We start from the raw sequence: 54,767 nt of genomic DNA, 5'->3' as shown, positions 1-54,767 counted from the left end.
CGTGCAGGCCGTCGCGGCGGCCGAGCGGGGTGCTACGAAAATCGCCGACCGGGTCGTGGCGAAGATCGCCTCGCAGGCGGCCCGGGAGGCGCTGGACGCGCCGCCCGCCGACGCCGGGCGCCCGCACGCCTCGGTGGCCCTGCACCACGAGATCGCCCGCGTAAGGATCAGCCTCGAACTCCACTACCCCTCCGACATCGGCGGCCAGTGCCGGGCGGTGCGTCGTCACGTCGCCCAGCGGGTACACGCACTGGCGGGATTCGAGGTGCCGGAGGTCGCCGTCCACGTGGAGCGGCTGCATCCGGCACAGGCGTACGGAGCGGCACAGGGGAGGACGCAGTGAGCGAGCCCCGGGACCACGACGACCCGTCGGGAAGCACCCGACGGCTGCCCGTCCTGGAGAAGGACACCGAGGAGGGGACGGACGGCGGACCGGGCCGGTCCGCCTCCGCGGCCGACCACGAGCCCCAGCCCACCCTCGACGGCGAGGGCGGCCGCGCCGGCCGCTTCTGGTCCGCGCGCCGGGTGCCTGCCGGGATCCTGGCGCTGCTCGTCCTCGCGGGCACCGGCCTGCTCCTCTACGACATCGTGGCCGTACGCGCCGACCGCCCCGCCATGCAGTGGCGCCGGTGGCTGGCCCGTCAGCTCGACGAACGCCCGCTGGACGACACCTGGGTGCTGGTGGCCGCCGGGGTCGCCGCGGCCCTCGGCCTGTGGCTGCTCGTCCTCGCCCTGACCCCGGGTCTGCGCCGCGTGCTGCCGATGCGGCGCGCCCACACCGACGTCCGTGCCGGGCTGCACCGGGACGCGGCCGCCATGGTGCTGCGGGACCGGGCCATGGACGTCTCCGGGGTGCGCTCGGCCAAGGTGCGGGTCAAGCGCCGCAAGGTCGACGTCCGCGCGGTCTCCCACTTCCGTGAACTCGACGACGTACGCGCCGACTTGGACGCCACGCTGACCGACGGCATCCGGGGGCTCGGGCTCGCCCGGCAGCCCGGACTGTCGGTGCGCGTCGGGCGTCCCGGCCGGAAGGGATAGGTGAGGTCCGGTGCTCAGGGCCGTCAACCGTGTGCTGCTGGGGATCGCCGGGCTGGTGCTCGTCGTCCTCGGGGGCTCCGTGCTCGCCGTCGGGCTGGGACTCGACCCGCCCTCCTGGTGGATCTACGACGGGCGGCACGACGTGCTGCTCAGCGACGCCGACCGGACCCGGTGGCGGGACGAGGGCTGGTGGTGGCCGGCCGTCATCGCCGCCCTCGCCGTCATCCTGCTGCTGGCCCTGTGGTGGCTCGCGGCGGTGCTGCGGCGGCGCAGGCTCGCCGAGGTGCTCGTCGACACCGGCGACGGCGAGGGCGCGCTGCTGCGCGGACGCGCCATGGAGGGCGTCCTGGCCGGTGAGGCGGGGGACCTGGACGGCGTCGAGCGGGCCCAGGTACGGCTGACCGGGCGCCGCACCGGGCCCCGGACGCGGATGCGGCTCGTGCTGGAACCGCACGCGGACCCCGGGGACACGCTGCACTTGCTGACCACGCGGGCGCTCGCGCACGCCCGTGACTCGGCGGGCCTGGCCGCGCTGCCCTCGGAGGTACGGCTTCGCGCGGCCAAGCACCGGGCCGAACGCGTCAATTGACCGCGCGGCCGGTGGCGCACCGGCATCCGCCCGGGAACCGGCTCCGGTACCCGGGCGGCGATCCCACGGTCGAGGGCCGGCCCGAGCACCGTCACCGGCCGCCCCACCTACGGGAAGCGCGCGGCTGAAACCCGTGCCGACGGGACGCGCGCGGCCTAGAACCCGTGCCGCATGCCGCCGTCGACCGGGAGCATGATGCCCGTCAGGTAGGACGCCGCGGGGGAGAGCAGGAAGGCCGCCGCGCGGCCGAACTCCTCCGGCCTGCCGTAGCGGCGCAGCGGGATACGGGACTCGTTGGCGGCGCGGGTGGCCTCGGGGTCGGCGGACAGGGCGTCCAGCTCGCGGACGCGGTCCGTGTCGATGCGGGCCGGCAGCAGGCCGACGACGCGGATGCCGCGCGGACCCAGCTCGTCCGAGAGCGACTTGGCGAAGCCCGCGAGGCCGGGCCGCAGACCGTTGGAGATGGTCAGCCCCGGGATCGGCTCGTGCACGGAGCCGGACAGCACGAACCCGATGACGCCGCCCTCGCCGAGTTCCGCGGCGGCGGCGCGGGCCAGCCGTACGGCGCCCAGGAAGACGGACTCGAACGCCGCCGTCCACTGCTCGTCGGTGTTGTCGGCGACGAAGCCGGGGGCCGGGCCGCCGACGCTGACGAGCACGCCGTCGAAGCCGCCGAAGTGGGCGCGGGCCGCCTCGATCAGCCTCGCCGGGGACCCCGGGTCGGCGTTGTCGGCGGCCACCCCGACGGCGTTCGGGCCGAGCGCCGCGGCGGCCTCGGCGGTCTTCTTCTCCTCGCGCCCCGTGACGACCACCTTCGCGCCGTCGGCGACCAGCTCACGCGCGGCCGCGGCGCCCAGGCCACGGGTGGCTCCCGTGACGACGTACACACGGTCCTTCAGTCCAAGATCCATGGCTCCTATCCTGCCCTCTCGTCCGCGTACAGGGCGAGGGCGGTGTTCACCAGGCCGATGTGGCTGAACGCCTGGGGGAAGTTGCCCAGCTGGCGGCCCGCGACGGGGTCGTACTCCTCGGAGAGCAGGCCGACGTCGTTGGCCAGTCCCACCAGCCGTTCGAACATCCGCCGTGCCTCGTCCCCGCGGCCGATCAGGTGGAGGGCGTCCGCGAGCCAGAAGGAGCAGACGAGGAACGTGCCCTCGTCGCCGGGCAGTCCGTCGATGAGTGTCTCGTCGGTGGTGTAGCGGCGCACCAGACCGCTGTGGCCGAGCTCCCCGGCGACCGCCTCGATGGTTCCGATCACCCGGGGATCGTCCGGCGGCAGGAACCCGAACCGGGGGATGAGCAGCGTCGAGGCGTCCAGCTCCCGTGAACCGTAGGACTGCGTGAAGGTGTTCCGCACGGGGTCGTAGCCCCGCTCGCAGACCTCGCGGTGCACCTCGTCGCGCATCGCGCGCCAGCCCGCCAGGTCGCCGCTGAGCTTCGGGTCCTCCTCCAGGGCGCGGACCGCCCGGTCGGCCGCCACCCACGCCATCACCTTGGAGTGCACGAAGTGCCGGCGCGGTCCGCGCACCTCCCAGAGCCCCTCGTCCGGCTGCCGCCATGCCGTGCGCAAAAAGTCCATCAGCGCGACCTGCACCCGCCACATGTGCGGTTTCATGGGCAGGCCCGCGTGCCGGGAGACGTAGAGCGAGTCGATGACCTCGCCGTACACGTCCAGCTGGAGCTGGCGCACGGCGTCGTTGCCGACCCGCACCGGCGAGGAGTTCGCGAAGCCGGGCAGCCACGGCACCTCGTACTCGGTCAGCCGGCGCTCACCGGAGAGGCCGTACATGATCTGCAGGTCCGCCGGGTCGCCCGCGACCGCCCGCAGCAGCCAGTCACGCCATGCCTTGGCCTCGTCCAGGTAGCCGGCGGACAGCAGCGCGCCGAGGGTGAGGGTGGAGTCGCGCAGCCAGCAGTAGCGGTAGTCCCAGTTGCGGACGCCGCCCAGTTCCTCGGGCAGCGAGGTGGTGGGGGCGGCCACGATGCCGCCCGTCGGCGCGTAGGTGAGCGCCTTCAGGGTGATCAGGGAGCGCACGACCATGTCCCGGTGCGGGCCCCGGTAGCGGCAGCGTTTCGCCCACTGCTGCCAGTCGTCCAGGCTGCAGCGCAGCGCCTCGTAGGGGTCCACGAGCGGCGGGCGCTGCTGGTGCGAGGGGTGCCAGGTCAGCACGAAGGCGACCTTCTCGCCCGCGGCGACGGTGAACTCCGAGTGCGTGCGGAAGTCCTTGCCCCAGGTGCGCACGGGCGGATCGCTGCGCAGCCACACGGCGTCCGGACCCGCGACGGCCACCCGGTGGCCGTCCTCCCGGCGCATCCAGGGCACGACCGCCCCGTAGTCGAAGCGCAGCATGAGGGAGCTGCGCATGGTCACCCGCCCGCTGAGCCCCTCGATGACGCGTACGACGTCGGGGGCGCGTTCGCGCTGCGGCATCAGGTCGGTGACGCGGACCGCGCCCTCCGCCGTCTCCCACTCGGTGTCGAGCACGAGCGAGTCGGGCCGGTAGGCGCGCCGGGTGCAGGGGCCCGCCGCACCTTTGGGGGCCATGCGCCAGTGGCCGTGGTTCTCGTCGCCCAGCAGTGCCGCGAAGCACGCAGGTGAGTCGAACCGGGGAAGGCAGAGCCAGTCGATGGAACCGTCACGCCCCACCAGAGCCGCCGTCTGTTCGTCCCCGATGAGCGCGTAGTCCTCGATGCGTCGTTGCACGCAGGACGGGTTCCCGAGCGCGACGGCCGCCAATCGGGCCGCAGGAGTGGCACCCGGGTCCGGGAGCCGGCCGGGAACCGCAGGACGGAGCGGCGGAAGGCCCGCCGGGTCGCCGTCCGCGGCCGGGGACCGCCGTCGGGATCAGGCGGGCCCGCACCCGACCAGCGGCCTCAGACGGCCGCCGGTTCGGCCTCCGGCGCGGACTCCTTCGCGGCGGCCTCCGCCCGGTCCCGGCGCTCGCGGCGGACCAGGACGACCCAGCCCACGGGGACGCCCGCGGAGAACAGCCACCACTGGACGGCGTACGCCATGTGCGGACCGATGTCACCGTGCTCGGGGTCCGGGATCAGCTCGGGGGAGCCGCCCCGGGGGGCGGGCGAGGTCTGCTCGACGTAGCCGCCGAGGACCTGCCTGCCGAGCCGCTCGGCCTGCTGCGCACTGCTGATCAGCATGATCTGGCGGTCCGGCAGGCCCTGTACGTTCTTGATGCCGCTGCCGGCCGTCGTCTGGTCGGCCATCAGCCGGCCGGTGACGGTGATCTCGCCCTTCGCGGGCGCGGGGACCTTCGGGAACGCGGTCTGCACGCCGTTCGCGGGGATCCAGCCCCGGTTCACCAGCAGGACCCGCCCGTCGTCCAGGACGAACGGCGTCAGCACGTGGAAGCCGACCTCGCCGTCGGCGTTGGTGCGGCGGCGGACCACGACCTCGTGCGCGGTGTCGAAGGTGCCCTTCGCGGTGACCCGGCGGTACAGGTCGTCGTGTGCCACGGTCCGGCCGGGAGCGGTGAGCGACTCGGCGGGCACCGGCTTCGCCTCCAGCGACGCGGCGATCACCGAGTTCAGCGCCACCTTGTGCTCGTGGCGGTGCAGCTGCCAGAAGCCCAGCTCGATCATGGTCGGGATGAGCGCGAGCGTCAGGAGGGTGAGGATCACCCACTGCCGGGACAACAGGAAGCGGTACACCCCACGACGGTACCCCGCACGTGTCGGCCCCCGCCGGGAGGGTCCCGGCGGGGGCCGACAGCCGGGTTCGGCCGGGCTCAGACCTTGTCGATGATCCCCGACCTCCCCTCCGCGCGGGCGCAGTGGGCGCCGCAGTACCACTGCCCCTCGACCTCGACGCCCTGGCCGATGATCTGGACGCGACAGTGCTCGCAGATGGGGGCCATCCGGTGGATCGCGCAGGAGAAGCAGTCGAAGACGTGCACCGCGCCCTGCGCGTGCACCTCGAACGTCATGCCGTAGTCGTTGCCACAGACTTCACATCTCGCCATGCGCCACAGGGTGGAGCGCCGACGCGGCGCGGGCGAGCGGGTGGCGGGCGAGTCGCCCGGCAATCACCCGTCTGACGTCCGGCCGCGGGTGCGCCCTCAGGCCCCGGAGGCCGGCTCCACGTCCCGCAGCAGCTGTCCGAACGCGGCCTCGTCGACCACCGGCGTCCCGTACTGCCGTGCCTTGACGACCTTCGACGTACCCGAGTCCGGGTCGTTCGTGACGAGCAGGCTGGTGAGCCGGGACAGGCTCGTCGCGATGTGCAGCCCGGCCTCGACGGCGCGGTCCTCCAGCAGCTCGCGGTCGGTCGAGGTGTCCCCGGAGAAGGCGATCCGCATGCCCTGCTTGAGTGGTTTGCCCGCTTCGTACCGACCCGGGTTGGGGTACGGGCACGCGGGGCGCTTGCGGGACGGACGCCAGCTGCCCGCCCCGTATCCCCCGGAGGAGTACCCGCCGGAGGGCTGCCGGCCGATCCGCGGCGCGGCCGACCACTCGGTGAGCGGCCGGCATTCGAGCAGGGGCAGCCTGATACCGCCCCGCGCCGCCGCCCGCAGGCTCGGCCGGAACGCCTCGGCCAGTACGCGCGCGTCGTCCAGCGCGTGGTGCGCGCGCTGCTGGACGACGCCGAAGTGCGCGGCCAGCGACTCCAGCTTGTGGTTGGGCAGCGGCAGCCCCAGCTCCTTGGAGAGGGCGATGGTGCACAGCCGCTGACGCACCGGAGCCTCGCGCTCGGCGCGCGCGTACTCCCGGGCGATCATCGACCAGTCGAAGACGGCGTTGTGCGCGACGAGCACGCGGTCCGCGAGACGGGACGCGAACTCCTCGGCGATGTCGGGGAAGAGGGGCGCCCCTTCCAGCATCTCGCTCGTCAGTCCGTGGATCCAGACCGGGCCCGGATCGCGCTCGGGGTTGACCGTCGTGTACCAGTGGTCCTCGACCTCGCCGCGCGCGTCCAGCCGGTAGACGGCGGCCGAGATGATCCGGTCGTCCCGGGCCAAGCCGGTGGTCTCCACGTCAACGACCGCGTATCCCTTCGGATACGCGGCCGGCCAGGCGGCGGGGGACGCTGCGGTCGCGAGGTCTTCGAGCATGGTTCACGAGGATACGGGGCGGCGCCGACAGTGACGGTCCGGGTTCGCCGTCCGCCCGGTCGCCGGGTGCGCTGCAAAGGACGCCGACGGCGGCCTCCCTCGATGCCGTGCGGGCACGGGCTTCTGACGAACTATCAGGGCATTTACCATGAAAACGGGCGAGTCGGATTTCTCGCGTCTCCGCTCGTCGCCGGGGCCCGCCTCGGTCAGCCCCTCGTCAGGAGGCCGTCGACCAGGGCGCGTACGGAGAGGTCGAAGAGCCGTTCGGGGTCCGCCGGGTGCGCCAGGGCCCGGGCCAGCGCCGGATCGCCCCCGGCAGCGCCGGTGTCCCACAGGTCCGGCTCACCGGGGTGTTGCAGGGGCGCGCGTTCACGGGCGCGCTCCACCAGGACGTGCCCCACGACGTGGAAGGTGACGGCGTGGACCACCGACGCGGCCCGCGCCCCGCGCAGCCCCGCCGCGTGCACCTCGTGCACGAGCGCCTGCTGGGCGGGGAGGAACATCCGCTCCGTCAGGCCGCGTTCGTGCACCATCGCCACCAGGTGCGGATGGTCGAGCAGGTGCCGCCTCAAGGCGAGCGCCACGGACGCGACGCGCCGGGCGGGGGTCCGGCCGGCCGCCCGGATCTCGCCGAGGCCGGCGGCGGTCCGCTCGGCGAGCGCGTCGAGCAGCGACTCGCGGTTGCCGACGTGCCAGTAGATCGAGGTGACGGCCGTCCCGAGCTCGGCGGCGAGCCCCCGCATCGTGAGCGCCGCCGGACCATGCTCCTTCACGAGTCCGGCGGCGGTGTCCAGGACCGCGTCGCGGGTGAGTGCCGGTCTTCCCATGCCGCTCCCAAGTGCGTGTCGTGCACGTGTGTTTACCCTTCGCGAGGACTGCTGTAACTGTGTTACAGACCCACTGACGGACCATCACCAACCTTCGGCGAAGGGCGGTACGACATGGCACGAGTGCGGTACGGGGCGCGGACCGAGGCGGAGATCGCGTCCGCGCGCACCGCGAGGTCCGCGCTTCCCGACATCTGGTCCACCGGAGTGGTGGCCGTCTGGGAGAGCGATCCGGACGCGGTCGCGGCGGTGCTGCCGCCCCCGCTGAAACCCACCGGACGGCCACTAGTCCGGGTGAACATCAGCCGGGTCGACCTGGCCGGACATCCGCTGGGCGCGGGCTCGTTCGCCGTCGCCGCCCGGCACGACGACGTCGAGGGCTGGTATCCGCTCGTCATGCCGATGACCCAGGAGCGGGCCCTGACCGGAGGCCGCGAGGTCTTCGGTGAACCCAAGAAGCTCGGCGAGGTGACCGTCGAACGCGAGGGCCTCGTGGTCCGCGCCGCCCTGGCCCGGCACGGCATCGCGTTCGTCGAGGTACGTGGCGCGGTCAGCGGCGACCTCCCGCTGCCCGCCCCGGCACGGAGGACCGACTTCTACTTCAAGTTCCTTCCCGCCGTGGACGGTTCGGGGTTCGAGGACGACCCCGTCCTGGTGCACTGCCTGCGCGAGGAGAAGGTGCGCAGGCTGCGGCGCGTCACCGGGGACGTCGTCCTGCGGGAGTCGATGTACGACCCGGTCGCCGACCTGCCCGTGCGCGAGCTGCTGGAGATCACGCTCGGCGAGCGGACCACCGCCCAGCGGGGCCGGGCCGTGGAACGCGTGAGCGCCGGGGCCCTGCTGCCCTTCATCCACCAGCGGTACGACGATCCGCAGCAGGTCCTGGACGGCCCGCCCGCCGGAGGTGCCTGATGGACCTGCGCGAGGGACAGGTCGCCGTCGTCACGGGCGCGGCGAGCGGGATCGGCCTGGCGATGGCCCGCCGTTTCGCGGCCGAGGGCCTGAAGGTGGTGCTCGCGGACGTCGAGGAGGGCGCCCTGGAGAAGGCGGCCGCGGAGCTGCGGCGCGAGGAGGCCGACGTGCACGCGTGCGTGGTGGACGTCGCCGAGCGCGGGCAGGTCGTGGCGCTCGCGGAGGCGGCGTACGAGCGGTACGGCGCGGTGCACGTCCTGTGCAACAACGCGGGCGTCGGCTCGGGCGCCGAGGGCCGCATGTGGGAGCACGACCCCGCCGACTGGGAATGGGCCTTCGCCGTCAACGTCTGGGGGGTCTTCCACGGCGTCCAGGCGTTCCTGCCGCGGATGCTCGCCGCGGGGGAGCCGGGCCACGTGGTCAACACCTCGTCCGGCGACGGCGGCATCGCCCCGCTGCCCACCGCCTCCGTGTACGCCGTCACCAAGGCCGCCGTCGTGACCATGACCGAGTCCCTGTACGCCCACCTCAGGGCGGAACGCGCGCGCGTGAGCGCCTCGGTGCTCTTCCCGGGACCCCACATGCTGCGCACCGGCCTGTGGGAGTCGCACCGCAACCGCCCCGGCCGGTACGCGAAACGGCGCCCACGCCGCACCCCGTACCGCAGCCTCGGCCAGTGGGAGGCCGCGATGAGGGAGGCGGGCCGCGAGGTGCGGTTCACGCCCGTGGAGGAGGTGGCCGGCCTCGTCGTCTCGGGCATCCGCGCGGACCGCTTCTGGATGCTGCCGCCGAGCGAGCACAGCGACCGGCAGATCCGGGCCAGGTCGAGGTCGATGCTCGGCCGGACCAACCCGTCCTACCTGGAGGACTTCGTCCTCGACTGACGTGACCGACCCGACCGAGAGGTGTGCGATGACCGGATCCGACCAAGTGGCGCCAGTCGGCGACGAGTTGCGGACGGGGGCGGCGCACGACGGCGAGGACCCCTATCTGATCGTCTCCTCCGACTGCCACGCCGGACTGCCGACCGAGGAGTACCGGCCCTACCTGGACGCCCGCTTCCACCGGGAGTTCGACGAGTTCCTCGCTGGGCGCGAGCGGCGGCGCGCGGAGATGACCCGCCTGGGCATCCGCAACGAGGCGTTCGCCGACAAGTGGTTCCGGGACAACGAGGAGGGCCTGCGCGGCGGTTGGGACCCGGCTCAGCGCCTGAAGGAGCTCGACGGCGACGGAGTGGCGGCCGAGGTCGTCTTCCCCGACGCCGACGCGGTGGACAGCGGCACGGCCGCGCCCTTCGGCGTGGGCCTCGGCCTCTCCGGGGACCAGGACCCCGACCTGGGCATGGCCGGCGCGCAGGCGCACAACCGCTGGCTCGCGGAGTTCGTCGGGGAGAACCCCGAACGGCACTGCGGAGTGGCCCTGTTGCCCGTCACGGGCGAGGTCGAGCGGGTGGTCGCCGAGGTGCACCGGGCGAGGGAGTCGGGCCTCGGCGCCCTCATGATCCCGGCGATGTGGGTCGACAAGGCGCCCTACCACGACCGTCGTTACGACCCCGTGTGGGCCGCCGCCGCGGAGTGCGGGATGCCCGTGCTCACCCACTCGGGGGCCGCCCCGCGTCACGAGTACGGGGACCACCTGGGGATCTACGTCTCCGAGGTCACCTGGTGGCCCGCCCGCCCCCTGTGGTTCCTGCTGTGGTCCGGTGTCTTCGAGCGCCACCCGGGCCTGCGGTTCGGCGTGGCGGAGTCGGGCTGCTGGTGGCTGCCCAACCTCCTGTGGTTCATGGACCGCCTCTACCTCGGCGCGCACGGCGGCAAGAAGCTCTCGCCGTTCGCCGAACTGAGGCGGCCCCCGCACGAGTACCTGGACCGCCAGATCTTCGTCTGCGCGACGAACACCAAACGCCGCGAGCTGGCCCAGCGCTACGAGATCGGCGTCGACAACATCCTCTGGGGCAGCGACTTCCCGCACCCCGAGGGCACCTGGCCCGACACGCGCGCGTGGCTGACCCGCACCTTCCACGACATCCCGGTCGCGGAGACGCGCCGCATGCTCGGCCTGGCCGCCGCGGAGGTCTTCGGCTTCGACACCGGCGAGCTGGCCCCGCTCGCCCGGCGCATCGGACCCACCCCGGCCGACCTCGGCCAGAGCGAGGACCAGGCGGCCGTGGAGGCGTCCTGGGCGCGCTCGCGCGAGGTGGGCCGCCACTGGCTCACCGACCACGACTTCCCGGTGCTGGGGGCCACCTCATGACCGACCGGTACACGGTGATCTCCGCGGACTGCCACGCCGGAGCCGACCTCCTCGACTACCGGCCCCACTTGGAGTCCCGGTACCACGACGACTTCGACGCGTGGGCGAAGACGTACGTCAACCCCTATGCGGACCTGCTGGCCGACACCGCCGACCGGAACTGGAACTCCGGGCGGCGGCTGGCGGAACTGGCGGCGGACGGGATCGTCGCGGAGGTCGTCTTCCCGAACACCATCCCGCCGTTCTTCCCGTCGGCGTCGCTGATGGCGCCCGCGCCGACCGCCGGGGAGTTCGAGCTGCGCTGGGCGGGCTTGCGCGCCCACAACCGCTGGCTGGCGGACTTCTGCGCGGCGGCGCCCGGACGGCGGGCGGGCGTCTTCCAGATCCTCCTGAACGACGTGGACGCGGCGGTGGCGGAGATCCGCCGGGCCGTCGCGGCGGGCCTGCGGGGCGGGCTGCTGCTCCCCGGCACACCCCCGGGCTCGGGTCTGCCGGAGCTGTACTCGTCGGCGTACGACCCGATCTGGTCCGTCTGCGACGAGCTGGGAGTGCCGGTCAACCACCACGCCGGCTCCGCGTCCCCGCCGCTGGGCGACGAACCGGCGGCGCGGGCGGTGTTCATGGTGGAGACGACCTGGTTCTCCCACCGGGCGCTGTGGCACCTGGTGTTCGGCGGCGCCTTCCGCCGTCACCCGGGCCTCAGGCTGGTGCTCACCGAGCAGGGCTCGGGCTGGATCCCCGGCGTGCTGGACATGCTGGACTACTACCACCGACGGCTGGTGGCCGCCGCCGCGAAGTCCTCCACCGCGGAGTCCAAGTTCGGTGCCGGTCTCGCGGACGCGATGGGCGAGGGGCCGTCCGAGGTGTGGCGCCGGCACTGCTTCGTCGGCGCCAGCTTCATGAGGTCGCACGAGGTGCCGCTGCGGGACCGCATCGGCCTCGACAAGATCATGTGGGGCAGCGACTACCCGCACGACGAGGGCACCCACCCGTACTCGCGCGAGGGCCTGCGGGCCGCGTACGCCGGACTGCCGCGAGAGGAGGTCGCGGCGATGGTCGGCGGCAACGCGGCCCGCGTGTACGGCTTCGACCTGGACCTGCTCGACCCGATCGCCGCCGAGGTGGGACCGACGGTGGAGGAGCTGGCCCGCCCGCTGACCGAGCCGCCGCCGGACGCCACGAGCCCGGTGTTCGCGAAGGGCGGCTCGGTACGGGTGTGGTGACGGGTCGGTACGCGCCCGGCGTCGTCCCGGGTGCGATCCTCCCGGTGTGACGGAACCAGTGCACGACGAGGCCCACGGCGGCGCGCTCGGCGCCCGGCTCAACTGGCTGCGCGCCGCGGTCCTCGGCGCCAACGACGGCATCGTCTCCACGGCGGGCCTCGTCGTCGGGGTGGCCGGTGCGACCGGCGAGCGCTCGGCGCTGCTGACGGCGGGCCTCGCGGGACTGCTCGCCGGCTCGCTGTCCATGGCGGCCGGGGAGTACGTCTCCGTGTCCACGCAGCTCGACTCGGAGAAGGCCGCGCTGGCGCAGGAGCGGCGCGAGCTGCGCGAGCAGCCGGAGGCCGAACTGGAGGAGCTGACCGAGCTGCTGGAGGCGCGGGGGCTGTCCCGCGCGGTCGCCCGCGAGGCCGCCGTACAGCTCACGGAACGGGACGCCCTGCGGGCCCACGCGCGCGTGGAGCTCGGCATCGACCCCGACGACCTCACCAACCCCTGGCACGCGGCCTGGGCGAGCTTCCTCGCGTTCACCGCGGGCGCGCTGCTTCCCCTGCTCGCGATCGTGCTCCCGCCCGACGGCCTGCGGCTGCCGGTCACCGTGGCCGGCGTGCTCGCCGCTCTCACCGTCACGGGCTGGGCGAGCGCACGCCTCGGCGCGGCCGGCCCACGCCGGGCGATCCTCCGCAACGTGGGCGGCGGCGCCCTGGCGATGGCGGTCACGTACGGAGCGGGGGCGCTGCTGGGGGCGGCGGGGGTGTGAGGGGGGCGGGGGGCTGCGGGGCGGCGGTGCGAGAGGCCCGGCACCACGGGTCCACCACGCCTCCCAGGGCGGCTACCTGGACCGCAACTTCGGCGGGATCCTCATCGTCCGGGACCGGCTCTTCGTCTCGTTCGTGCTTGAGACCGACCGGCCCGTCTACGGCCTGACCGAGAACATCGACACCTACAACCCCCTGCGCGTCGCCACCCACGAGTACGTCGCCATCGCCAGGGACCTCAAGGCGGCCACCGGTTGGCGCGAGCGGGCCGGGCGGGTCCTGGGCGGCCCCGGATGGCAGCCCGCGCGGCCGGCCGCCACGACGACGCCGGTCACGGAACCCGTCACGTGAGACCACGTCTCGTGGGGCACCCTCGGCGAGCGTCCGGTGTACGCCCCGGCGTACGGTGAGGTGCGCTCGACCACCCCCCGAGCGCACCACAGCCGATCAGCCGAGAAGGACCCTCGCATGCGCGCCACCACCATCCACGCCCCCTACGACATGCGCGTCGAGGACGTTCCCGACCCCGTGGCGCAGCTGCCCACCGATGCGGTCGTACGGGTGCTGCGGTCCTGCATCTGCGGCAGCGACCTGTGGGCGTACCGCGGCGAGGCGGCACGCAAGCCGGGGCAGCGGATCGGGCACGAGTTCCTCGGCGTCGTCGAGGAGACCGGCTCCGAGGTGACCGGTGTGCGGCGTGGTGACCTCGTCGTCGCCCCCTTCATGTGGTCCGACGGCGTCTGCGACCACTGCCGCGAGGGACTCACCACCTCCTGCGAGCACGGCGGCTTCTGGGGCTCGGTCGGCTACGACGGGGGCCAGGGCGAGGCCGTCCGCGTGCCCTTCGCCGACGGCACCCTCGTCCGGCTGCCCAAGGAGGCGGCCTCCGACGAGCGGCTGCTCTCCGCGCTGCTCACGCTCTCCGACGTCATGGGCACCGGCCACCACGCCGCCCTCGGCGCGGGGGTGCGGCCCGGCGCGACCGTGGCGGTCGTCGGGGACGGGGCCGTCGGGCTGTGCGCCGTGCTCGCCGCCCGGCGGCTGGGCGCCGAGCGGATCATCGCGCTCGGACGCCACGAGGTGCGTACGGACATCGCGCGCCGCTTCGGAGCCACCGACGTCGTCGCCGAGCGCGGCGAGGCCGCCGTGGCGGCCGTGCGGGAGCTGACCCGCGGACAGGGCGCGCACTGCGTCGTCGAGGCGGTCGGCACCGAGCAGTCCATGAGCACCGCCGTGAACATCACCCGGGACGGCGGCGCCGTCGGCTTCGTGGGGGTGCCGCACGGCAGCGGCACCGGCCTCGACCTGAGCGTCATGTTCGACCGCAACATCGCCCTGCGCGGCGGCGTCGCCCCCGTCCGCGCGTACATCCCGGAACTGCTGCCGGACGTCCTCGACGGGACCATCGACCCGTCGCCCGTCTTCGACCGGACCGTCGGTCTGGAGGACGTCCCGGAGGGCTACCGCTCCATGGACGAGCGGACGGCGCTGAAGGTCATGATCGCCAACTGAGCCCGGGGCGGCCCGGCACTTCCGCCGGGTCCTCACCGGCTGCCGGGGCCGTGACCGGAGCCCCCGCACGCGCGCGCGTGCGGGAGCCGTACGCGCCCCGGTGCCGGCCGGCACGACCCGTCACCGACGGCTCACGTCCAGCGCGCCGGATCGGCACCCCAGGGGCCCGGCGGACGCGTCCAGTCACGCGGCCCGCCGTCGAAGACGACGGGGGACCGGGCGTACCGCAGCCGTCCCAGGGGCCCGTCGGTCAGCCCGAGCCACGGCTCCGGCCCCTCGTGGACGGCGTCCGCGGGGATGCCGTCCGGTCGCGGCGCGCCGGTCAGCCAGTGCGCCGTGCGGGCCAGCGACAGCCGCAGCAGCCGGGTTCCGCCCCGGCGCGACTGCTCGGTCAGCGCCCGCAGCACCGCCGCCGCGAGCAGATGGCCCGTGCCGTGGTCCAGGGCCTGCGCGGGCAGGGCGCCGGGCCGCCCGTCCGTGCCCTCGGTCACCGCGATCCCGGTGGCGGCCTGCACCAGGCTGTCGAAGCCCCGCCGCCCGGCCCACGGCCCGTCCTCCCCCCACGCCGACAGCCGCGCGACCACCAGGCCGGGCCGCCGCTCGGCCAGGACCCGCGCCCCGAGCCCGAACCGGTCCAGCGCACCGGGCCGGTAGCCGGTGACGACCACGTCCGCGCGGGCGAGCAGCTCCTCGAAGGTGCCGCGGCCGGTCGCGAGGTCGAGGACGGCGGAACGCTTCCCGAAGCCGGTGTCCACGTGCTGGTCGGGCAGTTCGGGCAGCGAGGGCGCGTCCAGGCGCAGCACGTCGGCGCCGAGCAGGGCGAGTGTGCGGGTGGCCACCGGACCGGCGATGACCCGGGTCAGATCCAGGACGCGCAGGCCCGCCGCCGGCAGCAGCGGGCCGCCGCCCGGGGCCGCGAAGTTCCGCACGGGCGCCTCGTCCAGCCGTTCCACGGCGACCAGGGGCATGCCCGCGACGGCCGCACCCTGCGCGTGGGCGGCCCATTCCGGCGTCGTCCGCAGGGCGACCGCGAGGCCCCCGGCCGCGGTCACGGACTCCTCGGCCACGGACGCCGGGCGCTCGGCGAGGGCCGCGCCGACCGTCTCCGCGTCCGCGTCCGCCGGCAGGCCCAGCGCGGCCGTCAGACGGGCCCGGTGGTGCGGGTAGTTCGCGTGCGTGCGCACCCAGCCGTCGGTGGTCCGCCAGAACCGCGACAGCGGCGCGAAGCCCACCGGGGCCCGCCCGTCGACCCGCAGGTGCCGCTCGCTGGTGAACGCCGTGGCGACCGCCCCGTCGTCGAGGCGCACGACGGGCACCGCCCCTCCGGTGCGGACGGCGGCCAGCTCGGCCGCCGCCAGTGCGCAGGCGCCGGCACAGCCCCGCGCCACCTCCCGTACGGGCAGCCGGGCGTCCAGCGCGCCGTCCCGTACGACGGCCGAGACACGGGAGATCAGCGCGGGGGCGCCGCCCAGCGCGTCCCAGGCGTAAGCCACAGGCGAAAGCGTCATACCGGCACTGTGCCGGGTGTACGGGATCAACATGCCCGCCGGGGGCCCGGATTCGGTACCTGGTGCGCGGGTACGGAGGACGCGGCGCCGCAGGAGAACGCGCGCCCCGGGAACGGCACGGGGGCCGGACGGCGTGCTGCCGTCCGGCCCCCGCGTGGCCGTGCGCCCGTGACTAGCGCAACGTCACTTCGTCACCGCGTCCAGCGCGTCCGCGGTGCCCCAGCCGTAGAACCCGTTGCGGTTCTTGGTGCCCTCGCAGACGGCGTCGATCTTGCCGTCGCCGTCGATGTCGTACGGGTCGGTGCACGGCGTGGCGTCCGCCTCCGCGTACAGCAGCGCCTTCACCAGGGCGGCGGAGGCGTGCGGGTGCGTCGACTTGATCAGCGCGGCGACACCCGCGACGTGCGGCGACGCCATCGACGTACCGGCCATGTAGCCCCAGCCGCCGCCCGGCAGCGGGCCGAGGATCAGACCGCTCGTGGCGGGCGGGGCCGGGGTCTGGTAGCGCGTCGAGTCGCCGCCGGGGGCGGCGATGTCGATGACACCCAGACCGTGGTTGGAGAAGGACGACTTGATGCCCTTCGCGCCCGTCGCGGCCACCGTGACCACACCCGGCAGCTGGGTGGGGATGTCGTAGCACTCGGACGGGTCGATCACCCGGTCGCCGGGTGTCGTGTCGTTCGGGGACGAGGGGTCGGTGATCTCGTCCGCGGCCAGGTCGTAGTTCTCGTTGCCCGCCGCCGCGACGTTGACCGCGCCCTTCTTCTCCGCGTACCGCGAGGCGCGGGTGATGGCGTCGACCAGGGCCCGCTGGTCCGGGTCGTCCTTGCAGTTGAAGTACCAGGGATCCGTGTAATAGCTGTTGTTGGTCACGTCGACCCCGTGCTCGGCGGCCCACACGAAGCCGCAGACCACGGCCTCCATGTAGAAGAAGCCGGCGGTGGTGGACACCTTGATGCCGGAGACCTTCACGCCGGGGGCGACACCGGTGATGCCGACGCCGTTCTTGGCGCCCGCGATCTCGCCCGCGACATGCGTGCCGTGCGGGCTCTCGGCAGCGCTCGGCCGCCACGCCCCGTCGGTCGTGTCCGGCTTGCCCGTCACGCAGTTGACGGAGGCGTCGCGGTCGAAGTTCGGCGCGATGTCGGGGTGCGTGTCGTCGACGCCGGTGTCGATGACGGCGACCGTGACCTTCCGGCTGCCGAGCGACTTCTCGTGCGCCTTGTCCGCCTTGATGGCGGGCAGGTCCCACTGCAGGGGCTCCAACGGGTCCTGTCCGGCCACCGCTTCGACCCCGGCGACGTCCTCGGCGCTGAGCACCTTCGGCGTGCCGACGTCGGTGGTCGACTGGGCCGGCAGCGGCGCCGTGCGCGTGGCACCGGCCGACTGCACACCGGGCACCTTGCGCACGGTGGCGGCGAAGTCGGCGTTCGACGAGTGGACGACGATCACGCCGATCTGGTCGTACGACGTCACGATCGTGCCGCCGGCCTCGGCGATGGCCTTCTTCACGTGCGACGAAGGGCCGTGCCCGGGGCGGACGTTGACGACGTAGCTGAGCGGGGTCGCGTCCGCCGCCGTCGCCCGCGGCGCGGCGGTGTCCGCCGCCACGGCGCTGACGTTCGGCAGGAAGGCGAGGGCCGTCGCCATGGCCATCCCGAGGGGGACGGCTATCGCGCGGCGAGAGCGCGAGTGAGGCGCTGTCATGGTGTCTCCAGTTCGTTCGCGGTACGAGCTGTACGAGCCGTGCGGGAAGCTCACAGGGCGAAAGTCCGTTACGGGCGAGCCGAGTCCGGGACTACTTGACCGCCCGCAGCGCGTTGACGATGCCGAAGCCGTAGAAGCCGTTCACGCGCTTGCCGCCCTCGCAGGTGGCGTCCACGACACCGTCGCCGTCACCGTCGTACGGCGCCGACGGGCAGCCCGGGTTGTCGGCCTGCGCCTTGAGCAGCGCCTGGAGCTGGGCCGGAGTGGCGTGCGGGTGCGCGGACTTCAGCAGCGCGGCGACACCGGCGGCGTGCGGGGAGGCCATCGACGTGCCCTGCAGGAAGCCGTACTGGTTGCCCGGCATCGTGGAGAGGATGCGGCCGTTCTTCGACGGGGTGTCCGGGATCTGGTACTTGTCGCCGCCGGGGGCCGCGATGTCGATGACGCCGTTTCCGTACGTCGAGTAGTACGACTTGGCGCCCGTGACGCCCGTCGCGCTGACCGTGACGACACCCGGGAGCTGGGTCGGCACGTCGAAGCACTCGTGCGGGTCGACCGTGCGGGGGACCGGGGTCGAGTCGTCGGGGCTGGAGTCGTCGAGCAGGGCGTCCGAGTCGAGGTCGTCGTTCGAGTTGCCCGCCGAGGCCAGGTTGAGCGTGCCCTTCTTCTGGGCGTACTGCTGGGCCCGGTTCACCGCGTCGACGATCGCCCGCTGGTCGGGGTCGTCCATGCAGTTGTAGAGCCAGGGATCCACGTAGTAGCTGTTGTTGGTGACCTCGACGCCGTGGTCGGCGGCGAAGACGAAGGCGCAGACGACGCTCTCCGGGTAGAACAGCTCGCTGACCGGGTCGGCCACCTTGATGCCGGCGACCTTCACGCCCGGGGCGACGCCTGCGACGCCGATGCCGTTGCGGGCCGCGGCTATCTCGCCCGCCACGTGCGTGCCGTGGTAGTGGTCGGGGTTCGCGGGACGCCAGGCGCCCGGCGAGGTGTCCGCCTTGCCGCCGACGCAGTTCGCGGACTGCGAGGCCGAGAAGTTGGGGGCCAGGTCCGGGTGGGTGTCGTCGACGCCGGTGTCGATCACGGCGACGGTCACCTTGCGACTGCCGGGGTTGATCTTCGCGGCCTTGTCGGCGCCGATCGCCCGCAGGTCCCACTGGTCGGCCTCGAGGGGCTCCTCGCCCGCGGCGGTGCTGCTCGCCTCGGCCTTCGCGGCCTGGGCGGCCGACAGGTACTGCGCGGCGCCCTCGTCCGTCGTCCCCGCCGCGGTCAGCGGCGCGGTACGGGTGGCGCCCGCGGACTGCACCCCGCGGACGGCGCGGATCTGCTTGCCGAAGTCGGGGTTGGCCGAATGGACGACGATCACGCCGATCTTCTCGTACGCGACGACGACGGTCCCTCCGGCCTTGGCTATCGCGCGCTGCACGGACGCGATCGTGCGGTGGTCCGTCCTGGTGTTGACGACGTACGCCAGCTCGGGGCTGTCCGTGGCGGTCGTGGCGGAGACGGACGCCGTGCCGGGAGCGGCCGCCGCGACACCCGGCAGCAGGCCGAGGGAGGCGGTCAGGGCCAGCGCGGCGGGTACGGCGAGCGCGAGACGGCGTCTGGAACGCAGATGAGCCATGGGATCTCCACATCATCCGGAAACGGGCACTGCCCGAACACAGGTGGTGCTCGGGCAGGTACATGACGGGGTGTGCAGGGCGAAGTTATCCCCCGCCCCACCTGGCCAGCAATGAAATACGACGACGACTTCTGAAAGAAGTGCGGGGAGTTGAACCGGTCCACGCGTGGCGCCGTGACCTTGAGCAGGGAGCACGAGCACGATCGAGCCCCCTGTCGGATCACGCTCGGGAGCCCTAACATCGCCTCCCGGTTCACGTGATCCACGTCACTGTGAGGTCAGAGCCGCCCATGTCCGTGCCCAGTCCGTCCCCGTCCCCGTCGGCGAACCCCAACTCGCCCCCGCCCACCGTCGCAACCGCATCCGCAACGCGAGGAGACTCCGTGGCCACCGACGCACCGCCCCCCTCGAAATCCCAACCCGCGCTCCCGTCGACCGAGGAGTTCGTCGAGGTCCAGCAGAGTGCGGAGTTCGGTGAACTGCGCCGCTCGCACCGCTCCTTCGCCTTCCCGCTGACCATCGGCTTCATCACCTGGTACCTGCTGTACGTCCTGCTGTCGAACTACGCGGGCGACTTCATGGGCACCCGACTGTTCGGCAACATCAACGTCGCCCTGGTGCTCGGCCTCGCCCAGTTCCTCACCACGTTCCTCATCGCCTGGTGGTACGCGCGGCACGCCGCCGCGAAGCTCGACCCCAAGGCCGAGGCGATCAAGTCCCGGATGGAGGGCGGCGCATGAGCCCCGCGATCACCCAGGTCCAGCTCGCGGCGGGAGAGGCCAGTGAGCACCGGCCGCTGATCATCTCCCTGTTCGCCGTCTTCGTCGTCGCCACCCTCGTCATCACCGTCTGGGCGGGCCGCCAGACCAAGAGCGCGGCCGACTTCTACGCGGGCGGACGCCAGTTCAGCGCCTTCCAGAACGGACTGGCCGTCTCCGGCGACTACATGTCCGCCGCGTCCTTCCTCGGCATCGCGGGCGCCATCGCCCTGTTCGGCTACGACGGCTTCCTGTACTCCATCGGCTTCCTGGTGGCCTGGCTGGTGGCGCTGCTCCTGGTCGCCGAGCCCCTGCGCAACTCCGGCCGCTACACGATGGGCGACGTCCTCGCCTACCGCATGCGCCAGCGCCCCGTCCGGACGGCGGCCGGCGCCTCCACCATCGTCGTGTCGATCTTCTACCTGCTGGCCCAGATGGCGGGAGCGGGCGTCCTGGTGTCGCTGCTCCTCGGCATCACCAGCGACGGCGGCAAGGTCGCCATCGTCGCCCTGGTCGGCGTGCTGATGATCGTGTACGTGACGATCGGCGGCATGAAGGGCACCACCTGGGTGCAGATGATCAAGGCCGTCCTGCTCATCGGCGGGACCATCCTGATCACCTTCCTGGTGCTGCTGAAGTTCAACTTCAACGTCTCCGACCTGCTCGGCTCCGCGGCCGACAACAGCGGCAAGGGCAAGTCCTTCCTCGAACCGGGACTCAAGTACGGCGCGACCTCGACGTCCAAGCTGGACTTCATCTCCCTGGGCATCGCTCTCGTGCTCGGCACCGCCGGCCTGCCCCACATCCTGATCCGCTTCTACACGGTGCCGGACTCCAAGGCCGCGCGTAAGTCCGTGAACTGGGCGATCGGCATCATCGGCGGCTTCTACCTGATGACCATCGCGCTCGGCTTCGGCGCCGCCGCGCTCATCAGGCCCGAGGAGATCATCGCGTCCAACAAGGCGGGCAACACCGCCGCCCCGCTGCTCGCGCTGCACCTCGGCGGTGTGGACTCGACGTGGGGAGCGATCCTGCTCGCCACCATCTCGGCGGTCGCCTTCGCCACGATCCTCGCGGTCGTCGCCGGACTGACGCTCGCCTCGTCCTCCTCGTTCGCCCACGACATCTACGCGAACGTGATCAGGAAGGGCACCGCCACCGAGAAGGAGGAGGTCAGGGCCGCCCGCTACGCCACGATCGCCATCGGTGTCGTCTCGATCGGCCTCGGCGCCCTCGCCCGCGACCTGAACGTGGCCGGCCTGGTCGCGCTCGCCTTCGCGGTCGCCGCCTCCGCCAACCTGCCGACGATCCTCTACAGCCTCTTCTGGAAGAGGTTCACCACGCAGGGCGCCCTGTGGTCGATCTACGGCGGCCTGGTGACGGCGGTCGGCCTGGTGCTGTTCTCCCCGGTCGTCTCCGGCAAGCCCACCTCGATGTTCCCGGACGTCGACTTCCACTGGTTCCCGCTGGAGAACCCCGGCCTGATCTCCATCCCGGTCGGCTTCCTGCTCGGCTGGATCGGCACGCTCGTGTCCAAGGAGGAGCCCGACGCCGGCAAGTACGCCGAGCTGGAGGTCCGCTCCCTCACCGGCACCGGAGCGCACTGACCCACGCGTACGGCACGGCCCCGTCGCGACCCCCCGGTGGATCACCACTGGTAGGTCCCTACGACGGGGCCGTGCCGTACCTCGTGGGATCGGGCCGCCCCCGTTGTCGGTCCCGTCACGTAGGCTCGCAGTTGTCCGACAGATGTGCTTGGCACCGAGGGAGGGGGCCCACGTGCTCATCGACACCTACGGCCGGGTGGCCACCGACCTGCGCGTCTCGCTGACCGACCGCTGCAATCTCCGCTGCACGTACTGCATGCCGGAAGAGGGCCTGCAGTGGCTGGCCAAGCCCGACCTGCTCACGGACGACGAGATCGTCCGCCTCATCGACATCGCCGTCACCTCCCTCGGCATCACCGAGGTCCGCTTCACCGGCGGGGAACCCCTGCTCAGGCCCGGACTCGTCGGCATCGTCGAGCGGGTCGCCGCCCTGGAGCCGCGCCCCCAGATGTCCCTGACGACGAACGGCATCGGCCTCAAGCGCACCGCGTCCGCCCTGAAGGCGGCGGGCCTGGACCGGGTCAACGTCTCCCTCGACACCCTGCGCCCCGACGTCTTCAAGACGCTCACCCGCCGCGACCGGCACAAGGACGTCCTCGAAGGACTCGAAGCGGCCCGCGACGCCGGCCTCACCCCCGTCAAGGTCAACTCCGTGCTGATGCCTGGGCTGAACCAGGACGAGGCCCCGGACCTGCTCGCCTGGGCCGTCGAGCACGACTACGAACTGCGCTTCATCGAGCAGATGCCCCTGGACGCCCAGCACGGCTGGAAGCGGGAGGGCATGGTCACCGCCGGCGACATCCTCGCCTCGCTGCGGACCCGCTTCGAGCTCACCGAGGAGGGCGCCGCCGAGCGCGGCTCCGCTCCCGCCGAGCGCTGGCTCGTCGACGGCGGCCCGCACCGGGTCGGCGTGATCGCCTCGGTCACCCGCCCCTTCTGCTCGGCCTGCGACCGCACCCGGCTGACCGCCGACGGCCAGGTCCGCACCTGCCTGTTCGCCACCGAGGAGACCGACCTTCGGGCCGCGCTGCGCTCGGACGCCGCCGACGAGGAGATCGCCGGCATCTGGCGGACCGCGATGTGGGGCAAGAAGGCGGGCTCCGGCCTGGACGACCCGACGTTCCTCCAGCCGGAGCGGCCGATGTCCGCGATCGGGGGTTAAGGCCGCGCGGACTCGGACTCCCACTGGGTCAGCGGCACCACGTCCTTGAGGAAACCCCGGACGCTCAGGAACTGCGACAGGTGCTCCCGGTGCTCCTCGCACGCGAGCCACGTCTTGCGGCGCTCGGGCGTGTGCAGCTTCGGGTTGTTCCACGCGAGCACCCACACGGCGTCGGCGCGGCAGGCCTTGGCCGAGCACTGCGGTGTGGAGGGGGAGGTCTGACCGGGGAGCGGGAGGTTCACGCGTCCACCCTAGACGGCCCCACAAAGGCGACGCCGAGCAGCCACGGGGGGAGCTGCCCGGCGTCGGTCCGTCGCTCCGACGGGGGATGCGGAGCGCGTACGAAGTATGTCACGGGGGACCCGGTGCCCGGCACCGGAACTACATGATTGATCTGAGCTTTTCTTGAGCTTGGTACACGCTCCGGCACCCCGTCCCGTTCCGGATTCCGCTGATCCGCGGAGGTCAGCTCCGCTCGTGCGGCTCGCCCCGAAGACCCGCTCCCGGGTCCGCCGTCACGTCCTCGCGCACGGGTCCCGGCGCGGGTTCCGAGCCGTCATCCTCGCGCGGCGGCGCGATCATCGGGCGCACCGGGACGGTGACGAAGGTCGACGGGAGCGAGGGCGCGTTCTCCCGGCCGGCGTTGGCGATGACGACGGCGATGTAGGGGAGGAGCACCCCGAGGACCAGAGCGACCAGTGCGACGTGGCGCTCCACGTTCCAGAGGGTCGCGGCGAGGATCACGGCGACGGTGCGGACGCTCATCGAGATGACGTAGCGCCGCTGCCTGCCGCGTACGTCCTCGTCGAGTCCTTGCCTGGCTCCTGTGATCCGGAAGACCTGGCCGCTGTTCTGCTTCCGCATCACGTTCCACCACCTGCCTGTGTCGGACGCTCCGGTCCGTACCACCCGGACCCGGTCAGGGATCCGGGCCCGAACACGCTCCACGTTACGCCGCGGCTGCGCCGTCCTCGAGACCGGGGGCACCTCCCGTCCGGGGGACGGACTGCGCCGTACCGCGTATGGCTCCGCCCGACATGCGGCGTACGGGTGGCGGACCGAGACTGGCCGAAATGCTCACGCAGAGCCGTACTAGGAGGCAGCCATGGGCTGGTTGTGGGCCATCATCGTGGGATTCGTGCTGGGTCTGCTGGCCAAGGCCATCATTCCGGGCAAGCAGCACAGTCCGCTCTGGCTGACCACGATCTTCGGCATCATCGGAGCCGTCGTCGGCAACGCCATCGCCCGGGCGATCGGCATCGACGAGACCAGCGGCATCGACTGGGGCCGGCACGCACTCCAGCTCGTCGCCGCGGTCGTGATCGTCTTCTTCGGCGACATGCTCTACATGTCGCTGCGCGGCAACCGGCAGCGGCAGCGCACCTGACGAAGCGCGAGCGGCCGTCCCCCGGGACGGACGGCGCAGGGGCGGCCCCGTGACGGGACCGCCCCTGCGCGTGTGTGACGGACAGAGCCGCCGGGAGCCCGCTCAGGCGCCCGTGACCTCCACCGCAGCCAGGTTCTTCTTGCCCCGGCGCAGCACCAGCCAGCGCCCGTGCAGCAGGTCCTCCGCGGCGGGCACCGCGTCCTCGGCGGCGACCTTCACGTTGTTCACGTAGGCGCCGCCCTCCTTGACCGTGCGCCGCGCGGCCGACTTGCTGGCCACCAGGCCGACCTCCGCGAGGAGGTCCACCACCGGACCGAGCGAGGCGACCTGGACGTGCGGCACCTCGGACAGGGCCGCCCGCAGCGTCGGCTCGTCGAGATCACCGAGCTCGCCCTGACCGAAGAGGGCCCGGGACGCGGCGACCACGCCGGCCGTCTGGTCGGGGCCGTGCACCAGGGTGGTCAGCTCCTCGGCCAGCGCCCGCTGCGCGGCACGCGCCTGCGGCCGCTCCTCGGTCTGCCGCTCCAGCTCCTCGATCTCCTCGCGGGACCGGAAGCTGAAGATCCGCAGGAACTTGGAGACGTCCCGGTCGTCCGCGTTCAGCCAGAACTGGTAGAACGCGTACGGCGTGGTCATCTCGGGGTCCAGCCAGACCGTGCCGGACTCTGTCTTGCCGAACTTGGTGCCGTCCGCCTTGGTGATCAGCGGAGTGCCCAGCGCGTGCACCACGGCGTCCGGCTCGGTGCGGTGGATCAGGTCCGTGCCCGAGGTGAGGTTGCCCCACTGGTCGCTGCCGCCGGTCTGCAGCGTGCAGCCGTACCTGCGGTAGAGCTCCAGGAAGTCCATGCCCTGGAGGATCTGGTAGCTGAACTCGGTGTAGCTGATGCCCGCGTCGGAGTTGAGCCGCCGCGCGACGGCCTCCTTCGCGATCATCTTGTTCACCCGGAAGTGCTTGCCCATGTCGCGCAGGAACTCGATGGCGGACATGCCCTGGGTCCAGTCCAGGTTGTTCACCATCACCGCGGCGTTCGGGCCCTCGAAGTCCAGCAGCGGGGCGATCTGCGCGCGCAGCCGCTCCACCCACTGGGCGACGACCTCGGGAGCGTTCAGCGTGCGCTCCGAGTTCGGCTTCGGGTCGCCGATCAGGCCCGTCGCCCCGCCGACCAGACCCAGCGGGCGGTTGCCCGCCTGCTGGATCCGGCGCATCGTCAGGATCTGCACGAGGTTGCCGAGGTGCAGGCTGGGCGCGGTCGGGTCGAAGCCGCAATAGAACGTGACAGGACCGTCCGCGAACGCCTTGCGCAGTGCGTCCTCGTCGGTGGAGAGGGCGATCAGCCCGCGCCACTTCAGTTCGTCGACGATGTCCGTCACGGTTCTCGTATCTCCTTGGGGATGATGTCGGGGCAGCCGGGCAGCCGCCGGCTACGAGGTTATACGCCCTGGCTGACAGAGCTCATATTGAAGTCCGGCACCCGCAGGGCCGGAGCGGCGGCCCTGGTGAACCAGTCGCTCCACTCCCGGGGCAGCGTCTTCTCCGTGCGCCCCGCCTCGGTGGCCCGGCCCAGCAGACCGACCGGCGACTCGTTGAAGCGGAAGTTGTTCACCTCGCCGACCACCTCGCCGTTCTCCACCAGGTACACCCCGTCCCGGGTGAGCCCCGTCAGCAGGAGCGTGGCCGGGTCGACCTCGCGGATGTACCACAGGGAGGTCAGCAGCAGGCCGCGGCCGGTGCTCGCGACCATCTCCTCCAGGGAGCGGTCGTCGCCGCCGTCCAGGATCAGGTTGCCGATCGACGGCGTCACCGGCAGACCCGTGAGGGCCGCGCTGTGCCGGGTCGTCGACAGGCGCTCCAGCCGTCCCGCGGCGATCCACTCGGTCGCCGTCAGCGGCAGTCCGTTGTCGAACACCGACGCGTCGTCCCCGGAGGAGTGCGCCAGTACGAACGGGGCGCTCTCCAGGCCCGGCTCGTGCGGGTCGCTGCGCAGGGTCAGCGGCAGCTCGGTGAGCCGCTCGCCGACGCGGGTGCCGCCGCCGGGCTTGCTGAACACCGTCCGTCCCTCGGCCGCGTCCCGGGCCGCCGCCGACCACATCTGGTAGATCAGCAGGTCCGCCACGGCGGTCGGCGGCAGCAGCGTCTCGTAGCGCCCGGCGGGCAGGTCGAGGTGCCGCTCGGCCCAGCCGAGCCGGGTCGCCAGCTCCGCGTCCAAAGCCGCCGGGTCGACGTCCTTGAAGTCCCGGGTGGAGCGCCCCGCCCACGCCGAGCGGGTGCGGTCCGGGGACTTGGCGTTGAGCTCCAGCGTCCCGTTCGGCTGGTCGTGCCGCAGCCTGAGGCCCGTCGACGTACCCAGGTAGCTGGAGACCAGCTCGTGGTTGGCGAACCCGTACAGCTCACGGCCGCCCGCGCGGGCCCGGGCGAACGACTCGCCGAGCGCCGGGGCGAAGTCCGTGAAGACGGCCGAGGAGGTCTCGGCGGGCGCGTCTGTGAAGTCCGGGGACTCCGGCACGCCCGTGACCAGCGGCTGCGCGTCCTCGGCGGGTCCGGCCCCGCGCGCGGCGGCCTCGGCGGCCCGCACCAGCGGCTCCAGCTCGTCGGGCGTCACCGCGGAGCGGGAGACGACGCCGGACGCCGTGCCCTCGCGGCCGTCGACGGTGGCGACGACGGTCAGCGTGCGCCCGCGGGTCACCCCGTTCGTGGTGAGCGCGTTGCCGGCCCAGCGCAGGTTGGCGGTCGAGTGCTCGTCGGCGATCACCACGCAGCCGTCGGCCCGGGACAGGGCGAGGGCGCGCTCGACGATCTCGTGCGGCTTGTCCGTACCGTGCGTACGAGAGGTCATCGGCCCGCCTCCTGCGTGGTGTTGAGAATGTTCACGCCCTTGAAGAGGGCGGACGGGCAGCCGTGCGAGACCGCCGCGACCTGGCCCGGCTGGGCCTTGCCGCAGTTGAAGGCACCGCCCAGGACGTACGTCTGGGGGCCGCCGACCGCGGCCATCGAACCCCAGAAGTCCGTGGTCGTCGCCTGGTACGCGACGTCCCGCAGCTGTCCGGTCAGCCGCCCGTTCTCGATCCGGAAGAAGCGCTGCCCGGTGAACTGGAAGTTGTAGCGCTGCATGTCGATGGACCAGGAGCGGTCCCCGACGACGTAGATGCCGCGGTCGACGCTGCCGATCAGGTCCTCGGTGGACAGCCCGGCGGGGTCCGGCTGGAGCGACACGTTCGCCATGCGCTGCACGGGCACGTGGCCGGGGGAGTCGGCGTAGGCGCAGCCGTTCGAGCGGTCGAAGCCGGTCAGCTTCGCGATGCGGCGGTCCAGCTGGTAGCCGACGAGGGTGCCGTCCTTGACGAGGTCCCAGGACTGCCCGGCCACACCCTCGTCGTCGTACCCGATGGTCGCGAGGCCGTGCTCGGCGGTGCGGTCACCGGTGACGTTCATCAGCTCGGAGCCGTACTTCAGCTTGCCCAGCTGGTCGAAGGTCGCGAAGGAGGTCCCGGCGTACGCCGCCTCGTAGCCGAGCGCGCGGTCCAGTTCGGTGGCGTGCCCGATGGACTCGTGGATGGTCAGCCACAGGTTGGACGGGTCGACGACCAGGTCGTACACGCCGGCCTCGACGCTCGGCGCGCGCATCTTCTCGGCGAGCAGTTCCGGGATCTGCGCGAGTTCGGAGTCCCAGTCCCAGCCGGTGCCCGTCAGGTACTCCCAGCCCCGCCCGACCGGCGGCGCGATCGTGCGCATGGAGTCGAACTCGCCGCTGGAGTCGTCGACGGCCACCGCGGTGAGCTGGGGGTGCAGCCGTACGCGCTGCTGCGTGGTCACGGTGCCCGCGGTGTCGGCGTAGAACTTGTTCTCGTGCACGGTGAGCAGTGAGGCGTCGACATGGCTGACCCCGTCGGCCGCGAGCAGCCGCGCGCTCCAGTCCGCCAGCAGCCCGGACTTCTCCTCGTCCGGCACGGAGAAGGGGTCGATCTCGTACGCGCTGATCCACGTCCGGTCGGCGTGCACCGGCTCGTCCGCGAGCTCGACGCGCTCGTCGGAGCCCGCCGCCTTGATCACCTGCGCCGACAGCTTGGCCATCGCCACGGCCTGCGAGGCCACCTTCGCGGCGGCGTCCATCGTCAGGTCCACGCCCGACGCGAACCCCCAGGTGCCGCCGTGCACCACCCGCACCGCGTACCCGAGGTCGGTGGTGTCCGAGGACCCGGCGGGCTTGGCGTCGCGCAGCCGCCAGGACGCACTGCGCACCCGTTCGAACCGGAAGTCCGCGTGCACGGCACCCAGCGCACGCGCGCGGGCGAGGGCGGCGTCGGCGAGGGCGCGCAGAGGTAGTGCCGTGAAGGCTTCGTCGATGGAATGAGGCACCTGGGTCTCTTTCTGTGGACGTGACGGTGGTCGCCGTGCTCTGCGATCGCTCCGATCATGTCGCCCATCGCGCCCGCGGACCACAGGTTTCCGGCCTGCGTCCATGACTTTATGTAGGGACCCGACAGCGAGTCACCTACGCCACTGTCGGTGCCCGATTGTCCGTCGGCGGGGCCGGACCGATAGGTTTTCGAGGAAGCCGCCTGTCGATCCAGCCGTCCGGGCGGCGCGTCAGACCGCTAACGAAAGGGTGATCCGTTGAGCCGCTCGGTTCTCGTCACCGGAGGCAACCGGGGCATCGGCCTCGCCATCGCCCGCGCGTTCGCCGAGGCCGGCGACAAGGTCGCCGTCACATACCGTTCCGGTGAGCCGCCGAAGGTTCTCACGGACCTGGGCTGCCTCGCCGTGAAGTGCGACATCACCGACACCGAGCAGGTGGAGCAGGCCTACAAGGAGATCGAGGCCGAGCACGGTCCGGTCGAGGTCCTGATCGCCAACGCCGGCGTCACCAAGGACCAGCTCCTGATGCGCATGTCCGAGGAGGACTTCACGTCCGTCCTCGACACCAACCTCACCGGCACCTTCCGGGTCGTCAAGCGCGCCAACCGCGGCATGCTGCGCGCCAAGAAGGGCCGGGTCGTCCTGATCTCCTCGGTCGTCGGGTTGCTCGGCTCCGCGGGCCAGGCGAACTACGCCGCCTCCAAGGCCGGCCTGGTCGGCTTCGCCCGGTCCCTCGCCCGTGAGCTGGGATCGCGCAACATCACCTTCAACGTCGTCGCGCCCGGCTTCGTCGACACCGACATGACCAAGGTGCTCACCGACGAGCAGCGCGCGGGCATCGTGTCCCAGGTGCCGCTCGGCCGGTACGCGCAGCCGGAGGAAATCGCCGCGACGGTGCGGTTCCTCGCCTCCGACGACGCCTCGTACATCACTGGAGCCGTCATCCCGGTTGACGGCGGACTGGGAATGGGTCACTGATCACCATGAGCGGAATTCTCGAGGGCAAGCGCGTCCTGATCAGCGGTGTGCTGATGGAGTCCTCCATCGCCTTCCACGCCGCGAAGCTGGCCCAGGAGCAGGGTGCCGAGATCATCCTCACCGCGTTCCCGCGGCCGACGCTGACCGAGCGCATCGCCCGGAAGCTCCCCAAGCCCACCAAGGTCATCGAGCTCGACGTGACCAACGACGAGCACCTCGGCCGGCTGGCCGACGTCGTCGGCGAGGAGCTCGGCGGCCTCGACGGCGTCGTGCACTCCATCGGCTTCGCGCCGCAGGACGCCCTCGGCGGCAACTTCCTCAACACGCCGTTCGAGTCGGTCGCCACCGCCATGCATGTCTCGGCGTACTCCCTGAAGTCGCTCACCATGGCCTGCCTGCCGCTGATGCAGAACGGCGGCTCCGTCGTCGGCCTGACCTTCGACGCGCAGTACGCCTGGCCGCAGTACGACTGGATGGGCCCGGCCAAGGCCGCGCTGGAGGCCACCAGCCGCTACATCGCCCGCGACCTGGGCAAGCAGAACATCCGCTGCAACCTCATCTCCGCGGGCCCGCTCGGCTCCATGGCCGCCAAGTCCATCCCGGGCTTCAGCGACCTCGCCGCGGTGTGGGACACCCGCTCCCCGCTGGAGTGGGACCTGAAGGACCCGGAGCCGGCCGGCCGCGGCATCGTCGCCCTGCTGAGCGACTGGTTCCCGAAGACCACCGGCGAGATCATCCACGTCGACGGCGGCCTGCACGCGATCGGCGCCTGACCCACCCCCTCGGCGGCACCCGGGCGAGCCCTGGGCCGTACGAGGACGACGCCCCGTCTCCCGCGGCCCGCGGGGGCCGGGGCGTCACCCGTTCGGCCCACCGGCCGGGCGCCCGGGGCAGGTCACCGGGCACTCTGGAGTACGCGTTCACCAGGCACTTCGGACGCGTTTCCTCCAGAGCACGGCCGAGGAGGTCACCCTTGTGCGCCTGTCACACCGATTCGCCCCGGTCATAGCCGCGCTGGTTCTCCCCGTCGCCCTCCCCGACGACGCGGCCTCGCACACCCCGCACTCACCGGAAACGGGCCTCCACGCGCGTGTGGCCGACGAGAGACCCTTCGGGGCCTCGTGCCGCACCCGGGTGCTGGGCTCCGAGGTGACCGCCTGGTGCCACAACCCCTATCCGGAGACCGACCGGGTCAGCCTGCACGTCGAGTGCGACCGCTGGTGGGACATCGACAGCGACGGCGCTCCGGTCGGCGCCGGGCCCGCCGAGACCGTACGGCTGACCGGACGCTGCTGGAAGGAGATCCGGTCGGCGTGGGTCAGCCACGAGCGGTGACGGCGCCGCTCAGCCGCCGGAGGTGACCCCCGGGTCCCCGGCCGCGCGCCCCGCACGGCACTGGAACGGATAGCCCGCGGCCTCCGTCCCGGCCGCCTCCGCGTCGCCCGCGCGGATCGCGTCGAGCAGGCGGGTGTGGTCCATGTACGTCTCCGGCGTCAGCCGCTCGCCGACGTCCTCGCGCAGCCAGTCGCGCATGACCTCGCCCAGGTCCGCGTACATCTCGGTCATGACCTCGTTGTGCGACGCGGACACCACCGCCAGGTGGAAGGTCGCGTCGGCCGTCACGAAGGCCTCCGCGTCACCCGACTCCCAGGCTTCCTCACGGCGTACGAGCAGGGCGTCCAGCTGCTTGAGATCGCGCTCGGTGCGCCGCTCGGCGGCCAGCCTGGCGGCACTCGACTCCAGCGTGGAGCGCAGCTCGGCCACGTGCCGCGGGTCGGCGTCCGCGAAGCGGCGGTGCATGACGCCCGCCAGCTCGCTGGTCGCCGCGACGTAGGTGCCCGAACCCTGGCGGATGTCCAGCAGGCCGTTGTGCGCGAGCGCGCGGACCGCCTCACGGACCGTGTTCCGGGCGACGCCCAGCTGCTCGACCAGCTCAGGCTCGGTGGGGATGCGCGAGCCGACCGGCCACTCGCCCGAGGTGATCTGGTTCCGCAGCTCGGCGATGACCTGCTCGGACAGCGCCGAACGGCGGGGATGGCTCAGCGGCATGACGGTCCTTCGAACGGGCCTTCCTGCGGGGCCGGATGATCCGGAGATTAACGCAAGGGGGCGGACGCGAGAGGGAGTGGACAACCAATCATCCCATGATTCTATGATGGCGCCATGGCCAGTGATCAGACGCGGACGGCGTCCCCAGCGATACGCGGCTCCGTCGGCACGGAGCCGGCGGGCCCCGCACCTACGACGCGTCCCGGACCCTCGGGGCCCGCGTCGACCGCCCGTCCCGGACCCGGGGAGCGGACACCCGCCCCGCGCGCGTGGACGACACGGCTGGTCGTCGCCGGCATCGTCCTCACGGCCCTCAACCTGCGGCCCGCCATCACCAGCCTCGGCGCCCTCCTCGAAGAGGTGCGCGACGGGCTCGGGATGAGCGGCAGCGTCGCCGGCCTGCTCACCTCCGTGCCGTCCCTCTGCTTCGCCGTCTTCGGGGTCATGGCGCCGCGCCTCGCCCGCCGGTTCGGTGCGTCCGCCGTCGTCTGCGCGGGCATGGTCGCCATCACCGTCGGCCTCGCCGTACGGCCGTACGCGGGCGGCACCCCGGGCTTCCTGGCCGCCAGTGCCCTGGCACTCATGGGCATCGCCGTCAGCAACGTCCTGATGCCGGTGATCGTCAAGCGCTGGTTCCCCGACCGCGTCGGATCCATGACCGGCCTGTACTCGATGGCCCTGGCGGTCGGCACCTCGTCCGCCGCCGCGGTCACCGTGCCCATGACCGACGCGCTCGGCGGCGGCTGGCGATCCGGGCTGACCGTCTGGGCGTTCCTCGCCGCCGCGGCCGTACTGCCGTGGATCCCGCTCGTACGCGCGCGGGAGGCCGGTTCCGGGCCCGCCGGAGCGTCGACGGCCCCGCCGACCCGCGTGCCCGCGACCGGCGACGGCACTGCGGCGGACGCCCGTGCGGGGGCCTCCGCGACCGGCAGTGGGTCCGTCGAGGTGGGCGCTTCCGAGGCCGGCGCCGACACCGTCTCCGGATCTGAGGCCGTCTCCGGACCCGGCGCCGTGACCGCCTCCGTGACCGGTACCGCGTCCCATGAGCGGGCCGACGGACTGCGGATCACCCGGAGCGGGACCGCCTGGGCGCTCGCCGTCTTCTTCGGCCTCCAGGCCACCGCCGCGTACGTCACCATGGGCTGGATGGCGCAGATCTTCCGGGACGCCGGGGTCCCGGCCGGCACCGCGGGCCTGCTGCTCGCGGTCACCATGGTGATGGGCGTACCGCTGGCCTTCGTCATCCCCCGCCTGGCCACCCGCCTGCCGCACCAGGGACCGATCGTGATCGCCCTCGGCGTCAGCGGTCTCGTCGGCTACGCCGGCCTGTGGCTGGCCCCGGCGGGCGGCGCCTGGGCCTGGGCGGTCCTCCTCGGCATCGCCAACTGCTCCTTCCCCCTCGCCCTCACGATGGTCGGCATGCGGGCCAGGACCGGCGCGGGCGTCGCCAAGCTGTCGGCCTTCGCGCAGAGCACCGGGTACCTCATCTCGATCCCGGGGCCGCTCCTGGTGGGCGTGCTCTACCAGCACAGCGGCGGCTGGGGGCTGCCGATCGCGCTGATGGCGGGGCTGATGGTCCCGCAGATCGGCGTGGGCATCCTGGCGGGCCGCGACCGCACGGTGGAGGACGAGGCCGCACGGCGCTGACCGGCGCCGGGGCCACGGCCGGCGTCGGCCGTACGCCCACGGGGTGCGGGCGGGCGTGAGGCCACCCGCACCCCGGGGCCCGACCCCAGAGGCGGGGGAGGTCCCGGCGGGTGGGAGACTGGCCGCATGCCTGTGCTCGACCCGAACCCCCAGAACGGCCAGAAGAAGATGCTGCTCGTGCTCGGCGCGATGCTGGCCATCACCGTGATCATCGGCGTCATCGCGTCCATCGCCTCCCCCTGACCGCGCCCGTCCGCCGGCGGTGGTGGGGCTAGCCCCACCGACCCCTAGGGGGCGAGTGTCAGGGTCAAGTGGGTGGATCTCCGGATGGGTTGGAGGCCGCGGATTCCGTAGCTTCGAGGTGTGGTCGCGAGGACGCGGCCCACGGACCGCTCGAAGACCCACGGAGGCGTCATGCCGGCCCCCACGCACCCCCGGACCCACCCGGTGACCACGGGCCGCGTCGACATCCGGCTGCCCTGGTGGGCCTTCGCGCTCCCGGTCCTGGCCTTCGTCGCGCTGCTGGCCCTGATCGTCAACCCGTCCGACGCCCACGCCACGGCCGGGGACCCCGCCCTGACCCACGTCGTCGAGCGCATCCAGGAGGCGGTACGCCGCTGAGTCCGCACCGGGTCCGGTGGCCGCCTTCTCCCGGCGCCCGTCTCGGTCCGGCGTGCGTCGCCCCGAGGTCTCCCGGGGCCTACTTACGTCCCCCGGGCTCCGGCAGGCGCGGTGCGCGGATCTCGGGAAGGATGGACGGCGAGTGTGGTCCGCCCGTGGGCACGCCCCGCCCGCCGTGGACGTGCGTCCGCGCCCGTCGGCGCGGGCCGTCACCCGTGCCGGGGGACCGGCCCAACTCCCTGCGCCCCGTGGCGTGTTTCATGCGAAGCTGGGACGCATGAGCGTCGCAGAATCCCGCAGGATCGTCCTCTTCCGGCATGCGAAAGCCGACTGGCCGCAGGTCTCCGACCACGAGCGGCCGCTCGCCGACCGGGGCCGCACGGACGCCGCCGTCGCCGGACGCAAGCTGTCCGACTCGGGCATCCCCCTCGACCTGGCCGTCTGCTCCACCGCGACCCGGACCCGCGAGACCTGGAAGCTCGCCGTCCACGAGCTGCCGCACCGGCCGAAGACGGTCTACGAGGAGCGGGTCTACGAAGCCTCGCCGGGCGAGCTGATCGCGGTGCTCAACGAGACCCCGGACGACGTGCAGAGCCTGGTCCTGATCGGCCACAACCCCGGAATCCAGGGCCTCGCCGACGTCCTCGCGGGCCAGGCCGAGAAGGACATCCGCGCCCGCATGAGCAGCCGGGGCTTCCCGACCGCGGCGTTCGCCGTCCTCACCTTCACCGGCCCCTGGAAGACCCTGGAGCCCGGAGTGGCCGCCCTCGTCGACTACTGGGCGCCGTCCGAATGAGCCGTCGCCACGCGGACGGGGAGCGGCAGCGGTCCCCGTCCGCGTGGCGGAAGACCCGCGCGAGCGCGACGGCTCAGGGCGCGTCGTCGTTCGTGTCCGCGGCCTCGACCTCTTCGCGGGTGACGCCGAGCAGGTAGAGCACCGTGTCGAGGAACGGGAAGTTCACCGCCGTGTGCGCGGCCTCCCGGACGACCGGCTTCGCGTTGAACGCGACCCCGAGCCCCGCGGCGTTCAGCATGTCGAGGTCGTTGGCCCCGTCGCCGATCGCCACCGTCTGGCCCAGCGGCACGCCCGCCTCGGCCGCGAACCGGCGCAGCAGCCGCGCCTTGCCCGCGCGGTCCACGATCTCGCCGGTGACCCGGCCGGTCAGCTTCCCGTCGACGATCTCCAGCGTGTTGGCGTGCGCGAAGTCGAGTCCGAGCCGCTCCTTCAGATCGTCCGTGACCTGCGTGAACCCGCCCGAGACCACGCCGACCTGGAATCCGAGGCGCTTCAGCGTACGGATCAGCGTGCGCGCGCCCGGCGTGAGCCGCACCTCGCTGCGCACCTTGTCCACCACCGAGACGTCCAGCCCCGCGAGCAGCGCCACGCGCGCGTGCAGCGACTGCTCGAAGTCCAGCTCGCCGCGCATCGCGGCCTCGGTCACCTCGGCGACCTCCTTCTCGCAGCCGGCGTGCGCCGCGAAGAGCTCGATCACCTCGTCCTGGATGAGAGTGGAGTCCACGTCCATCACGACGAGCCGCTGGGCGCGGCGGTGCAGTCCGGCCGCGACCACCGCGACGTCGACACCGAGCGCCGCCGCCTTGGTCGCGAGGGCCGTGCGCAGCGCCTCGGTCTCCGTGCCCGACACCGCGAACTCGACCGCGGTGACCGGGTACTTGGCGAGCCGGAAGATACGGTCGATGTTGCCGCCGGTGTCGGTGATCCGGGCGGCGATCGCCGCCGTCGACTCCGCGGTGAGCGGACGCCCGAGGACCGTGACGAGCGAGCGGCCGAGACCGCGGGGCCGGTTGTCGCCCAGCCCGGAGATGATCTCCGCCTGCATCTTCATGGACTCCGCCCAGCTGTGGACGGTGGACCGCAGGTCACCCTCGAGCCCGGCGGACGGCTCGGTCACGAGCGCGCACAACACGATCCGGCCACGGGTGACGACCTGCTCGATGTCGACCACGTCGACGGAGAAGGCGGCGAGGGTGTCGAAGAGACCGGCGGTGATGCCGGGCCGGTCCTTGCCGAAGATCTTGACGAGGAGGGTGGGGACATCAGAGGTCTGCGAAGCGCTCATGGTGCTCCCACCGTATCCGGCACCCAGTGCCTTTCGCCGCCGAGGTCCGCCTGGCGGACAGCGAACAATGCGTGGCGCGCGGGTGACGCCGGCCTTGATCACCGGTGACGAGCCCGGGTCCCGCCGGCCGGGACCCGGGCGGCCGTCGCGGGTGTCCTACCGGCAGCGGACGTCCGCCGCCGGCCGCTGCCCGGTGGCGAGATACCGGGAGACGATCCGGTCTCCGCAGGCATTGCCGTTGCCGAGGTAGGCGTCGTGGCCGGTGGAGTCCGTGGTCACCATGACGGCGCGTGCGCCGAGCGCCGCGCGCAGCCTGCGGGCGCCGGCCAGCGGGGTGGCGGGATCACGCTCGTTCTGGACGAGCAGGACGGTGGACGGCACGCGGTCGGTGATGCGTACCGGCTCCTCCCGCTGCGGCCAGGGCCAGGCGGCGCAGGCGATCGCGTTCCTCGGCATCCCGGCGGTCAGGGGGTACGCGGCGCGGCTCGCGTCGACGTCCTCCTGGTAGCGGGCAGCCGACGACGGCCAGCGGGCGTCGTTGCACATCGTGGCGAGGGCGACGGAGAGGGCGTTGCGCACCGGCGGCTCCGGCGCCGGCTCGGGCGCCGGCGGGACGGTGCCCGCGCGGGCGTGCAGGATCAGGCGGGCCAGCCCGGGGAAGCCCTCGCCGGGATCGTAGAAGGCGTCCACCACGGCCTGGCGCAGCACGTTGCCGTTCAGCTCGGCCGGACGGGCGCCGGGCCAGGGGATCGGCTCCCGGTCCAGCCGGGCGGCGAGCCGCAGCAGGAGCGGACGGACCTGCCCGGCGCGGTCGGCCAGCCGGTCCGGATTCCCGGGCGCCGAGGCCCATTCGGCGAACACGGGGAACACGTCCTCGACGCCGGTCTCGAACCCGGTCCAGGTGGCCCGGGGAACGCCGCCGAGCTCGGGGTGGGCGGTGGCGGCGGTGGCGTCGGGGTTGCTGTCCAGCACCACCCGGTCGGTGCGGCGCGGAAAGAGCTGGCTGTAGACGACGCCGGTGTACGCCCCGTACGAGACACCCCACGCGGACAGCCTGCGCTCGCCCAGCGCCGCGCGGATGCGGTCGATGTCGCGGGCGTTGTCGGCGGTGCTGATGTGCCGCGCCAGCTCGCCGCCGTCGCGCGCGCAGGCGTCGGCGGTCCGCCGGGCGGTGGCCATGTTCGTGTCGACGCTCCCGTCCGGCGCCGGCCAGGGGAAGAACGTGGACCTGTCGAGGTCGCCGCTCTCCAGACCGCAGTCGACCGGGTCGGACCGGCCGACTCCCCGGGGGTCGAACCCGATCAGGTCGTACGTGTCGCGCACCTCGCGCGGCAGCGTCCGGCCCTTCGTGGCCACCTCGTCGAGGCTGCCGCCGCCGGGGCCGCCGGCGATCAGGAGCAGGGCGCCGCGGCGTGCGGACGGCTTCTCGCTGCGGATACGGGAGACGGCGAGGGCGACCTTCTCGCCGCCGGGGTCGGAGTAGTCCATCGGCACCTCGACGGTGGAGCACTCCTGCCGCGGGTCGAGCCCGCTCCCCTCGCACTTCTCCCAGACGAGGGGCCGGGAGGTCATGGGTGTCGCGGCCGTCGCGGTGAAGGGCACGGTGGGCCCGAGAACCGCGGCGGCCACGGCGATCACGAGTACGTTTCGCTTGGTTCGCTCGGCTTTCATCACAGGGACGAGCCTCGGTGACCGGCTCCGGCCACTCCATCCGGCTGCCCCGCCTGTTCCGCGGGGGGTTTACCCAACGCCGTTCACCGGCACCGCAGTTGACCATCCTGTGCCAGACCCCCGGTCACTCCCTGGGCGGGGGCGGGCCCTTCTCGTGCGGCGGGGGAGGAGGAGGGGGCGGCGGGACGACGCCGTCCCGCGACGGCGGCCGCGGCCTGGGCGCACGGGGCGGAGGCGAGAGCGGGCTGATCACCGTGGGCGCCTCGTACACCTCGTCGGCCCGCCCGCCCTCCCGCTCCGGACGCGAGCCGGGCGGCCGGCCACCGCGCGGCGGCCGCGCCTCCGAGGGCGCCCGTTCGTCCGGCTCGCGTCCGCGACCTCCCCGAGCGCCGCCCGCGCCCCACCCCCGCGCGGTTCCCGAGGGCGCCGTCCCTCCGCGCGGCGGTGCGGCACCCTCCGCCGGTCGCGCGTCCTGCGGCTCCCGCAGTTCGTCCGGCACCCGGAGATAGGGGTTGGTGTCGGGGTTCGACGGCCGGAACGGCATGGCCGGGTGGTACGGCCCCGGCTCAGGCGCCTGCTCGCCGGAGTACTCCTCGGGCCCCCGGCCGCCCGCGTCACCCGGTGCCACCCTTAGTGCCAGGGGCGCGGCCCGCCGTCCCGCGGCGCCCGTCGCGTACGCCAGCAGGGCACCGACCGCGCCCGCGCCCGCGCCCCACGCGGCGCCGAGCAGCAGCGCCGGCAGCGTCTGCCCGTGCAGCTCTATCCCGGCGCCGAACGCGTCGAAGCCGAGCACCGACAGCGAGGCGTCCACCGACACGTCCGTCAGCCAGGCGAGCAGCGCCAGCGCCGGGCCGGTCACGAGCGCGAGGCGCAGCGCACAGCGCCCCGCGAAACCGAGGGCGCCCGTGCCCCGTCCACCGGCTCCGCCCGGGTCCCGTACCGCCGGGGTGCGCGCCGCCGCGAGCACCCCGGCGAACAGCATCATCACCGCTGCAGCGACGCCCAACAGCCATACTCTGCCGTCCAGTTCGGCCATCCTGCCGAGGGTGACCGGCTGGTCGCGGCTGACGCTCAGCAACTCGTCGAGGGGGTCGGGCAGCAGCTTGGCGAGTTCACCGGTGGCCTGTCCGTCCCAGGGCACGAAGAGGCCCAGCGGCACGCCCAGCCACGCCCCGTTCGGGGCGCCCAGCAGCGCGGCGCCCGCGATCCGCCGGGGATGGTCGTCGCCGGTCATCGCGTACGCCGCCGCCGCGAGGCCGGCCACGACCGCGACCAGCAGTACCGTCACCAGCGCGGAGGCCGCGGGCCGCACCACCCGGTGCACGGCGTCCCAGCCGGGCGGCAGGGGAGTGCGGCGCGAGGCCAGCAGGGCGATCAGCAGGACCCCGACGGTCCAGGCCGCGCCGCCGAGCAGGGTGGGCACCGTGTCGACGGTGAAGCCGACGGCGGCCTTCGCGTCCACCAGGTCGCCGATCCGGTCGGGCAGCAGCCCGCCGATGTCGCCCAGGCCGCCCGGCAGCCGGTCCGTGATGTCGTCCAGGCCGCCGGCCCCCGGCACCTTGTCCAGGCCGAGTTGCCCGCCGTCGATGGTGACGACGTCGTGACCGGCCCAGGCGAGCCCGCCCAGCGTCGCCACGGACAGCACGACCACGGCCCCCGCACGCGCGAGGAGTTCGGCCGGGGAGATCACAACTCCCGCCCCGCGCAGGGAACGCAGGAAGAACCAGGAGAGCAGCAGCGCACCCACCAGCCCCACACCCAGTGGCGTGATCTCTATGGCGGTCGTCGCCTCGGCCCCCTCCAGGCCGAAGGCCGACACGTCCCCCGACGGCGTCACCGAACCACCCGCCCCGAGCGCCACCACCGCCGCGGTCATCGGGCCGAGCGAGCCCGCCGAATCGGCCTGGAGCAGATGCAGACCCAGTGCGGCCGTGCCCGCCATCGCGATCAACGCCCAGCTCACGGCGGCGATCGCGGACAGCAGTACATCCCCCCAGGGCACTTTCCTGTCGTACTCGGCCGTCTCCATGCCCATCTCCGCCCCCCGGTCCGCGCCACGGCGATGCACCGCGCATGTCCCCCTCGCGTGGGATTACCACCCTCCCGTCCGGTTTCCACCCCGTCAACGGAAACGGACAACACGCGCGTACGCAGTCTTCGCGGGGCCCGACTTTCGGTCAGGGGGCTCCTACTGAAATAGTTCCCCACGATGTTCGACATCCCTAGACTCCCTGTGATGGGGGAAATTCGGGGGACAACTCAGTGGGGCATGGAGTGCCGGAACTCGTACTGGAATTGAATGGACGGACCTGGACGCTCGATGCGTCCAGGCCATACACCCTCGGACGTGATCCGCAGGGGGACATCGTGCTCGACGACGCCAGGGTGTCCTGGCGTCACGCCACGATCAGCTGGGGCGGCCGCAGTTGGGTCATCGAGGACCACGGCAGCACCAACGGCACGTTCGTACAGGGCCAGCGGATCCACCAGTTGGAGATCGGCCCCGGCTCGGCCGTGCACCTGGGCAACGCGACCGACGGCCCGCGCCTGAGCCTCTCGGGTGCCGCCGCCGTCGCCTCGCCGCAGCAGGCCCGGCCCCAGCAGCCGTACGCGGCTCAGGGCGCGGGACCGGGCTGGGCGCAGCAGGCACCTCAGCAGCAGGCACCTCAGCAGCAGAACTGGCCGCAGTCGCAGCAGGGTGCCGCCATCCCGCAGCAGCCCGGACCCGGTGGAGGCGCGGGGGCGCCGCCGGTCTACGGTGACCGCAGCCCGACCACGTTCCACCAGTTCTCGCTCGGCCGCGTCATGCGCATCGGCCGTGCCCTGGAGAACGAGCTGGTCGTCTCCGACCTCCAGGTCTCGCGCCACCACGCCGAGTTCCACGCGACGCCGGACGGCCGCTACGAGATCCGCGACCTCGGTTCGCACAACGGCACGTACGTCAACGGCCAGCCGATCGCCAAGGGCGGCTCGGCGCTGCTCGGCCCGAACGACATCGTCGGCGTCGGCCACTCGACGTTCCGGCTGGTCGGCGACCGGCTCGAGGAGTTCGTCGACACCGGTGAGGTCTCCTTCTCGGCCCGCCACCTGACCGTCACGGTCGACGGCGGCAAGCAGATCCTCAAGGACGTCTCCTTCGGCGTGCCCGAGAAGTCGCTCATCGCGGTCATCGGCCCGTCCGGTTCCGGGAAGTCGACGCTGCTGAAGGCGCTCACGGGCTACCGCCCCGCCAACCAGGGCGACGTCCTCTACGACAACCGGAACCTTTACAAGCAGTTCGCCGAGCTGCGGCAGCGCATCGGTCTGGTCCCGCAGGACGACATCCTGCACAAGGAGCTGACCGTCAAGAAGGCCCTCAAGTACGCGGCGAAGCTGCGCTTCCCCGCGGACACCACGGGCGCCGAGCGCGACGCCCGGATCGACGAGGTGCTGCGCGAGCTCAAGCTGGACATCCACAAGGAGAAGAAGGTCACCTCCCTCTCCGGTGGCCAGCGCAAGCGCGTCTCGGTGGCCCTGGAGCTGCTGACCAAGCCGTCGCTGATCTTCCTGGACGAGCCGACCTCCGGTCTCGACCCGGGCATGGACCGCGACGTCATGCAGCTCCTGCGCGGCCTCGCCGACGACGGCCGTACGGTCCTCGTCGTCACGCACTCGGTGGCCGAGCTGGCGATCTGCGACAAGCTCCTGGTGATGGCGCCGGGCGGTTCCGTCGCCTACTTCGGTCCGCCCGAGGAGGCGCTGAACTTCTTCGGCTACGACACCTGGGCCGACGTCTTCTCCGCCTTCGAGAACTACCGCGACTACGACTGGGCGGGCCGCTGGAAGGGCTCGCAGCACTACCAGATGTACGCCGCGGACATCGACGCCGTCGCCCCGCAGTCGGTGCACATGCCGCCGCCGCAGGCGATGAAGCCGCCCAAGCCGCAGGGCTGGGGCTCGCAGCTGATGACCCTGATCCGCCGCTACGTGTCGGTGATCGCGTCCGACAAGGGCTTCCTGGCGCTGACGGTGATCCTGCCGGCGGTCCTCGGCGCGGTCAGCCTGCTGATCGACCCGGACAAGACGCTGCTGGTGAACCCGGCGGTCAACCCGAAGACCGGCGCGCACATCCCGAACGGCACGGCCACCACGGTGCTGCTGATCCTCGCGGTCGGCGCCTGTTTCGCGGGCGCCGCCAACTCGGTCCGCGAGCTGATCAAGGAACGGGTGATCTACGAGCGGGAGCGGGCGACCGGCCTCTCGCGCTCGGCGTACCTGATGTCCAAGGTCATCGTGCTCGGCACCGTCACCGTGCTGCAGGGCGCGCTGGTCGGCGCGATCGGCTTCTCCAGCCGCACGATCCCCGACGAGGGCCTGATCCTGGGCAGCGGCAAGACCGCGGTCATGCTCGAACTGTCGATCCCGATCATGGCGCTCGGCTTCACGTCGATGATGTTCGGCCTGATCATCTCGTCGCTGGTGAAGACCGCCGAGAAGACCATGCCGCTGCTGGTCATGTTCGCGATCATCCAGGTCGTGTTCACCGGCTGCCTCTTCATCCTGCACGGCACCGTCGGCGTCAACGAGTTCTCGTACCTGATGCCGTCGCGCTGGGCGGTCGCCGCGGCCGGCGCCACCCTGGACTTCAACAACATCAGTCCGAACACGGACGACCCGTCCAGCACGGACCCGCTGTGGGACCACACGGCGGCGGCCTGGGGCATGGACATGGTGGCCCTGCTCGTCCTCGGCGCCCTCTGCGGCTTCTTCGTGGCCCGCTTCCTGCGCCGCCACGAGCCCGAGGTCATGCGCAAGTAGCACTCCGGCGCGACTGAAGGGCGGCACCCCCAGCGGGGTGCCGCCCTTTCGCGTCTTGACCGAGACCCTCAGAGGTCCGCGCGATACTCGCGAGACTCAGTAGGCGCTGTTCACGTTGTCGATGGAGCCGTACTTGTCGGCCGCGTAGTTGGCGGCGGCCGTGATGTTGGCGACCGGGTCGTAGATGTTCGTCGACGTGCCCGAGACGTGGTACGCGGCGAAGGTCGGCGGGATGACCTGCAGCAGGCCCTTCGACGGGATGCCGTTGATGGCGTTGATGTCCCAGTCGTTGATGGCCCGGGGGTTGCCCGAGGACTCGCGCATGATGTTCTTGTGCAGCCCGTGGTAGCTGCCCGGGATGCCCTTCTGCTTCATGATGTCGAGCGACTGACGGATCCATCCGTCGAGGTTGTTCGGGTACGTCTTCGCGGCGACCGGCTTGACCTGGGGGCGCTGCGCGGAGCGGCTGGCGGCCTGCTTCTTGCGCGCCTCCTCCGCCTTCTTCTTGGCGGCGGCCTGCTCGGCGGCCTTCTTCTTGGCGGCGGCCTCGTCGGCCGCCTTCTTCTTCGCGACCTCGGCCTTGACCGTGGCGCCCGCCAGCTGGTCGGTGACGCTGGCCTTGACGTCCTTGATCTGCTGCTGGCTGTAGGCCACGGAAGTCGTCGACGCGGCGGCGTCGGTCGTCGTGGTCTGCGCCTGCGAGTTCGCCGGGACGGCGGTGAACGCGATGGCGGCGGCACCGAGGGCCGCGACGCCGGCGAGGGAAAGCTTGTGGGTCTTGGTCAGCGCGGGACTATGCACAGGAGCGATGAACTTCTTGGACATGACTGATTGACCTCTTCGAATAGCGCGGACGCCGCTCCCGGTCCGGTGGGGACAGGTGTTTTTTCCGGACGAACGCCGCGGGGCGAAAACCCGCGGCGTTGAGCGACGAGAGCCATTGTTAGCGGCCGCAAAATCCTGAGGCAAAGGTGTGACGTACGAAGCCGGGTAGTGGAGCACAGAAGGGCAAATCGGGGCAGACAGGTACGTCTGCCCCGCTCAAAGGGTCCCCTTTATCTCCTATGCCCGTTCGTACGTGATGTGTGCCCTATGCGAGGGCTCACACCGGCGAGGCCCCGGTCTCACTCGTGGTTGCTGAAGCAATGCTCAGCGTGAGGGTTCTCCGCCGGTAGCAGGAGGTGCGTGTCCCCGAACTCGTGCCAGAGGTAGCGCCCGCGCAGCGCCTCGCCGTATCCGCGCTCCACCGCCGCCCGTCCCGCCACGGCCTCCAGCATCAGCAGATGCGAGGCCTCCGGCTCGTGCAGCCCGGTCAGCAGCCCGTCCACCACGCGTACCCCGCGCTCCGGAGTTATCACCAGGTCCGTCCAGCCGCGCCGCTCCCGGACCACCCCGTCGGCCCCGGCCGCGGACTCCACGGCACGCACGGCCGTCGTACCCACCGCGACGACCCGCCCGTCGCCCGCCCGCACCGCGTTGATCGAGCGCGCCGAGGCCAGGGGCACCTCGTACCTCTCCGGATACGGCGGCTCGTGCGCCTCCGCCGACGCCACCCCGGTGTGCAGCGTGACCGGCGCGAACTGCACCCCCCGGCTCACCAGCTCCGCCACCAGCCGGGGCGTGAAGGGCCGCGCCGCGCTCGGCATCTCCGCGCTGCCGGTGCCGTCGGCGGACGGCAGCGCGAACACCGTCTGATACGCGGACAGCGGCTGGTCCCTCTCGGTGTAGGAGTACCGGATGGGGCGTCCGTACCGCCGCAGCAGCCCCGGCACGTCCGCTTCCGGCACCCGCGCCCACCACAGCCGCGTGCCCTCCGGCGTCAGCGGCTCCTCCAGTACGAGGCGTACGCCCCCGGGAAGGCGCACCTGCGTCCCCGCCGGCCCACCCGCACGCGGGCGCGTGGTGCCCCGGCCGTCCGGTTCCCGCAGCTCGACCGCCCACCGCCCGTCGTCACCCCGGGTGGAGAAGTGCACCACCACGCGCGCGTGCCCGACGCTCCCGTCGACGGCGGCGGACAGCGTGGCGGAGGTGTTGACGACGAGCAGATCCCCCGCGCGGAGCTGCCCGGGCAGCTCCGCGAAGGCATGGTGCGAGACCGAGGTCCCCCGTGACACGAGCAGCCGGACGGCGTCCCGGTCCAGCCCGGGACCGCGCTGCTCGGCCGGCACCCGCGCCGACAGCTCCCGCGGCACCTCCCACCCACGGCCGCGCTCGGCCGAAGGGACTCCCGTCGCCGTCGTCATCGCCGCGCCACCAGGGCCGCGGCGCTGTACCGGCCGCTCCCCGGACGCTCGTCCAGCAGCCGCAGGAACGCCGGGACCACCGTGCCGGGGTCCGGCCGCGCATCCCCGTCGTCCGGCACGGCCGCCGCGTACAGGTCCGTCGCCATGTCCCCCGGGTCCACCGCCCACACCCGCAGCCCGGGCTCCTCCACACCCAGCACCGCCGACAGCTGGTCCAGGGCCGCCTTGGAGGCGCCGTAACCGCCCCACGTCCCGTACGCCTCGACGGCCGCGTCCGAGCTGACACCGATCACCGCCCCCGCCCGGGACGCCCGCAGCGCGGGCAGCGCCTCCTGGACCAGGCCCAGCGCGGCGACCACGTTCACCTCCAGCGCCTGCCGCAACCCGTCCAGCGGCAGGCTCTCCAGGCGGACCAGTGGCTCGGCGCCCAGCGCGCTCGCGTTGTTCACCACCAGGTCCACGCCCCCGAACCGCACGGCCGCGGCCACCAGCTCCCGGCGGTGACCGGCGTCCGTCACATCGCCCGGCAGCGCCGCCACCCGCGCCCCGTACCCGGACAGCTCCGCCGCCGTCCCCTCCAGCACCCCCGCGGTCCTGGCGTCGAGCACCAGATCCCAGCCCCGCTCCGCCAGGGCCGCGGCCAGCGCCCGCCCCAGACCCTTCGAAGCCCCCGTGATGACGGCTACCGGCATGACATCGTCCCCTCGTCCCTCCGCCGCTTTTGGCGGATGCCCTCAACGTAGGGACGGGACCGCCCCCGCCGCCTCGTGCGCGGGCCGCAACGATCAGGGGCCCTTCGCCCTAGGACCGCGGACGGGACCTGCGACCTACGCCCACCGGCCTAGGCAGCCGCGCCCACAGGTCCGATACGCGCTGTCACAGCCCGCCGGTACCGTGAGGTCATGAGCCAAGGCCCCAGGTCCGGCCTGTACGCGGTCAGCTCCGCGCTGCTGGCCATGAGCAGGCATCTGGAGGTGCGCGACGTCCTCAAGACGATCGTCGCCTCGGCCCGCGAGCTGCTCGACGCCGAGTACGCGGCGCTCGGCGTCCCGGACGACCACGGAGGCTTCGCCCAGTTCGTCGTCGACGGCGTCAGCGACGCCCAGTGGAAGGCCATCGGCCCGCTCCCGCGCCAGCACGGCATCCTCGCCGCGATGCTTCAGGAGGCCCGCGCCGAGCGCCTCGCCGACGTGCGCAAGGACCCCCGCTTCGAGGGCTGGCCCACCGCCCACCCGGACATGTCGGACTTCCTCGGCCTGCCGATCCGCGACGGCGACGACGTCATCGGCGCCCTGTTTCTCGCCAACAAGGCGCGGCGCCCCGGCGACCGCACCGCCGGCTCCGCGGGACCGGGCGCGGACGGCAGCTGCGGCTTCACCGAGGAGGACGAGGAGCTCCTGACGATCCTCGCCCAGCACGCCGCGATCGCCCTGACGAACGCCCGCCTCTACGAGCGCAGCCGCGAACTCACCATCGCCGAGGAGCGCTCCCGGCTCGCGCACGAGCTGCACGACGCCGTCAGCCAGAAGCTCTTCTCGCTGCGCCTCACCGCCCAGGCCGCCGCGACCCTGGTCGACCGCGACCCCTCACGTGCCAAGGGCGAGCTCCAGCAGGTCGCCGCGCTCGCCGCGGAGGCCGCCGAGGAACTGCGTGCCGCCGTCGTCGAGCTGCGCCCCGCCGCCCTCGACGAGGACGGCCTGGTCGCCACCCTGCGCACCCAGATCCAGGTCCTGGACCGCGCCCACTCCGCACGCGTCACCTTCGGGAGCCGGGGCGTACGCGCCCTGCCCGCGGCCCAGGAGGAGGCGCTGCTGCGCGTCGCGCAGGAAGCCCTGCACAACGCGCTGCGCCACTCCGGAGCGGCCCGCGTCGAGGTGACACTGGACAAGCGCGGCCCGGGCGCCGTCCTGAGCGTCGCGGACGACGGCACGGGATTCGAACCCAAGGCGATCCGCAGCGCGGGACGCCACCTCGGCCTGGTCTCCATGCGGGACAGGGCGAGCGGCGTCGGCGGCACGCTCACCGTGGAATCGGCGCCCGGAAAGGGCACCCGGATAGAGATGGAGGTCCCTGGTGGCTGACGCGATCAAGGTGCTGCTGGTCGACGACCACCAAGTGGTCCGCCGGGGCCTGCGCACCTTCCTGGAGGTGCAGGACGACATCGAGGTCGTGGGCGAGGCCGCCGACGGCGCCGAAGGCGTCGCCCGAGCGGAGGAACTGAAACCGGACGTCGTCCTCATGGATGTCAAGATGCCGGGGATGGACGGCGTCGAGGCGCTACGCAGGCTCCGCGAGCTGGCCAACCCCGCACGCGTGCTGATCGTCACGAGCTTCACCGAGCAGCGCACGGTGGTGCCCGCCCTGCGCGCCGGAGCCGCCGGGTACGTCTACAAGGACGTGGACCCGGACGCCCTCGCCGGCGCCATCCGTTCCGTGCACGCGGGACACATCCTGCTCCAGCCGGAGGTCGCGGGCGCCCTGCTCTCCCAGGAGGAGGCCAACGCGGGCCAGGGCAGAGGCGGCTCGCTCACCGAACGCGAGCGCGAGGTGCTCGGCCTGATCGCCGACGGCCGCTCGAACCGCGAGATCGCGCGGGCGCTGGTCCTCTCCGAGAAGACGGTCAAGACCCACGTGTCGAACATCCTGATGAAGCTCGACCTCTCCGACCGCACGCAAGCCGCGCTCTGGGCGGTACGGCACGGCGTGGCGGGCTGATCACCTGACGGTCCGCGCCTCGGCCGCCGTGTTGGTTCGGCCGGGGCACGGAGATACGGAGGGTTCCACTCCGGACTGAGATTCATACCGTCGGGTGTATGTCCCCCGAATGGCGCATCCTCCGGAGGTCCCGGCCGTTCTCCAGGGCGTGCCGCGGCGATCGCCGCGGCGATCGTCAGGGAGGGCTTGAGGAATGAAGAACCTGAAGAAGGCCACGGCTGTCGCGATGGTGGCGGGCGGCCTCGTCGCCGCCGGAGCGGGCATGGCCTCCGCCACGGACGCCGGTTCGTGGGCGGGCGGCAAGGCCGTGAACTCGCCGGGCGTGGGTTCGGGCAACCTCGTCCAGGCCCCGGTCCACGTCCCGGTCAACGCGGTCGGCAACAGCGTGAACGTCATCGGCGTCCTGAACCCGGCCTTCGGCAACCTGGGTCTCAACCGCTGAGGTCCGTCCCGACCGGACGGTGACCACCGGCCTCCCGGACACCCCGGGGGGCCGGTCGGCTTTTCGGCCTGTCCGACCAAGAGGCCGATCGGGGGCTTCGCGCCGGGTCTCCCGTGCCGTTCCGGATCTTCCCCGCGTTTCTCAGCGTACGACCCGCGGCCGGGTCGACACGCAATCGCAGGAGGAACGTTTTTCATGAAGATCGCCAAGAAGGCCGCCGTGGCCCTCACCGTCGCCGGTATCGCGGCCGGCGCGTCCGCCGGCGCGGCTGTCGCCGACTCGGACGCCCACGGTGCGGCCGTGAACTCGCCCGGTGTCGCCTCGGGCAACACCGTGCAGGTTCCGATCCACGTCCCGGTCAACGTCGTCGGCGACAGCGTGAACGTCATCGGCCTCCTGAACCCGACGTTCGGCAACAAGGGCGTCAACGACTGACCCGCCCCACTTGAGAAGGGCTCCCGGACCGACCTGGTCCGGGAGCCCTTCGGCGTACTGGTACGGGCTGCGGACGCGACACGCGTGACGCGTCCGGCGCGCGGGGGAGTCACTCACGCACGCGGGCCACTGTCGAACGCGACGGACCTCTCCGGCCACTGGACCGGCCGCCCACGCGACCCACCGCACCCCTGAGGTCAGCGGACCCCGCGCTCCCGCTCCTCCACGAACGCGTTGTACGCGGCTACCTGGGCCCGCCGAGCCGTCCGTTCCACCGGGCGCAGGGCCTGCGACCTCGCCGCCATCTCCGAGGCGCTGACGGCTCCGCCGTGCCCGTTCTCGTACGCCACGGAGATCAGCAGCCCCATCCGCTGGGCGAGCTCCAGCACCCGCACCGCCCGCGGCGGATATCCGGGCGCCAGCAGCTCGCGCCCCCGCTCGGCCCGTGCCCGGTACGCGTCGATGGCGGCCTCGGCCACCGGCCCCGACCCCGCCACGTCGAGCCGCGACAGCACGTCGGTCGCCTCGCGCAGCGCCTCGGCCAGCTCCCGCTCCGCCTCGCCGAGGGACGGCACGTCCGCGGGCGGCGCCTCCCGTACGGGCAGGCAGTGCCAGAGGACCTCCACGTGCAGGTCGCCCTCGGGCCCCGCCTCGGACACCTCGGGCACCAGCCCGAGCGCCGCCCCCTGGCAGACGGCCGCCTCCTCCGCGTCGAGGGCGCGCGCGTTGAACTCCGGCGGCCCGCTCAGCCCCAGCGGATGCCCCGGCGCGGGCAGCGCCACCCGGAGCCCGGTGACCCCGAGAGCGCGCAGCCGGCCGAGCGCGAGCGTGAGCCCGACGGGCCCCGACTCGCCCGGAAGTCCCTCGACGCGATGTACGGCGTCCTCACCGACGATGGCGAGCACGGCGTCGTCCGGCGAAACAAGTCCGGCCAAAAGGGCATTTCCCCATGCGGCCAGGCGTCCTGAGCGTGGTTCCGAGAGCATGCCCCCACCCTAAGGACCGACCGATGGAATCGACCGCCCGACCGGTGGCGTAGGTTTTCCCTGGGGGCTGCGTCCACAGACGTAAGCGACGGCCGAGACTGCAATGGGAGACAGCGCGCTCATGAGCGATGTTCTGGAGCTTGAGGACGTATCCGTGGTCCGAGAGGGCCGGGCTCTGGTGGACCAGGTCTCCTGGTCGGTCAAGGAGGGCGAACGCTGGGTCATCCTCGGCCCCAACGGCGCCGGGAAGACGACCCTCCTGAACGTCGCCTCCAGCTACCTCTTCCCCAGCTCGGGCACCGCCACCGTGCTCGGGGACACCCTCGGCAAGGTCGACGTCTTCGAGCTGCGCCCGCGCATCGGCATGGCCGGCATCGCCATGGCCGAGAAGCTCCCCAAGCGCCAGACCGTCCTGCAGACCGTGCTCACCGCCGCCTACGGCATGACCGCCGGCTGGCAGGAGGAGTACGAGGACATCGACGAGCAGCGCGCCCGCGCCTTCCTCGACCGCCTCGGCATGAGCGACTACCTGGACCGCAGGTTCGGCACGCTCTCCGAGGGCGAGCGCAAGCGCACCCTCATCGCCCGCGCCCTGATGACCGACCCCGAGCTGCTGCTTCTCGACGAGCCCGCCGCCGGCCTCGACCTCGGCGGCCGCGAGGACCTCGTACGCCGTCTCGGCCGGCTGGCCCGCGACCCGATCGCGCCCTCCATGATCATGGTCACGCACCATGTCGAGGAGATCGCCCCGGGGTTCACCCACGTCCTGATGATCCGCCAGGGCAAGGTGCTGGCAGCGGGACCGCTGGAGCTCGAACTCACCTCGCGCAACCTCTCCCTCTGCTTCGGCCTGCCCCTCGTCGTCGAGCAGGTCGGCGAGCGCTGGACCGCCCAGGGCCTCCCGCTCTCCTGACGTCCCGGCCTGTCCGCCCGCGCCCGTCGTCGAGCGGGCGGCGCTGATCGTGCGCCCTGTCCGTCCGCCGGGCGCGGTCCTACCATGACCGTGTGGACGACATCGACGCATGGGTGTGGTGGCTGGTCGCCGCGGCGGGGCTCGGGATCCCGCTGGTGGTGACGGCGATGCCGGAGTTCGGGATGCTCGCCGTGGGCGCCGTCGCCGCGGCCGGCGCCGCGGGACTCGGCGGCGACGTCGTGCTCCAGGTACTCGTCTTCGTCGCCGTCTCGGTCGCCCTCATCGCCGTCGTACGCCCCATCGCGGCCCGCCACCGTGCCCAGCGGCCGCAACTGGCCACCGGAGTCGACGCGTTGAGAGGCAAGGGCGCCGTCGTCCTGGAACGCGTCGACGGCTCGGGCGGCCGGATCAAACTCGCCGGAGAGATCTGGTCCGCACGCTCCCTGGACGCGGGACAGGTCTACGACGTCGGCGAACAGGTGGACGTCGTCGACATCGAAGGTGCCACGGCCATCGTCATGTGACCTCGCACGACGCAACTGAACCGAACGCCCCACGTCGCAGCCGACGGTCTGACAGACTCGTCGAGCAAGATCTTCAACACCCGTAAGATCTCAGGGAATTACCGAGGCGGAGAAGGGTACGGGGAGCATCGATGGAACCGATCATCATCGTCCTGATCATTCTGGTGGTGTTGGTCTTCATCGCCCTGATCAAGACCATCCAGGTCATCCCACAGGCGAGCGCCGCCATCGTCGAGCGGTTCGGCCGCTACACGCGGACACTGAACGCGGGACTGAACATCGTCGTCCCGTTCATCGACACCATCCGCAACCGCATCGACCTGCGTGAACAGGTCGTCCCCTTCCCGCCGCAGCCGGTGATCACCCAGGACAACCTGGTGGTCAACATCGACACGGTCATCTACTACCAGGTGACCGACGCGCGAGCGGCCACGTACGAGGTCGCCAGCTACATCCAGGCGATCGAGCAGCTCACCGTCACCACCCTGCGCAACATCATCGGCGGCATGGACCTGGAGCGGACGCTGACCTCCCGCGAGGAGATCAACGCGGCCCTGCGCGGCGTCCTGGACGAGGCCACCGGCAAGTGGGGCATCCGCGTCAACCGCGTCGAGCTCAAGGCCATCGAGCCGCCCACCTCCATCCAGGACTCGATGGAGAAGCAGATGCGCGCCGACCGCGACAAGCGCGCCGCGATCCTCACCGCGGAGGGCATCAGGCAGTCGCAGATCCTCACCGCCGAGGGTGAGAAGCAGTCCGCCATCCTGCGCGCCGAGGGTGAGGCGAAGGCCGCCGCCCTGCGCGCCGAGGGTGAGGCGCAGGCCATCCGTACGGTCTTCGAGTCCATCCACGCCGGGGACGCGGACCAGAAGCTCCTGGCCTACCAGTACCTCCAGATGCTCCCGAAGATCGCCGAGGGCGACGCCAACAAGCTCTGGATCGTGCCCAGCGAGATCGGTGACGCCCTCAAGGGCCTCAGCGGCGCGATGGGCAACTTCGGCCCGATGGGCGGCGGTTCGGGCGGCGGCGGCTCGGAGCGCCGCGAGAAGCCGTCCGTGACGGACTGACCCGGTACGCGAAAGGGGCCCGCCTTCGCTGAAGGCGGGCCCCACTCATGTCCGGCTCTAGGCGGCGGCGGTGTGGGCCAGCCACTCCGGCAGCGCCCGGAAGTCGTCCTGCCCGAGCGTCAGCAGCATCGCGTCGGCGGGCGTCGGCTCGAACGGCTGCCGCAGCAACGGCATCCCCGCCTGCTCCGGCGTACGGTCCGCCTTGCGGTGGTTGTCCTCGGCGCAGGAAGCCACCGTGTTCAGCCAGGAGTCCTGGCCGCCCTGCGCCCGCGGCACCACATGGTCCACGGTCGTCGCGCGCCTGCCGCAGTACGCGCACCTGTGCCGGTCCCGCACCAGCACACCCCTGCGTGACCATGGCGCTTGTCTTCGGAACGGCACCCGTACGTAACGGCAGAGCCTGATCACCCGGGGCACGGGTATGTCGACCGCGGCTCCGCGCATACGGAGATCGGGGTGGGCCTGCTCGACGACGGCCTTGTCCTGCAGCACCAGGACGACGGCGCGGTTCAGCGTCACCGTCGACAGCGGCTCGAAGCTCGCATTCAGTACCAGCGTGTCCCGCATCAGGCCCACCTCCCATTGCACCGGCCCGCTCCCCGGCGGACCTGGATCAACTCTGGCCGGGCACGCCGAGATGGACAACGCAATAAAAAGTGCCCGCCCCTGATCAATTCCAAGACCAGGGGCGGGCAAACGTTCAGCGAACGTCCGTCTTACGCGGGCGCCGCGTACTCACCGACGAGCTGAGCGCGCGCCAGCGTGTGGAAGCGCAGGTTGAAGCCCACGACGGCGGGCGAGGCGTCCGAATCGGGACCGAGCTTCTCCTGGTCCACGGCGTACACCGTGAACACATAGCGGTGCGCCCGATCACCGGGCGGCGGCGCGGCGCCACCGAAGTCCTTGGACCCGTAGTCGTTCCGCGCCTGGACCGCGCCCTCGGGCAGCCCCTCGAACTTCCCGGTGCCGGCGCCCGTCGGCAGCTCCGTGACCGTGGCCGGGATGTCGAAGACGACCCAGTGCCAGAATCCGCTGCCCGTCGGGGCGTCCGGATCGAAGCACGTCACGGCGAAGCTCCCGGTCTCCGGCGGAAAGCCCTCCCAGCGCAGCTGCGGCGACGTGTTCCCGGCGGCCTGGACCTGAGCGTCCTTCAGCGTCGCGCCCGGTTCGACGTCCTCGCTCGTGACCGTGAACGACGGCACGGGCGGGTGGAAGTCGTGGGGGAGCGGCGGCCTGTCGAGCTCGGGCACCTCGGTACCTCCTGATCGGTGGTGACGGTTCCGCTTCGAGCCTAGAACCAGCTGCGCTTGCTGCCGACCTCCGACAGCCACTGGTTCAGGTACGCCGTCCAGTCCGTGCCCTGGTAGTCGTTGAGCCCCACCTTGAAGGCGCGGAACGAGTCGCTGCCCTCGCTGAACAGGCCCGGCTTCTTGTCCATCTCCAGGACGACGTCCATCTCGCGCTCGTCGGCGACGAAGCTCAGCTCGACCTGGTTCAGTCCGCGGTACTGGGCCGGCGGGAAGAACTCGATCTCCTGGTAGAACGGCAGCTTCTGCCGGGTGCCCCGGATGTGCCCGCGCTCCATGTCGGCGCTCTTGAAGCGGAAGCCGAGCTGGATGAACGCGTCCAGGATCGCCTGCTGGGCCGGCAGCGGGTGCACGTTGATCGGGTCCAGGTCGCCCGAGTCGAGGGCGCGGGCGATCTCCAGCTCCGTGGTCACCCCGATGTGCATCCCGCGCAGCGGCTGGCCGTCGATCGTCGTGACCGGCGTCTCCCAGGGGATCTCCAGGCCGAACGGGACCGCGTGCACCGCGCCCGCCTTGAGCTCGAAGGCGCCGCCGAGCCGCACCTTGGTGAACTCGATGTCCTGCTTGTGCTCCTGGTCGTCGTGGCCCTCGACCTCGACCTTGGCCTGCAGGCCGACCGACAGACCCTCGATCGCCTGGTCAACGGACCCGCCCTGGATCCGCACCTCACCCTGCACGACGCCGCCCGGAACGGTATTGACCTCGGTCAGTACCGTCTCGACCGAAGCCCCGCCGGCTCCCAGGCTCGCAAGCAGCCGCTTGAACCCCATGTCACTTCCTCCCCAGGCAACGCCTGTTACGTCCTGTGTGCGTCTGGACCCTTGATCCATACAAACGCGATCCGACCGCGGCCGGTTCCGCGTCATCACCCTTGCAAGGGGGACGCTCCCTGACCACCCCGACGACGAGCTGTCGCTCTCGACTACGCTCGGACGCCATGATCGCGGCCCCTGACCGTACGCCCCTCGGCCGGAAGTTCTTCGACCGCCCCGTCCTCGACGTCGCCCCCGACCTCCTCGGTCGCACCCTTGTACGCACCACCGAGGACGGTCCGGTCGAACTGCGCATCACCGAGGTCGAGGCCTACGACGGCCCGAACGACCCCGGCTCCCACGCCTTCCGCGGGCGCACGCCGCGAAACGAGGTCATGTTCGGTCCGCCCGGTCATGTGTACGTCTACTTCACCTACGGCATGTGGCACTGCATGAACCTGGTCTGCGGTCCGGAGGGCACTTCGAGCGCGGTCCTGCTGCGGGCGGGTGAGATCACCCAGGGGGTGGAGTCGGCCCGCAAACGTCGACTCTCGGCCCGGAACGACAGGGAACTGGCCAAAGGGCCGGCCCGGCTGGCCACGGCACTGGGGGTGGACCGCGCCCTCGACGGCGCGGACGCCTGCGGTCCCGAGGGCGGCCCCTTCAGGATGCTGACGGGCAGCCCGGTGGGTCCCGACCAGGTACTGAGCGGTCCCCGCACCGGAGTCTCCGGCGACGGCGGTGTCCACCCATGGCGCTTCTGGATCTCCAACGACCCCACGGTGAGCCCTTATCGGGCTCATACGCCCCGGCGGCGCCGAACTTGACTCGCCTGGGACGGGACCGTAACGTAGCCCGAGCCGCTTGACCCGGGTACGGCGTTCAGCCTGCAGCCGGAAGCGGCCAACCCACTACCTACGACTTCCCCTCAGCGGGGGCGAATTCGTCATGTCCGCATGTTGAATTCCGACTCGCCGGCTCGATTATGAGCTGCACCGGGAATCGGTTAACGTAGTGAATGTCGAAAGGCCGCGGGACGAAAAGTCCCAGGCCAAAGACAAATCCCGCCGACAGGGAATCGGGTCCGAAAGGGTCTGGTAGAGTCGGAACCGCCGGAAAGGGAAACGCGAAAGCGGAAACCTGGAAAGCGCCGAGGAAATCAGAACCGGAAACGGTCTGATAGAGTCGGAAACGCAAGACCGAAGGGAAGCGCCCGGAGGAAAGCCCGAGAGGGTGAGTACAAAGGAAGCGTCCGTT

The 54,767-nt window shown here is 72.2% G+C and carries 54 protein-coding genes and 1 pseudogene (1 of these 55 running past the window's edge); 30 read left to right on the top strand and 25 right to left on the bottom strand.

The features are described from left to right. The 3 genes in view from ACFYQQ_RS26585 to amaP are tightly spaced (at most 10 nt apart) and all read left to right on the top strand, a layout consistent with a single transcriptional unit that may run on beyond the window. On the top strand, positions 1-343 hold the 3' portion of the coding sequence (locus tag ACFYQQ_RS26585; protein WP_356239195.1) for a hypothetical protein. It extends 41 nt beyond the left edge of the window; the window shows 343 of its 384 coding nt (coding positions 42-384); its start codon lies off the left edge, out of view; its stop codon occupies positions 341-343. Then, positions 340-1,038 carry a DUF6286 domain-containing protein gene (locus ACFYQQ_RS26580; RefSeq protein WP_355795187.1) on the top strand — a complete coding sequence of 233 codons (699 nt, stop codon included), beginning with the start codon at positions 340-342 and terminating at the stop codon, positions 1,036-1,038. The genes ACFYQQ_RS26585 and ACFYQQ_RS26580 overlap by 4 nt, the downstream gene beginning before the upstream one ends. 10 nt (positions 1,039-1,048) lie before the next feature. Further along, positions 1,049-1,627, top strand: a complete 579-nt coding sequence (amaP, locus tag ACFYQQ_RS26575) for an alkaline shock response membrane anchor protein AmaP (protein ID WP_356174091.1) — start codon at positions 1,049-1,051, stop codon at positions 1,625-1,627. 155 nt (positions 1,628-1,782) lie between these two features. On the opposite strand, the gene ACFYQQ_RS26570 is transcribed toward amaP, so the two are convergent. The 6 genes from ACFYQQ_RS26570 to ACFYQQ_RS26545 form a co-directional block, all read right to left on the bottom strand. Then, on the bottom strand, positions 1,783-2,538 hold the full coding sequence (locus ACFYQQ_RS26570; protein WP_355792483.1) for an SDR family oxidoreductase: 756 nt from the start codon (positions 2,536-2,538) through the stop codon (positions 1,783-1,785). A gap of 5 nt (positions 2,539-2,543) precedes the next feature. Beyond that, a complete protein-coding gene (locus ACFYQQ_RS26565; protein ID WP_355792480.1) occupies positions 2,544-4,331 on the bottom strand; it encodes a glycoside hydrolase family 15 protein in 1,788 nt (595 codons plus the stop codon). Positions 4,332-4,501: 170 nt separating this feature from the next. Continuing rightward, entirely contained in the window at positions 4,502-5,293 is a 792-nt protein-coding gene (locus tag ACFYQQ_RS26560) for an SURF1 family protein (RefSeq protein ID WP_356174097.1), read from the bottom strand. Between the two features lie 77 nt (positions 5,294-5,370). Beyond that, the gene (locus ACFYQQ_RS26555) at positions 5,371-5,604 is read right to left on the bottom strand and encodes a hypothetical protein (protein WP_356174100.1); all 234 of its coding nucleotides are present in this window, start codon (positions 5,602-5,604) and stop codon (positions 5,371-5,373) included. A gap of 96 nt (positions 5,605-5,700) precedes the next feature. Continuing rightward, complete coding sequence (locus ACFYQQ_RS26550) at positions 5,701-6,693, bottom strand: DEDDh family exonuclease (RefSeq protein WP_356239200.1); 993 nt, start codon at positions 6,691-6,693, stop codon at positions 5,701-5,703. Positions 6,694-6,899: 206 nt separating this feature from the next. Continuing rightward, positions 6,900-7,520: a TetR family transcriptional regulator gene (locus tag ACFYQQ_RS26545; RefSeq protein WP_355787838.1), complete on the bottom strand. Its 621-nt coding sequence runs from the start codon at positions 7,518-7,520 to the stop codon at positions 6,900-6,902. Between the two features lie 114 nt (positions 7,521-7,634). On the opposite strand from ACFYQQ_RS26545, the gene ACFYQQ_RS26540 reads away from it, so the two are divergent. From ACFYQQ_RS26540 to ACFYQQ_RS26510, 7 genes and pseudogenes are all read left to right on the top strand, one after another. Continuing rightward, complete coding sequence (locus tag ACFYQQ_RS26540) at positions 7,635-8,432, top strand: acetoacetate decarboxylase family protein (protein ID WP_355787835.1); 798 nt, start codon at positions 7,635-7,637, stop codon at positions 8,430-8,432. After that, positions 8,432-9,316, top strand: coding sequence for an SDR family NAD(P)-dependent oxidoreductase (locus tag ACFYQQ_RS26535; protein ID WP_355787832.1), 885 nt, complete (start codon positions 8,432-8,434; stop codon positions 9,314-9,316). The genes ACFYQQ_RS26540 and ACFYQQ_RS26535 overlap by 1 nt, the downstream gene beginning before the upstream one ends. Positions 9,317-9,344: 28 nt before the next feature. Continuing rightward, positions 9,345-10,685, top strand: coding sequence for an amidohydrolase family protein (locus tag ACFYQQ_RS26530; protein WP_355787829.1), 1,341 nt, complete (start codon positions 9,345-9,347; stop codon positions 10,683-10,685). Next, a complete protein-coding gene (locus ACFYQQ_RS26525) occupies positions 10,682-11,908 on the top strand; it encodes an amidohydrolase family protein (protein ID WP_355787826.1) in 1,227 nt (408 codons plus the stop codon). The genes ACFYQQ_RS26530 and ACFYQQ_RS26525 overlap by 4 nt, the downstream gene beginning before the upstream one ends. Before the next feature lie 46 nt (positions 11,909-11,954). Continuing rightward, positions 11,955-12,665: a VIT family protein gene (locus ACFYQQ_RS26520; RefSeq protein WP_356174112.1), complete on the top strand. Its 711-nt coding sequence runs from the start codon at positions 11,955-11,957 to the stop codon at positions 12,663-12,665. Between the two features lie 46 nt (positions 12,666-12,711). Beyond that, positions 12,712-13,014, top strand: a pseudogene (locus tag ACFYQQ_RS26515) (sterol desaturase family protein); the annotation flags it as partial. A 117-nt stretch (positions 13,015-13,131) separates the two neighbouring features. Continuing rightward, positions 13,132-14,175, top strand: coding sequence for a zinc-dependent alcohol dehydrogenase family protein (locus tag ACFYQQ_RS26510; RefSeq protein ID WP_356174114.1), 1,044 nt, complete (start codon positions 13,132-13,134; stop codon positions 14,173-14,175). Positions 14,176-14,306: 131 nt separating this feature from the next. On the opposite strand, the gene ACFYQQ_RS26505 is transcribed toward ACFYQQ_RS26510, so the two are convergent. From ACFYQQ_RS26505 to ACFYQQ_RS26495, 3 genes are all read right to left on the bottom strand, one after another. After that, positions 14,307-15,683, bottom strand: coding sequence for a CoA transferase (locus tag ACFYQQ_RS26505; RefSeq protein ID WP_388905332.1), 1,377 nt, complete (start codon positions 15,681-15,683; stop codon positions 14,307-14,309). A 183-nt stretch (positions 15,684-15,866) separates the two neighbouring features. Further along, a complete protein-coding gene (locus ACFYQQ_RS26500) occupies positions 15,867-17,390 on the bottom strand; it encodes a S8 family serine peptidase (RefSeq protein WP_355783426.1) in 1,524 nt (507 codons plus the stop codon). A gap of 91 nt (positions 17,391-17,481) precedes the next feature. Continuing rightward, positions 17,482-19,014, bottom strand: a complete 1,533-nt coding sequence (locus tag ACFYQQ_RS26495) for a S8 family serine peptidase (protein WP_355783423.1) — start codon at positions 19,012-19,014, stop codon at positions 17,482-17,484. Between the two features lie 383 nt (positions 19,015-19,397). Between ACFYQQ_RS26495 and ACFYQQ_RS26490 the strand changes: the two genes are divergently transcribed. The 3 genes from ACFYQQ_RS26490 (at position 19,398) to moaA (ending at position 22,541) form a co-directional block, all read left to right on the top strand. After that, complete coding sequence (locus ACFYQQ_RS26490) at positions 19,398-19,754, top strand: DUF485 domain-containing protein (protein WP_355783420.1); 357 nt, start codon at positions 19,398-19,400, stop codon at positions 19,752-19,754. Further along, complete coding sequence (locus tag ACFYQQ_RS26485; protein ID WP_355783417.1) at positions 19,751-21,379, top strand: cation acetate symporter; 1,629 nt, start codon at positions 19,751-19,753, stop codon at positions 21,377-21,379. The genes ACFYQQ_RS26490 and ACFYQQ_RS26485 overlap by 4 nt, the downstream gene beginning before the upstream one ends. Before the next feature lie 172 nt (positions 21,380-21,551). Next, positions 21,552-22,541 carry a GTP 3',8-cyclase MoaA gene (gene moaA, locus ACFYQQ_RS26480; protein WP_355783414.1) on the top strand — a complete coding sequence of 330 codons (990 nt, stop codon included), beginning with the start codon at positions 21,552-21,554 and terminating at the stop codon, positions 22,539-22,541. On the opposite strand, the gene ACFYQQ_RS26475 is transcribed toward moaA, so the two are convergent. After that, a complete protein-coding gene (locus tag ACFYQQ_RS26475) occupies positions 22,538-22,783 on the bottom strand; it encodes a hypothetical protein (RefSeq protein ID WP_355783412.1) in 246 nt (81 codons plus the stop codon). The two genes, moaA and ACFYQQ_RS26475, sit on opposite strands and share 4 nt — an antisense overlap. 223 nt (positions 22,784-23,006) lie before the next feature. After that, on the bottom strand, positions 23,007-23,405 hold the full coding sequence (locus tag ACFYQQ_RS26470) for a DUF3099 domain-containing protein (RefSeq protein WP_355783409.1): 399 nt from the start codon (positions 23,403-23,405) through the stop codon (positions 23,007-23,009). A gap of 241 nt (positions 23,406-23,646) precedes the next feature. On the opposite strand from ACFYQQ_RS26470, the gene ACFYQQ_RS26465 reads away from it, so the two are divergent. Next, on the top strand, positions 23,647-23,928 hold the full coding sequence (locus tag ACFYQQ_RS26465) for a GlsB/YeaQ/YmgE family stress response membrane protein (RefSeq protein ID WP_355783406.1): 282 nt from the start codon (positions 23,647-23,649) through the stop codon (positions 23,926-23,928). 102 nt (positions 23,929-24,030) lie between these two features. Here ACFYQQ_RS26465 and tyrS read toward each other — a convergent pair whose 3' ends face one another. From tyrS to ACFYQQ_RS26450, 3 genes are read right to left on the bottom strand one after another with little or no spacing between them, the layout of a single operon-like run. Beyond that, on the bottom strand, positions 24,031-25,299 hold the full coding sequence (tyrS, locus tag ACFYQQ_RS26460; RefSeq protein WP_355783403.1) for a tyrosine--tRNA ligase: 1,269 nt from the start codon (positions 25,297-25,299) through the stop codon (positions 24,031-24,033). 59 nt (positions 25,300-25,358) lie between these two features. Next, entirely contained in the window at positions 25,359-26,762 is a 1,404-nt protein-coding gene (locus ACFYQQ_RS26455) for a metallopeptidase TldD-related protein (protein ID WP_356174131.1), read from the bottom strand. Continuing rightward, positions 26,759-28,282, bottom strand: coding sequence for a TldD/PmbA family protein (locus ACFYQQ_RS26450; RefSeq protein WP_355789788.1), 1,524 nt, complete (start codon positions 28,280-28,282; stop codon positions 26,759-26,761). Before ACFYQQ_RS26450 ends, ACFYQQ_RS26455 begins: the two co-directional genes overlap by 4 nt. 258 nt (positions 28,283-28,540) lie before the next feature. Between ACFYQQ_RS26450 and fabG the strand changes: the two genes are divergently transcribed. The 3 genes from fabG (at position 28,541) to ACFYQQ_RS26435 (ending at position 30,595) form a co-directional block, all read left to right on the top strand. Then, complete coding sequence (gene fabG / locus ACFYQQ_RS26445; protein WP_355789786.1) at positions 28,541-29,260, top strand: 3-oxoacyl-[acyl-carrier-protein] reductase; 720 nt, start codon at positions 28,541-28,543, stop codon at positions 29,258-29,260. A 5-nt stretch (positions 29,261-29,265) separates the two neighbouring features. Then, positions 29,266-30,033 (top strand): enoyl-ACP reductase FabI, encoded by a 768-nt coding sequence (gene fabI, locus ACFYQQ_RS26440; RefSeq protein ID WP_121403837.1) that lies wholly within the window; start codon positions 29,266-29,268, stop codon positions 30,031-30,033. Between the two features lie 202 nt (positions 30,034-30,235). Further along, on the top strand, positions 30,236-30,595 hold the full coding sequence (locus tag ACFYQQ_RS26435) for a hypothetical protein (RefSeq protein WP_355789783.1): 360 nt from the start codon (positions 30,236-30,238) through the stop codon (positions 30,593-30,595). Positions 30,596-30,604: 9 nt separating this feature from the next. On the opposite strand, the gene ACFYQQ_RS26430 is transcribed toward ACFYQQ_RS26435, so the two are convergent. Next, positions 30,605-31,309, bottom strand: coding sequence for a FadR/GntR family transcriptional regulator (locus ACFYQQ_RS26430; protein ID WP_355789780.1), 705 nt, complete (start codon positions 31,307-31,309; stop codon positions 30,605-30,607). Positions 31,310-31,423: 114 nt separating this feature from the next. Between ACFYQQ_RS26430 and ACFYQQ_RS26425 the strand changes: the two genes are divergently transcribed. The 4 genes from ACFYQQ_RS26425 to ACFYQQ_RS26410 all read left to right on the top strand — a co-directional run bounded on the left by ACFYQQ_RS26425 (position 31,424) and on the right by ACFYQQ_RS26410 (position 34,373). After that, positions 31,424-32,956, top strand: a complete 1,533-nt coding sequence (locus ACFYQQ_RS26425; protein WP_388905326.1) for a CynX/NimT family MFS transporter — start codon at positions 31,424-31,426, stop codon at positions 32,954-32,956. Positions 32,957-33,082: 126 nt separating this feature from the next. Continuing rightward, on the top strand, positions 33,083-33,199 hold the full coding sequence (locus ACFYQQ_RS26420) for an SGM_5486 family transporter-associated protein (RefSeq protein WP_356174139.1): 117 nt from the start codon (positions 33,083-33,085) through the stop codon (positions 33,197-33,199). A 171-nt stretch (positions 33,200-33,370) separates the two neighbouring features. Next, positions 33,371-33,577 carry a hypothetical protein gene (locus ACFYQQ_RS26415; RefSeq protein WP_356174141.1) on the top strand — a complete coding sequence of 69 codons (207 nt, stop codon included), beginning with the start codon at positions 33,371-33,373 and terminating at the stop codon, positions 33,575-33,577. A 277-nt stretch (positions 33,578-33,854) separates the two neighbouring features. After that, a complete protein-coding gene (locus ACFYQQ_RS26410; protein WP_355794192.1) occupies positions 33,855-34,373 on the top strand; it encodes a histidine phosphatase family protein in 519 nt (172 codons plus the stop codon). Between the two features lie 73 nt (positions 34,374-34,446). Here ACFYQQ_RS26410 and serB read toward each other — a convergent pair whose 3' ends face one another. From serB to ACFYQQ_RS26395, 3 genes are all read right to left on the bottom strand, one after another. Then, positions 34,447-35,658: a phosphoserine phosphatase SerB gene (gene serB, locus ACFYQQ_RS26405; protein ID WP_355794191.1), complete on the bottom strand. Its 1,212-nt coding sequence runs from the start codon at positions 35,656-35,658 to the stop codon at positions 34,447-34,449. Positions 35,659-35,814: 156 nt separating this feature from the next. Next, the gene (locus ACFYQQ_RS26400) at positions 35,815-37,329 is read right to left on the bottom strand and encodes an alpha/beta hydrolase (RefSeq protein ID WP_355794795.1); all 1,515 of its coding nucleotides are present in this window, start codon (positions 37,327-37,329) and stop codon (positions 35,815-35,817) included. A 124-nt stretch (positions 37,330-37,453) separates the two neighbouring features. Then, entirely contained in the window at positions 37,454-39,364 is a 1,911-nt protein-coding gene (locus tag ACFYQQ_RS26395; RefSeq protein ID WP_388905323.1) for a streptophobe family protein, read from the bottom strand. A gap of 239 nt (positions 39,365-39,603) precedes the next feature. Here ACFYQQ_RS26395 and ACFYQQ_RS26390 point away from each other — a divergent pair, with 239 nt between their 5' ends. Further along, a complete protein-coding gene (locus tag ACFYQQ_RS26390; RefSeq protein WP_355791716.1) occupies positions 39,604-42,126 on the top strand; it encodes an FHA domain-containing protein in 2,523 nt (840 codons plus the stop codon). A gap of 96 nt (positions 42,127-42,222) precedes the next feature. Here the strand turns inward: ACFYQQ_RS26390 and ACFYQQ_RS26385 are convergent, their stop codons facing one another. The 3 genes from ACFYQQ_RS26385 to ACFYQQ_RS26375 all read right to left on the bottom strand — a co-directional run bounded on the left by ACFYQQ_RS26385 (position 42,223) and on the right by ACFYQQ_RS26375 (position 45,061). Continuing rightward, entirely contained in the window at positions 42,223-42,951 is a 729-nt protein-coding gene (locus tag ACFYQQ_RS26385) for a transglycosylase SLT domain-containing protein (protein WP_355793876.1), read from the bottom strand. Between the two features lie 299 nt (positions 42,952-43,250). Further along, positions 43,251-44,369: an S-adenosylmethionine:tRNA ribosyltransferase-isomerase gene (locus ACFYQQ_RS26380; RefSeq protein WP_388905321.1), complete on the bottom strand. Its 1,119-nt coding sequence runs from the start codon at positions 44,367-44,369 to the stop codon at positions 43,251-43,253. Beyond that, positions 44,366-45,061, bottom strand: a complete 696-nt coding sequence (locus tag ACFYQQ_RS26375; protein WP_356174150.1) for an SDR family oxidoreductase — start codon at positions 45,059-45,061, stop codon at positions 44,366-44,368. The genes ACFYQQ_RS26380 and ACFYQQ_RS26375 overlap by 4 nt, the downstream gene beginning before the upstream one ends. A 210-nt stretch (positions 45,062-45,271) precedes the next feature. Here ACFYQQ_RS26375 and ACFYQQ_RS26370 point away from each other — a divergent pair, with 210 nt between their 5' ends. The 4 genes from ACFYQQ_RS26370 (at position 45,272) to ACFYQQ_RS26355 (ending at position 47,961) form a co-directional block, all read left to right on the top strand. Beyond that, entirely contained in the window at positions 45,272-46,450 is a 1,179-nt protein-coding gene (locus tag ACFYQQ_RS26370; RefSeq protein ID WP_355784807.1) for a GAF domain-containing sensor histidine kinase, read from the top strand. Next, positions 46,443-47,084 (top strand): response regulator transcription factor, encoded by a 642-nt coding sequence (locus tag ACFYQQ_RS26365; RefSeq protein ID WP_355784810.1) that lies wholly within the window; start codon positions 46,443-46,445, stop codon positions 47,082-47,084. Before ACFYQQ_RS26370 ends, ACFYQQ_RS26365 begins: the two co-directional genes overlap by 8 nt. A gap of 193 nt (positions 47,085-47,277) precedes the next feature. Beyond that, the gene (gene chpE, locus ACFYQQ_RS26360; RefSeq protein ID WP_355784813.1) at positions 47,278-47,526 is read left to right on the top strand and encodes a chaplin ChpE; all 249 of its coding nucleotides are present in this window, start codon (positions 47,278-47,280) and stop codon (positions 47,524-47,526) included. A 195-nt stretch (positions 47,527-47,721) separates the two neighbouring features. Then, positions 47,722-47,961, top strand: a complete 240-nt coding sequence (locus tag ACFYQQ_RS26355) for a chaplin (RefSeq protein ID WP_356174155.1) — start codon at positions 47,722-47,724, stop codon at positions 47,959-47,961. A gap of 197 nt (positions 47,962-48,158) precedes the next feature. Here the strand turns inward: ACFYQQ_RS26355 and ACFYQQ_RS26350 are convergent, their stop codons facing one another. Next, positions 48,159-48,947, bottom strand: coding sequence for a hypothetical protein (locus ACFYQQ_RS26350; protein ID WP_355787342.1), 789 nt, complete (start codon positions 48,945-48,947; stop codon positions 48,159-48,161). Between the two features lie 121 nt (positions 48,948-49,068). Between ACFYQQ_RS26350 and ACFYQQ_RS26345 the strand changes: the two genes are divergently transcribed. The 3 genes from ACFYQQ_RS26345 to ACFYQQ_RS26335 all read left to right on the top strand — a co-directional run bounded on the left by ACFYQQ_RS26345 (position 49,069) and on the right by ACFYQQ_RS26335 (position 51,451). Next, complete coding sequence (locus tag ACFYQQ_RS26345) at positions 49,069-49,860, top strand: ABC transporter ATP-binding protein (RefSeq protein ID WP_355787345.1); 792 nt, start codon at positions 49,069-49,071, stop codon at positions 49,858-49,860. Between the two features lie 92 nt (positions 49,861-49,952). Then, positions 49,953-50,384, top strand: a complete 432-nt coding sequence (locus ACFYQQ_RS26340; protein ID WP_355787347.1) for an NfeD family protein — start codon at positions 49,953-49,955, stop codon at positions 50,382-50,384. Positions 50,385-50,515: 131 nt separating this feature from the next. Continuing rightward, positions 50,516-51,451: an SPFH domain-containing protein gene (locus ACFYQQ_RS26335; RefSeq protein ID WP_355787350.1), complete on the top strand. Its 936-nt coding sequence runs from the start codon at positions 50,516-50,518 to the stop codon at positions 51,449-51,451. 57 nt (positions 51,452-51,508) lie between these two features. On the opposite strand, the gene ACFYQQ_RS26330 is transcribed toward ACFYQQ_RS26335, so the two are convergent. The 3 genes from ACFYQQ_RS26330 to ACFYQQ_RS26320 all read right to left on the bottom strand — a co-directional run bounded on the left by ACFYQQ_RS26330 (position 51,509) and on the right by ACFYQQ_RS26320 (position 53,528). Then, positions 51,509-52,018: an HNH endonuclease gene (locus ACFYQQ_RS26330; protein ID WP_355787353.1), complete on the bottom strand. Its 510-nt coding sequence runs from the start codon at positions 52,016-52,018 to the stop codon at positions 51,509-51,511. 149 nt (positions 52,019-52,167) lie between these two features. After that, positions 52,168-52,701, bottom strand: coding sequence for a YbhB/YbcL family Raf kinase inhibitor-like protein (locus ACFYQQ_RS26325; RefSeq protein ID WP_356174162.1), 534 nt, complete (start codon positions 52,699-52,701; stop codon positions 52,168-52,170). Positions 52,702-52,742: 41 nt separating this feature from the next. After that, positions 52,743-53,528, bottom strand: a complete 786-nt coding sequence (locus ACFYQQ_RS26320) for a sporulation protein (protein ID WP_355793701.1) — start codon at positions 53,526-53,528, stop codon at positions 52,743-52,745. A gap of 167 nt (positions 53,529-53,695) precedes the next feature. Between ACFYQQ_RS26320 and ACFYQQ_RS26315 the strand changes: the two genes are divergently transcribed. Next, on the top strand, positions 53,696-54,337 hold the full coding sequence (locus ACFYQQ_RS26315) for a DNA-3-methyladenine glycosylase (RefSeq protein WP_355793699.1): 642 nt from the start codon (positions 53,696-53,698) through the stop codon (positions 54,335-54,337). Positions 54,338-54,767 lie beyond the last annotated feature (430 nt).

It is taken from the genome of Streptomyces sp. NPDC005496 (assembly GCF_042872045.1).
Classification (GTDB): domain Bacteria; phylum Actinomycetota; class Actinomycetes; order Streptomycetales; family Streptomycetaceae; genus Streptomyces.
The sequence above is the reverse complement of the archived record's forward strand: the minus strand, read 5'-3'. Positions and strand labels throughout refer to the sequence as shown.

Coding starts and splice junctions, on each gene's coding strand:
- ACFYQQ_RS26570 (WP_355792483.1), bottom strand. CDS start 2,538: ATGGATCTTGGACTGAAGGACCGTGTGTACGTCGTCACGGGAGCCACC.
- ACFYQQ_RS26555 (WP_356174100.1), bottom strand. CDS start 5,604: ATGGCGAGATGTGAAGTCTGTGGCAACGACTACGGCATGACGTTCGAG.
- ACFYQQ_RS26550 (WP_356239200.1), bottom strand. CDS start 6,693: ATGCTCGAAGACCTCGCGACCGCAGCGTCCCCCGCCGCCTGGCCGGCC.
- ACFYQQ_RS26545 (WP_355787838.1), bottom strand. CDS start 7,520: ATGGGAAGACCGGCACTCACCCGCGACGCGGTCCTGGACACCGCCGCC.
- ACFYQQ_RS26540 (WP_355787835.1), top strand. CDS start 7,635: ATGGCACGAGTGCGGTACGGGGCGCGGACCGAGGCGGAGATCGCGTCC.
- ACFYQQ_RS26535 (WP_355787832.1), top strand. CDS start 8,432: ATGGACCTGCGCGAGGGACAGGTCGCCGTCGTCACGGGCGCGGCGAGC.
- ACFYQQ_RS26530 (WP_355787829.1), top strand. CDS start 9,345: ATGACCGGATCCGACCAAGTGGCGCCAGTCGGCGACGAGTTGCGGACG.
- ACFYQQ_RS26525 (WP_355787826.1), top strand. CDS start 10,682: ATGACCGACCGGTACACGGTGATCTCCGCGGACTGCCACGCCGGAGCC.
- ACFYQQ_RS26510 (WP_356174114.1), top strand. CDS start 13,132: ATGCGCGCCACCACCATCCACGCCCCCTACGACATGCGCGTCGAGGAC.
- ACFYQQ_RS26505 (WP_388905332.1), bottom strand. CDS start 15,683: ATGACGCTTTCGCCTGTGGCTTACGCCTGGGACGCGCTGGGCGGCGCC.
- ACFYQQ_RS26500 (WP_355783426.1), bottom strand. CDS start 17,390: ATGACAGCGCCTCACTCGCGCTCTCGCCGCGCGATAGCCGTCCCCCTC.
- ACFYQQ_RS26495 (WP_355783423.1), bottom strand. CDS start 19,014: ATGGCTCATCTGCGTTCCAGACGCCGTCTCGCGCTCGCCGTACCCGCC.
- ACFYQQ_RS26485 (WP_355783417.1), top strand. CDS start 19,751: ATGAGCCCCGCGATCACCCAGGTCCAGCTCGCGGCGGGAGAGGCCAGT.
- ACFYQQ_RS26470 (WP_355783409.1), bottom strand. CDS start 23,405: ATGCGGAAGCAGAACAGCGGCCAGGTCTTCCGGATCACAGGAGCCAGG.
- ACFYQQ_RS26465 (WP_355783406.1), top strand. CDS start 23,647: ATGGGCTGGTTGTGGGCCATCATCGTGGGATTCGTGCTGGGTCTGCTG.
- ACFYQQ_RS26455 (WP_356174131.1), bottom strand. CDS start 26,762: ATGACCTCTCGTACGCACGGTACGGACAAGCCGCACGAGATCGTCGAG.
- fabI (WP_121403837.1), top strand. CDS start 29,266: ATGAGCGGAATTCTCGAGGGCAAGCGCGTCCTGATCAGCGGTGTGCTG.
- ACFYQQ_RS26430 (WP_355789780.1), bottom strand. CDS start 31,309: ATGCCGCTGAGCCATCCCCGCCGTTCGGCGCTGTCCGAGCAGGTCATC.
- ACFYQQ_RS26425 (WP_388905326.1), top strand. CDS start 31,424: ATGGCCAGTGATCAGACGCGGACGGCGTCCCCAGCGATACGCGGCTCC.
- ACFYQQ_RS26420 (WP_356174139.1), top strand. CDS start 33,083: ATGCCTGTGCTCGACCCGAACCCCCAGAACGGCCAGAAGAAGATGCTG.
- ACFYQQ_RS26415 (WP_356174141.1), top strand. CDS start 33,371: ATGCCGGCCCCCACGCACCCCCGGACCCACCCGGTGACCACGGGCCGC.
- ACFYQQ_RS26410 (WP_355794192.1), top strand. CDS start 33,855: ATGAGCGTCGCAGAATCCCGCAGGATCGTCCTCTTCCGGCATGCGAAA.
- serB (WP_355794191.1), bottom strand. CDS start 35,658: ATGAGCGCTTCGCAGACCTCTGATGTCCCCACCCTCCTCGTCAAGATC.
- ACFYQQ_RS26400 (WP_355794795.1), bottom strand. CDS start 37,329: ATGAAAGCCGAGCGAACCAAGCGAAACGTACTCGTGATCGCCGTGGCC.
- ACFYQQ_RS26395 (WP_388905323.1), bottom strand. CDS start 39,364: ATGGGCATGGAGACGGCCGAGTACGACAGGAAAGTGCCCTGGGGGGAT.
- ACFYQQ_RS26385 (WP_355793876.1), bottom strand. CDS start 42,951: ATGTCCAAGAAGTTCATCGCTCCTGTGCATAGTCCCGCGCTGACCAAG.
- ACFYQQ_RS26380 (WP_388905321.1), bottom strand. CDS start 44,369: ATGACGACGGCGACGGGAGTCCCTTCGGCCGAGCGCGGCCGTGGGTGG.
- ACFYQQ_RS26375 (WP_356174150.1), bottom strand. CDS start 45,061: ATGCCGGTAGCCGTCATCACGGGGGCTTCGAAGGGTCTGGGGCGGGCG.
- ACFYQQ_RS26370 (WP_355784807.1), top strand. CDS start 45,272: ATGAGCCAAGGCCCCAGGTCCGGCCTGTACGCGGTCAGCTCCGCGCTG.
- chpE (WP_355784813.1), top strand. CDS start 47,278: ATGAAGAACCTGAAGAAGGCCACGGCTGTCGCGATGGTGGCGGGCGGC.
- ACFYQQ_RS26355 (WP_356174155.1), top strand. CDS start 47,722: ATGAAGATCGCCAAGAAGGCCGCCGTGGCCCTCACCGTCGCCGGTATC.
- ACFYQQ_RS26350 (WP_355787342.1), bottom strand. CDS start 48,947: ATGCTCTCGGAACCACGCTCAGGACGCCTGGCCGCATGGGGAAATGCC.
- ACFYQQ_RS26345 (WP_355787345.1), top strand. CDS start 49,069: ATGAGCGATGTTCTGGAGCTTGAGGACGTATCCGTGGTCCGAGAGGGC.
- ACFYQQ_RS26335 (WP_355787350.1), top strand. CDS start 50,516: ATGGAACCGATCATCATCGTCCTGATCATTCTGGTGGTGTTGGTCTTC.
- ACFYQQ_RS26330 (WP_355787353.1), bottom strand. CDS start 52,018: ATGCGGGACACGCTGGTACTGAATGCGAGCTTCGAGCCGCTGTCGACG.
- ACFYQQ_RS26320 (WP_355793701.1), bottom strand. CDS start 53,528: ATGGGGTTCAAGCGGCTGCTTGCGAGCCTGGGAGCCGGCGGGGCTTCG.
- ACFYQQ_RS26315 (WP_355793699.1), top strand. CDS start 53,696: ATGATCGCGGCCCCTGACCGTACGCCCCTCGGCCGGAAGTTCTTCGAC.